The following is a 57,671-nucleotide window of genomic DNA, read 5'->3' on the forward strand; positions in this document are numbered from 1 at the left end:
GGTATTAATCTGCGTTTTTATTTTCTTTCCTAACCTGATTAGCATTAGGAAAGAAAAGTCATTATCGTACTTACGCTTTTTTCTCTTTGCTTAACCACTTGCTGATCCAGCGAGTTACATATGTGTAGGCAATAATAATAAAGGTAATAATAAAGATATCTTTATTCAGATCGGCGGTATTGAATCCAATGATCGAAATAAAAATAAATGGAGATAAAATCAGAAGTAGCAGGTCAAAAAAGATCTGTAAACGATTTTGACTCGCTACAATCCAACGCCAGAGAGTTTTCACTACATTCATATCTTTATCCTAAAACCATTCAAAACGAAAATGTATACGACCATTTATACACTATGTGTCTCTTTTATAACATAGCAATATGCGGTTTACCTCGATTGCCTAAAAATGACGCCTAGAACGATTATCTTTTAAAGATGACTCGATTTTAATCACAAAAAAACGCCTCGGATTAGGAGGCGTTTTTAAATAGGTATGCGTAGAAATTTAAGACTATGTTCGCTCTTGTTTCAGAGAGTGCGTTAGCGCTTCTTGGCGAATCTTCGCCGCTTCATGCGGTTTATGTAGCTTATCATAAGCGTCCGCTAACCAAGCTGCATCATAGGCATCGAAACGCTGTGCTAATGCAGCTTTAAAGTAGGTTTCTGCTTTTTCCCATTGGGCATGCTGTAGTGCAAGGATGCCCAATGTACTATTTAGTAATGGCGTTGCGCCAGACTGTTTTACAAGGCTTAGTAACGTTTTCTCAATAGCTTCTGGCTGATCACTGTGTAATTTTGGGATCAGGAGGAGTAAACGCTCATCATATTGCTGTTTTAATCCCTCAATAATCATTTTCTCTGCGCTACGGGCATCCCCACACTCGATTAAATGTTCAGCGAGGAATGATTGTAGAGGGACTTCATGGCGGACTTTACGAGGCTGGTTTTTCCACCACGTTTTTAGCCCATCACTTCCACCTTCAGCCATGCACTGGTTCATTAGCCCTTTGTAAGCTTTGAGTTTTAGGGCTTCAAGCTCATCTTCGCTATGTAACTGAACTTTCGCCATGATTGGCAGCAACTCGATTAATGCTTGGTATGCGCCAGTACCAAGGTAAGCTTGCTCTGCTAGGCGTAAAATTTCAGGGTGGCGTGGTGCTTGGTCGAGTAATTTATCGATGCCATTACGCGCAGCATGAATTTCACCTTCTGCTAGCTGAATTCGAACGCGGCTAATATCGACAGGGAGTTGGTCTTTTCCTGCGGCTTCGGCGGCTCTGTCTAAATATTGATGAGTACGGTAGCTATCACCACGTTGTTGCGCTGCTTCTGCTGCCATCAAGTAGTTAATGACGGGTTGCTGCGAGAAATCAGCATGTTTACTCATCAACTTCTCAACTTGTTCTAAATCCCCTTCCGCTAATTTGAGCAACGCTTTTTGGGTTTGGGTATGGGCTTTGTGGTATTTGTGACCCGTAAACCAACCCTTTGTCCGTGAGGTAGTACTCATAAAACGGCGGTAACACCAGCCTAAGAATAACAAGACAAATTGCAGCAAGATAAAGCACAACACAAGGCTAGTGACGCTGGTCGTAATATCGTAGCTATCGGTACGAATAAACACATAACCTTGGTGTCCAGCGAGCAGGGGACCCAAAATAATGCCAGCAATCAGAACGATAAACAGAACAAAGACTTTAATCATGATCACCCCTTATGCTCAGGGGCGTTTGCCGCATCCGTTACAGGAGCTTCGACGGCAACGTCCGGTTTGTTGGTTTGCGTATCCGCAGGAGCCGTTGCCTCTTGGGCGGCTTTGTCAGATTCTTTTACCGCCTCAAGCGCGGCATCTTCGGAAACACCAGTTGGTTCTGGATTTTGAGATAACAAATTACGTACTCGCGTTTGCATCACTTTTTCCAGCTTAGCTTGGCTTTCTAAGGCTTCTGGCATATCTGCGTCGATAGGTTGATTGATTAAATCATCCAGCTCAGTCAAAAATGCCTTAGTTGCTGGAGCATCCACGTCAAAATACGCCCGCACCCATGTTGAGGCTTGCTCAAGGGACTGTTTATAGGTCTCTTCTTGATAACGAGGTACTGCTTGTGCCGCAATAAGCAGTTGGGAACGGATATTCTCGCGTAGATAGATATCTTGATTCGGCGCTAACAGTGGGGCTTCAGAGCCATCACGAGCACGAACGGTGATGAAATCACTCGTGAAGCTTTTCCAGCTGCGCGCGAGGTTATCTTTCCAGTCAGCGATGTCCTCACTGACATCTGTTCCAGTTTCTTCTGGCGCATCACCATTATTTAAATCAGCAAGACGTAAGTTATCAACGTCATTACTTAACTGATTCAGGCGCAAAATAATACCGTCATAATCAATTTGATTGATAGCGGCTAAACGATTCATATCATTAGCGATGGCTTTACGGATATCGAGTAGGCTCGGATCATTCATTTCCGCCAGACTGGTATCCGCACTTTTTAAGAGGACCGCCGCTGTAACAGGGTCATGGTCATTCCATAATTTTCGACCTGCCATTTTCACCATAAAATCAGCTTGTGCGATCAGCCAGTTTTTTACATCAGAGCTGGAAAGTGCGGTGACATGGGCTTGTAATTCTTGCATGCGACGATTGAGTTGATCTTCGTAATCACGAGCATGGTTTTTCAGTTCGGTATTGGTGGCAATGAGCGCATCAACACGTTGTCTATCGGCATTTTGTTGCTCAACTAGCTCACTAACTTGCTGTTTCAGTTGATTGTTATCATGAACTAATTGCGCATTGCTTTGTTGAGTAAAGTAGTACATCCCGCCGCCCATGACGACGAGGATTGCGATAGCAATCGCACTGACTGCAAGACCAGAGCGTTTCTGCTTGGATGAAGGTGCAGGCTGGCGAGATTTTTGCTTCTCGGTGACCACTTCATCATTAACAGTATCGGTAATTTTGTCTTGTTCCGTCATAAATTAGCATCCCATATCGGTTGAAATTAATGCTTCAAGTAAAGCGTTATTCTCTGCGCTAGTTGCTACGCAGACTCGACGCCACCCACTTTGGTGGGCTTTTTCTGCAATTCGTTCGCTGACAACCAGTAGTCGGCGGGAATACCACCATTGTTTCATCTCTTCAGAGAGCAAATCATTAAGCAACGTTAACATTTCTCCACTGGTGATGACGATGTCAGTGATATCAGCGTTAAACCAAGTTTGGTTAAACTCAGTTTTATCATACGGCACAGGGCGTCTTGCGTAACATTCGCAGTAATCAACATTGGCACCTCGTGCGCGCAATGTTGAGGCAAGAAGCTCACGCCCACCATTTCCTCGCAGGAGTATGGCACATTTTCCGGTTAAATTTTGTAGGTCAGGGTGAGTGAGTAACACTTCGCTGGTTTCACCCGCTTCAGCCCAATGGATAGTCTGTCCCGTTAACCGTTGAAAATAGTGTCCTGTCGATTGTCCTATACCATAATAGGATAACTTATCTGACCAGTCTCGTCCTGCTTGTTGCAGCACTAAATTTGCATACCAGACGGCATTTTTGGACAAAAGAAAGACGAGATCGTTTTTCGATAATCCATCTAAGCGTGGGATTAACGTATTCAGTTCCGTGCCAGCTTCAATCGTAATCAGGGGGGCAGCATAAGCTTGTGCCCCTATTGCATTAATGGCTGTTATCAACGCTGAGCTTGATGGCTCAGGGCGAGTAACAAGGACCTTCATGCTGGTGCATTTCCTTTATAGACTTCAGCTAGAATTTCGCGTGCGCCTTTATTAAGCAGCTCTTCCGCGAGAGAAATACCGGCTTGGATTGCATCCGCAGGTGCGATTAAACGCTCACCACGGATGACTTGGCTACCATCTGGCGCTCCCACAAGGGCACGTAACCAGATTTTATCGCCTTGCCAGATGGCGTAACTGCCAATAGGGACTTGGCAACCCCCTTCGAGGCGCATATTCATTGCACGTTCCGCGAGAACGCAAATCGATGTTGCATCATGGTTCAATTTTGCCAATAAATCGCGAGTACGTTGATCATTTAAACGGCACTCAATGCCTACCGCGCCTTGTCCTACCGCAGGTAGAGATTGTTCTGGTTCCAACGCGGTTTTGATACGTTCATCGAGCTCTAAGCGTTTTAAACCAGCGACTGCAAGGATAATGGCATCATATTCGCCATTATCAAGCTTGGATAGGCGGGTACCCACGTTGCCGCGTAAGTCTCGGATAACGAGATCCGGGCGTAATTCTCTTAATTGGCATTGGCGACGTAAGCTGGATGTTCCGACGATGCTACCCGCAGGAAGCGCATCAATATTGGCATAATGGTTTGAAACAAATGCATCCCGTGGGTCTTCTCGCTCACAAATGGTGACTAAACCTAACCCTTCAGGAAATTCAACGGGGACGTCTTTCATGGAGTGAACGGCAATATCTGCACGCCCTTCGAGTAAAGCCAACTCTAACTCTTTGACGAATAATCCTTTTCCACCCACTTTTGCTAATGGGGTATCTAAAATGATGTCCCCTTTGGTGACCATTGGAACTAACTCTACCTGTAAACCTGGGTGGAGTTGCTCGAGTTTCGCTTTGACGAAATAAGCTTGCCATAGAGCGAGAGGGCTTTTACGCGTCGCGATGCGTACGATATTTGTTGATGTCATTTCACTGTTTTCTCAGGCGAATATTGCCGCAGATTAACCATACAATTGGCGTTAGTTTTAACATGTTAGCGGCAATTTTTCCAGCTGGTCGCAGAATGAACGATATTCAGTGAGTGTGCAGAGAGAGTGAATAATCTTACGTTCGCTTTTTTACATCTTTTTGGGGCAGAGAGTGAAGAAAAACGGGTAAAAAAAGGATCTACATAACAAAATTCTTTAGCTATTCGTGCTTTTTTTAAAATAAAATGGAGAGCGGATTAAGCGATTTTTGTTGAAGCGAGTAAGCGTAGAGCCGGACAGCACTAAGCTGGATTTAGATTATGGCTGCCTTTTTGTTAGACAATCGACGGTACTGATATTATTCCATTGAAAAACAAGGGATATTTCCGTGATGCAAAAATAAAAAGTCTTTTTATACAATATGTTGAAAAATAATTTGTACTAAAAATAGACGGGAAAAATTCTGTGATCTACTTTACCCTTTTGCTCCAAGGTGTTAAATTGATCACGTTTCCGACAATCCCTTTGAAAAGTAATTTAAGTTTTTCTCTATCTGTTGGGTGCTGGGAAAATTCCCCCAGGTTTGTCATTACATTCATTCAGTCAGGCGTAACCTTTGTACCTCTATATTGAAACTTTAAAGCAAAGACTTGATGCGATAAACCAACTGCGGTTGGAACGCGCGACGGCTTCTATGAGTGAAACCTTTTCGAAGGTTTACAACTTGTTGCCGGTTTTGTTTCATTATCATCATCCAATGATGCCAGGTTATATTGAAGGCAACGTCCCTCATGGTGTCTGTTTCTTTTCTCCCGATGCAGAACAACTCAAATGGTTACAACCTTTAGAACGTTTTTTACCCACCAAAAACCAAGCGAATGGTGAATTGCCAATTACGGGCATTTACTCGATGGGAAGTACGTCTTCAGTGGGCCAAAGTCACTGTTCAGATATTGACGTTTGGGTCTGTCATCCTTCTTGGTTAGATAACGAAGAGAAACGATTCCTACAGAAAAAATGCACATTAATCGAACAGTGGGCAGCTTCTCTGGGGATTGATGTCACGATTTTTTTAATTGATGAAAACCGTTTTCGCCATAATGCGAGTGGACATATCGGTGGTGAAGATTGCGGTTCTACTCAACATATTTTACTGCTGGATGAATTTTACCGTACTGCGGTAAGAATGGCCGGAAAACGCTTATTGTGGACGATGGTCCCTGTTGAGGAAGAGCAACACTATGACGAATATGTCATGGGACTCTATGCGCAAGGCGTTTTGACACCAAACGAATGGCTAGATTTAGGGGGTCTTGGTGAACTTTCAGCTGCGGAATACTTTGGCGCGAGCCTGTGGCAGCTGTATAAAAGTGTCGATTCTCCTTATAAAGCGGTATTAAAAAGCATTTTACTGGAATCCTATTCTTGGGATTATCCACACGGTAAATTATTAGCGTTGGAATTCAAACGTCATTTACATGCAGGTGAAATTGTCTGTTACGGGCTGGATTCATACTGTTTGATGTTGGAACGTGTTACTCGTTATTTGACTGAAATTAACGACTCAACACGTTTAGATTTAATTCGCCGCTGTTTCTATCTCAAAGTCTGTGAAAAACTGTCTGAAGATGAAGGTAATTCGTGTTCAGGTTGGCGTCGTGATGTGTTGTCTCAGTTAGTGGAATCGTGGGGATGGAGTTCAGAGCGTTTGGCATTATTGGATACGCGTAACCAATGGAAAATTGAGCGAGTACGTGAAGCGCATAATGAGCTGCTCGATACGATGATGCAAAGTTACCGTAATTTAATTCGGTTTGCGCGCCGTAATAATTTAAGTGTTAGTGCTAGCCCACAAGATATTGGGGTATTAACCCGTAAGTTATATGCAGCCTTTGAAGCGCTACCAGGGAAAGTGACTCTGGTTAACCCTCAGATTTCGCCAGACCTCAGTGAAGAGCATCTGACGTTTATTTATGTCCCTGAAGGTCGTGCAAATCGCAGTGGTTGGTACCTGTATAACCAAGCACCGCAAATTGACACCATTATTGGTCATCAACCTTTAGAATATAACCGCTATTTGAATAAGTTAGTGGCGTGGGCCTATTTTAATGGGTTACTGACTGAAAATACGCAAGTCCATATGCATCATGGCAAGTCCCAATGCGATGAGCGTAAGTTATTGGAATTAATACATGATGTATCGAACCATTTCCCAATAAGATTGCCAGCTCCAACCCCTAAAGCATTGTATAGCCCATGTGAAATCCGTCACTTAGCCATTATTGTTAACTTGGAGAAAGACCCGACTCAGGTTTACTCTGAGCAAGTGGTGCATGTGGATTTTAGAAAGCTAGATATTTTCAGCTTTGGTGAATCACAAAAATGCCTGATTAGCAGCATTGACCTGCTGTACCGTAATTCATGGAATGAGGTTCGTACTCTGCATTTCAGTGGTGAGCAGTGTATGTTAGAAGCGCTGAAAACCATCCTTGGCAAAATGCACCAAGACGCGGCGCCGCCAGAGGCAGTTGAAGTATTTTGTTATAGCGAACATTTACGCGGTCTTATTCGTACTCGTGTCCAACAGTTGGTATCAGAGTGTATTGAGCTGCGTTTATCCAGTAACCATAATGAGCCAGGGCGCTTTAAGGCTCTGCGTATCGCTGGGCAAACATGGGGTCTGTTCTTTGAACGTTTAAACGTTTCTGTGCAAAAGCTTGAAAATGCGGTTGAGTTCTATGGCGCTATCTCCCATAACAAATTGCATGGTTGGCCAGTAAAATTACAAGCGAAGGGGGATAATCATCTTCCTGCGGTTGTTGATGGCTACGCAAGTGAAGGTATTGTGCAGTTTTTCTTTGAAAATACTGACGACAACACTGGCTTTAATATTTACGTGTTGGATGAAGCCAATCGCGTGGAAATCTATTCTCACTGCGAAGGTTCAAAAGAAGAATTGGTGCGTGATGTGAGTAAATTTTACTCATCTTCCCATGACCGTTTTACTTACGGTGCGAACTTTATTAATTTCAATTTACCTCAGTTTTATCAAATTGTAGAAGAGGCAGGCAAAAAGCAAGTCATGGTCTTTTCTGATGCGACTTGGCCATTTACTGCAGACGAAGAAGATAATGATGATTACCCCTCTGCACCACCATTAAGCTCGCCTGAGCCGCTAAGCCTATCTAAACAGCACGCGTAATATGATTATTGGTTTTAATCGTGATAAACGACAGACAGAGTATATTATTGCCTCTGCCTGTGGTTTTAGAATGAGTGCGTGTTTAGAACGAAAAAGGGAAGTGGCTTTGGAAGGTAATTGCATTGCCTAACATAGACAGAAACTCTTGACCTGAGCGGTCACAAATCCATTTTCCATCTTTGTAATCATAATGATAGCCACCTTGTTTTGTCGCTAACCAGATCTGGTGGAACGCTTCTTGTTTGTTGATGATAATCTTACTGCCATCTTCAAAACTCAATGTCATGACGCCGCCATTAATTTCACTATCAATATCTGCATCGCCATCGTAATTATCTAAATGTTCTTCAATCGAACTAAGCAATTGCTCTGCCAACTGATGAAATTCGCTATCGTTCATGATGTATTTCCTGTTTATACTTTTATTTAGGCGAAATTATAGGGTTGAATGTGTTCAGGGGTCAAACGGCTCACATCTCAGATGTGAGATGCCATTTGAATTATTTAACGTATATAATATTAATATGTTTGATAAACAGGCGTGATTTGAAAAGCGACTCCTGTTACTGTGTGAAATATCAGATTGCAAAATTTAGTCTTACAGGCGAAACATAATGAAAAAAAGTTTATTTGGGCTTAGTGCACTCCTTGTTTTACTTACCCTTTCAGGCTGTGGCTTAAAAGGTCCGTTGTATTTTCCGCCTGAAGACAATGCAGCTGCGCCTGCTAAATCTGACGTGCAACCTAAAGCTCCAAGCAGCTCAAACAAAGAGCCTGCTGCGAATAAACAGTAAGCCTCTGCTATGGAACGTGAATTGCAGTTCTCAAAAATGCATGGTCTAGGCAATGATTTTATGGTGGTAGATGGCGTCACACAGAACGTCTATTTTTCACCAGAGCTGATCTGCCGCCTTGCAGATAGACATACTGGCGTTGGTTTTGATCAGCTTTTGCTGGTGGAAGCCCCTTATGACCCCGATCTTGATTTCCATTATCGTATTTTTAATGCGGATGGTAGCGAAGTGGCACAATGTGGCAATGGCGCACGGTGTTTTGCCCGCTTTGTGCGCTTAAAAGGACTGACGAACAAGCAAAAAATTAAAGTGAGCACTCAATCAGGGCGCATGACTCTTACCATTAATGAAAATGATGATGTTTGCGTGAATATGGGCGAGCCTGATTTCGAGCCACAAAACGTTCCATTTCGCGCCGTGAAAGCGGAAAAAACCTATATTATTCGAGCACAAGAACGTACAGTGTTTGCGGGGGTTGTTTCGATGGGAAATCCCCATTGTGTTGTACAAGTCGATAATGTACAGACCGCTGAAGTGGAAGTTTTAGGTCCTGCACTAGAAAGCCATGAGCGCTTCCCTGAACGTGCCAATATCGGGTTTATGGAGGTTGTCAGTGCGGATTACATTCGTCTGCGTGTTTATGAACGTGGTGCAGGGGAAACCCAAGCATGCGGGAGTGGGGCATGTGCGGCTGTGGCCGTCGGTGTTGGGCAGGGGTTGTTAGCGAACAGAGTTCGCGTGGATTTACCAGGCGGTTCTCTGGATATTAGTTGGGATGGTCCCGGATCGCCGTTATACATGACGGGACCTGCAACCCATGTCTATGATGGAGTGATCCAAATTTAATCTTGATTGAGTGCAAAGAGGGGAATAATGGATAAGCGTGAAACGGTGCCAGAGATTGCTCAGCGAATGGATGAGCAGGATGTGGTGCAATATTTAAAACAGAACCCTTATTTCTTTATTCGCAATGTATCTCTTGCTGAGCAAATCAAGGTTCCTCACGTTGTTCAGGAGGCTATTTCGCTTCCTGAGCTCGTGATGAGTCGTCAACGTCAAAAAATTAAAAATCTTGAACAGGATATTCGCTTCATGGTGGAACAGGCGCATGAAAATGGGCTGCTGTTCGATGAACTTCTGTATCTTGTGATTGAGATGTCTTCTGCAAACAGTTTGCGGGAGATGTTATTTTCATTAAACCGTTGGGCAAAAAAACTGGGTTTATCAGGCGCGTCAGTACGTCTGTTTAGTGACAGTTGGCGGTTATCCGCCCCATTAGATGCTCACGAATTAGTGCTTCCGCGTCGTATTTTCGAGCCTGTACGTATTCAGCGTTTTGGGGATCGCCTCAATTATCTTGGTCGTCTTAATGGTCCTGAACTTCAACTTTTACTGCCTGATGCACAAAATGTAGGTTCAGTGGCGATTTCACTGTTTGGTCATCATGGTGAGTCAGGTATGGTTATTTTTAGTAGCCGCGACCGTGAACACTATCAACATGGTATGGGAACAGTGATGCTGGAAAAAGTGGCTCAAATCCTACCGAGGTTATTATGTCAATGGATAGAGCGTCTGTAGACGTTCAGCCAGAAGGGCTGATGATCCAAGTCGAAGCCTTTCTTCGCTATCTGCGCGTCGAACGGCGGTTAAGTCCAGTGACTATCACCAATTATCGTCGTCAATTAAGTGTCGTGTGCCAAATTTTGGGTGAGCTAAAAGTCAATCAATGGCAAAAACTGGATATTACCTTAGGGCGCAGTATTGCGGCGAAAAGCCGTCGAACTGGCTTACAAGCCGCGAGTATGGCACTAAGGCTTTCAGCCCTTCGCAGTTTTTGTGATTGGATGGTGCAGCAAGGGGAGCTACCTGCAAATCCGGTGAAAACTCTCCATGCACCTAAAGCCAAAAAACGTCTGCCCAAAAATATGGATGTGGATGAAATCTCTCAATTATTGAATATGGACAGTGGTGACCCTCTCGTCGTGAGAGATAGGACGATGTTAGAAGTGATGTATGGCGCAGGATTACGTCTATCTGAGTTAGTTGGCTTAGATGTGAAGCATCTAGATCTCGATTTAGGCGAGGTTTGGGTGATGGGGAAAGGTAGCAAAGAACGTAAAATTCCCCTAGGAAAAACAGCGGTAAGCTGGTTAAAGCGCTGGCTTGAAATGCGTGAATTGTATGAGCCAGTTGATGGTGCGGTATTTATTTCGACGAAAAGTGGTAAACGTATCTCGAATCGTAATGTGCAAAAGCGATTCGAACAATGGGGAATCAAACAAGAGGTGAATAGCCATATCAATCCCCACAAATTACGCCACTCTTTTGCAACGCATATTCTCGAATCAAGTGGTAATTTACGCGGGGTCCAAGAGTTATTGGGTCATGCCAATCTCTCAACAACCCAAATTTATACCCACCTTGATTTCCAACATCTCGCAAATGTTTATGATGTGGCGCATCCGCGAGCGAAGAGGGAGAAATCTTAATGCACTTTTACCGTCCGTTATCACCCATCAAAGCGATGACGTTTGATTTGGATGATACGTTGTACGACAACCACCCAGTAATTGATAAAACCGAAGAGGAAGTTTTACGGTTTATCCGTGAATATGACCCGCGTTTTCATCATTTTACTAACGATGATATTTATGCATTTCGTTATTTAGTTGAAGAGCAAGAGCCCAATATTCGCCATGATATTACCCGTTGGCGCTGGTTATCGTCGAAAATGATGTTATGCCACTATGGTTACAGTAAAGAAGATGCTCTGAAAGGTGCGGATGAGATTATGTCGCACTTTACTTACTGGCGTAACCAAATCGATGTGCCGCAATCAACACATGAAACGTTAGCAAAATTAGCCGAAAAATTACCACTGGTAGCCATCACTAACGGTAATGCAGAACCACAAGAGTGTGGGTTAGGGCAATATTTCCAGTTTGTCTTAAAAGCAGGTCCTGATGGGCGCTCAAAACCGTATTGTGATATGTACCATCTAGCCTCTCAGCGCTTAAACATTGAGCCTAGCGCAATTTTACATATTGGGGATAACCTACTAACGGATGTGGAAGGGGCAATCAAAAGTGGAATGCAAGCTTGCTGGTTTAACGTGGACCATTCAACGTTGATGAACGAGAAGGAAGGGCATTTATTACCTCACGTAGAAATTTGTCGGTTGGATTCTCTTTTATCATTGGTATAATCCTTTCTCTGTATAAAAATACAGTGGTGTAAGCCACTGTTAAACTATTTCCAAATCCATCGGGTTTTGAAATGGCTTCTTGGGTTTATGAAAATAAACGAGGAAAATCATTTATTGATTTTCGCCTAATAACACAAAGAGTGAAAAAACCACATTTTACTCCCTCTTTGTCAGTAACCCCACAGTGGTGCAAATCACTGTTTTTGCTTTGATGGTAACTATGGACGTCTCATATCTGCTCGAAGGTCTTAATGACAAACAACGCGAAGCGGTTGCCGCCCCGCGAACTAATTTACTGGTACTCGCTGGGGCGGGGAGCGGTAAAACGCGTGTGTTGGTACATCGCATTGCTTGGCTAATGTCGGTGGAAAATGCGTCTCCGTTTTCGATTATGGCTGTGACGTTTACCAACAAAGCTGCCGCAGAAATGCGTCATCGTATTAATCAGTTAGTGGGAACCAGCGAAGGTGGAATGTGGATTGGTACTTTCCACGGTTTAGCACACCGCTTACTCCGTCAGCACTATTTAGATGCCAATTTGCCACAAGATTTTCAAATTCTAGACAGTGACGACCAATATCGTTTGATCCGCCGTCTACTTAAAGCTATGAATCTCGATGAGAAACAGTGGCCACCTCGCCAAGGTATGTGGTACATCAACGGTAAAAAAGATGAAGGGCTGCGTCCTCAGCATATTGAAAGTTATGGTAATCCAGTAGAGGCGACGTGGTTGAAGGTATACCAAGCCTATCAAGAAGCCTGTGATCGCGCTGGGCTGGTGGATTTTGCTGAATTATTGTTGCGTGCTCATGAGTTATGGCTGAACAAGCCTCATGTTCTCCAGCATTACCGTGAGCGTTTTACTAATATCTTGGTGGATGAATTCCAAGATACCAACAGCATTCAATATGCTTGGATTCGGGTATTAGCTGGCGATACAGGCAAAGTGATGATCGTGGGGGACGATGACCAATCAATTTATGGTTGGCGTGGTGCACAAGTTGAGAATATTCAGCGCTTCTTGAATGATTTTCCCGGCGCTGAAACTATCCGTCTTGAGCAAAATTACCGTTCAACCAATAATATTTTGAAATCAGCGAATACGCTCATCGCCAATAATAGTGACCGACTCGGTAAAAATTTGTGGACAGAGGGCGGCGATGGCGAACCTATTTCCCTTTATTGTGCCTTCAATGAGCTTGATGAAGCCCGCTATGTGGTTGGACGCATCAAGCAATGGCATGAAAACGGTGGTGCTTTACAAGATTGCGCGATCCTCTACCGGAGTAATGCCCAATCTCGTGTCATGGAAGAAGCCCTAATTCAAGGTGCGATGGCATACCGTATTTACGGCGGTCAGCGCTTCTTTGAACGCCAAGAAATTAAAGATGCGCTCTCTTACTTAAGATTGATCGCTAACCGTAATGATGACGCTTCTTTTGAGCGTGTGGTGAACACACCAACGCGAGGCATTGGTGAGAGAACATTGGATACAGTTCGTCAAACTGCTCGGGATCAGCAACTGACTTTATGGGAGAGTTGTGAGTACTTACTTCGCGAACAGGTATTGGGCGGCAGGGCTGCGAGTTCAATTGAACGTTTTCTTGAGTTAATCGAAGCATTAGCGAAAGAGACCCAAGAGATGCCATTACATGTTCAAGCCGACCGAGTGATCAATGATTCCGGTTTACGAGCAATGTATGAGCAAGAAAAGGGTGAGAAAGCCCAAGCTCGAATTGAAAACTTGGAAGAGTTAGTCAACGCGACACGTGACTTTAGCTATCAAGATGAAGACCAAGATTTAATGCCATTACAGGCATTTTTATCTCACGCTGCATTAGAGTCTGGTGAAGGACAGGCTGATGTCAACCAAGATGCCGTTCAATTGATGACATTGCACTCTGCTAAAGGGCTTGAATTTCCTGTGGTATTTATCGTAGGAATGGAGGAAGGCATGTTCCCAAGTCAAATGTCTATGGATGAAAGTGGTCGTCTTGAAGAAGAGCGTCGTCTGGCTTATGTAGGGATTACCCGTGCGATGGTAAAGCTGACGATTACCTATGCAGAAAGCCGTCGTTTATATGGTAAAGAAGTTTATCATCGTCCTTCTCGCTTCATTGGTGAGTTGCCAACAGAATGTGTGGAAGAGGTACGTTTAAGAGCAACAGTTTCTCGTCCTGTCAGTCATCAACGTCTTGGTACGCCAATCAGCCAGAATGATTCAGGTTATGCATTAGGGCAGCGAGTCAGACATGCGAAATTTGGCGAAGGCACCATCATTAACCTTGAGGGAAGTGGTGAGCATTGCCGATTACAAATTGCGTTTCAGGGACAAGGCATTAAATGGCTGGTAGCGTCTTATGCTCGATTAGAAATGTTGTAGGTCCAAATTAAATATAGCACCGCAAAGAATCGCGGTGCTCACTCAAAAATAAATCCCTAAAAATTATAATAAATTCTCTTTATTTTTATATTAAAAACATATAATTAAAATATTTGTTTTCTACGTTAAATTACTATAGTCTCCGATTGAATTTTAATTAATTAAAATAATCAATGGAGATTTATCATATGGAAATGGACAGATTTGTTAATTTAGATAAAAAATTAGATTTAGTTAGAGTGAAAATAAAAAGAAGTAAAGAATTATTGACTGAATTAAATGATAGAGCCAATGCAGCCATAGAGAATATGAATTCTGTGAGTGAAAAATTATTAATATCTGGAAGGCATGATGTTAATAAAATGCAACAAACCATGGATGCAGTTAAGAATAAAATAAATAATAGCTTGCGTGAGCAAGTGAATAAAGTAAGCCTAAACCATAATACTCTGTTGGAACAAGAATCCATTCTTACTGATTTGAAAAAAAATAATATATTTTATAGTCAAAATGAAATTGATTTTTATATTAAACAAGTTCAACAAGATTTAAAGAATAATGAAAGTTGGAATCAGCCAAAAAATAACTTTGAAAAAATAGACTTCACTAATCATGGCGGATTGAGAGGGATGATTTTCACGCCTATTGCTCATTTTAATAAAAAAAATGATGAACTTGCCAAAGTGCGCTATGAAATTGACGTTTTAGTTAAAGAGATAAATGAAGAACGTTTGAATATTGAGTTAGATGCGCTTAAGGCAATGAAAGATCCCGTAAAATTAGATATGCAACCTGCATTATTGGGTATGCTTGCGGAACAGCAATCCGGTTTTGAACCCACGAATGAAGGCTATTTTTCAGCAGAGAACCCAATCAATTCTATGCCTATAAATTCTATGAAAGCATCAATTCCTTTCTGTGACTGTGGCGGTGTTGGTCGAACAGCAATGTGCGCTTAATTTTAAATAGTTTTACAATTAGTGAACTAATTTCTCGCTGATGAGATAAGGGACTTAATCTTGTTTAAGTCCTTTTTTTGTTTCCAGTTTTTCTATGCTAATGATATAAAAGGAGTTGTTTATTTTACTCTCGCAATCATAATGTTTTAGCGATTCGCGTTGATAGGGTTATTGAATCATTAGGATTTGAGTTTTTAATTTTAAATTTTTCCACTAATAAAGTATAAAATCTTACCTAGTAACCACTCTTAAATTCATCATGTCAATTGATCAACTTATTGATTCACTTGCTTCACAAGGTTGGTATGTGTGGGACGATTTTCTGAATCTGTCAGAGATTCATACCATTAAAGATTGTATCCCCGATAAATTACAAGACGCTCGCATTGGGCATCGTGATTCATTGCAGGGTAATAAAAGTATTCGTGGCGACCAAACAATTTGGTTAGAACTCGAGATGGGAGATGCTGTTGCGCGTTATATGGATAAGATGGAGCACATCAGGCAAGCATTAAATCGTCAGCTTTATCTTGGTTTACGTGATTTTGAAACCCATTTTTGCCGCTATCCCAATGGTGGATTCTATAAAAAACATGTTGATAACCCGCGAGGGGTTGGACGTCGTAAAATCACAACGGTTTTATATATGAATGAGCGATGGCAGCCTCAAGATGGTGGAGAATTGGTTGTTTATGACCATGAAGATAATCATTTGTTTAAGTTAGAACCCGTTGCAGGGCGAATGATCTTTTTTATGTCAGAAAATTTTCCTCATGAAGTCTTACCCACAGAAAATAAGCGTGAAAGTATAGCGGGTTGGTTTTTAACTGAAAAAATACTTTAACGTTCTCCTTGTATGCCGCCCCCGTTAGGGGGCTGGTTGTTATATAATCATCATAATAATAAAACTAAACGTAGTATATAAACTATGATTTTGTCATTTTTCATATTTTAGATTATTTTAATTTTGATTTTTAATGAAAATCAGATGAGTTTATTTTCTATATTCAAAATATAAATAAAGGATGAATTATATAATGAGTTTAAATAATAAATTTAAGTCACAAATCGAGTTTAATTCGTTTAAGTTGAAATTTGAAGATTATAGTGCAAAGTTTGCGGTTTATGAAAAAGAGCTGGAAATAAATATTAATATTTTAAGAGAACATACAGGCAGAAGTTTAGATACGTTAACAACCCGGGAGATTAAACCCACCGATAAGTTCATATATCAGGAAAAGATGAATTTACATAATAATAAAGAAAAACTTTCAATTATTAAAAATAACATCGTGGAAATAGAAAAATATATTAATACTATTGGTGATGCAGACAACTTTGATAAAGTTATGGACAGTATTAATGCGCTAGAGCTGAGTTTGGCGTCATTTTCGAATACGGAATCCCCATTCCCTTCAGTAATCCCTTCAGATTCACCCTTTGTGCGCCATGCGGTAATATCGCTATATATCCAAAATCAATGGATCAATGGAGAATTCGCAACGTTAGAGGCGCAGCGTATTCGTTTTTCTAAGACGGTGGGCGCAGAGCTCGATGCGTTGAATGAACCTCAATTACCTGATTGCTTTGGTTCTTCACGTGCAACACGATTAGTTGAGCAGATCACCGCGATGGATTCTGCTGATAGCAGCTTTATGGGTAATAATACCATCAGCTCATTTGCCTCGACGTATCCTACTTGTGATATTTATCTTGGTTATCCTGTTTGTGCTTAATGCGTAATCATGGGGTGCCACGCAATAGTGTGGCGCCCCTGTTTTTAGTTCATTTGCTTAAATTCTTTGCCGGTGAAAATTAATGCCGCATTTCCTCGTTCAATCTGGTAGTGAGAAAGGTGGCGTTGTTTATCTAACGTGTTTAGCCGTTGAGATTGATATTCGCAAAGCTTCCAATGGATGAGCTCCTTGGCTAATTTTTTATTAGCATGTTGACTACGCTCCGATTGTACTTTGACACTAATTCCGGTTGCTACGTGTTTGGCACGAACGGCGGAACATGTTTTATTCACATGCTGCCCCCCTGGACCTTGAGATTGAGTAAATTCATATTCGATTTCACTGTTTTCTAAAGGTTGTATTGGTGTAAACATCATCACACTGACGAACCAGTTCTTGCGCTTATGGCGTGGTCTCAGCGGGCTTTGACATTGCCATTGAATCGTCCCACTCCAACGTTCTGCCATTTTTTCGGCATGTATACCGTCTAAAGCAATCAGCACTGATTTTAGCCCTTGCTTAGATGGGCATGACTCTAGTAATTCGGTATTCACCTTGAGTAAAGCAGCCTCTTTTACAAAACATGCAAATGCATTTTCTACTGCAATGCAACATTCTTCAGGACCTTGAGCAGAAGAAAACTGTAATAAGATCATTCGCAGTCTCCGCTGGTTTTATAGGTGATCACGGGGGTTACACGTGCGATGACTTGAATAATCCCCACATCAACCATACTGTCTATCACGGTATCAATTGATTTATAGGATTGTGGAGCCTCTTCATAAATCAATTGCTTATTGGCACAAATGACTCGGCTACCTAAGGATGTTCGAGACAATTGGAGTGGCGTGTAGCGGTGAGATAATCGCCCTTTACACTCAGTTCTCATCCATTTTCGACCAGCGCCATGCGCGAGGGAATTCAAGCTAATTTCATTAGCTACGGGTGCGACCAAATAGCTGTAATCACCTCGATAACCGGGAATAATCACCATACCACGATCAGCGGGGGTTGCGCCTTTGCGGTGTAACCAGCCATCTGTCTCATCAATACGACAAGGTTCTACAAGGTTATGATTCAAGTCCAAATATTGTTCGCCTGACGTTTTCACTTGTTGCATCATGCGTAGCCCGATTAACTGGCGATTGAGCTGCGCAAAATCCAATGCATCTTGATGAGCATTTAGGTAAGTTGCGGCCTCATCGGAATGTTCATCAAGCCCGTTGTGACTATGTTGTTCGACATGTTGGCGCAGAATAGACTGCCCTAAACCACGCGAGCCACTGTGTACTAACAAGAGTAATTTCTGTTTATCAAGACCGCTTTGCTCGAACAGCTCAGTGTTCAAAATCTTATCAACGGCTTGAAATTCTGCGAAATGATTACCACCACCAATCGAGCTAAGTGACGTCATAAAACGGTGGGATTTCATTTTGTCAGGCACATGCTCATCTAGCCATTCTTGGGAAGCGTGGTCAGTCATATCAGAAAGCTGCTTTTCTAGCTTATCTAAGTTAACTTTTGCTCGCTTAATATCTGTTTGGAATAGGCTCATTCCACAGCCAATATCATTGCCTACCAGTGCAGGGTAAAAGCGTTTTTCTGAGAAAAATGCGGCACCAATTGGATAACCTCGACCAGGATGTAAATCTGGCATACCAACGACGGCAAGCATGTTGGGTAAATTTGCTGTTGTTTGTAATTGTTGGATTGCTTTACTTTCAATCCATGTAGATTCTGTAGCGATGTAATTAACATGTTCGCTCACAGAATGAAGGGTATTGCCCATAAGCTATTGACTCATTTCTAAAGTGAAAAATAAGGTAATTAGCAGGCAAGTTTTGAGAAGATAGCTGGACTAACGTTTAAGATTATTTTTACGTTTAAGACTATTTCTGGGTCTGCCCGCAAAGAGTTTGATTAATTGTTGTCATGATGAACCTCCTTGCAGTGAATTGATTGAATGAATGAAAACGAGGCGGATATTAACGGGAACTTTTTTCTTTTGCAAGAGAGAAAAGAGGAAAAAAGTAAAATTAATCTTTATCCTAAAGTAATTAATAAATTAGAAATTAATTATTTTTATGATAAATAATAATCCAAAACGAAAATTGATATTTAATTACAGATTTGAATATTATTAAAATATTTCATTAAGATAAGCGTAAACAGGTATATTTTCGCTATTGTAACTTTGCTACTCTTTTGCTGGGTGCTTGATCTTGCTCAGTTCAAGCATTTATTTTTGGTCTGGGAAAGAAAAAGCCCCGTTAGTGATATTCACCAACGAGGCTGCACTCCCAACCACACAATCGGGAGTGTGCCTCTTAATAAAAGAGAGGTCAAGGAGAAATGACAAAGTACGCAATGATAGCTGTAGTTTCTATTTGCGTAACAATATTGGGTTGCTCATTTTTAATAAAGGATAGATTAAGCTATTTGCATATTGATAATGACAATACAGTCGTTCAGGTGAAATTGGATTACGAAATCAATTAATCACCGAGTGGGGAGAGAATTTTAATTAATTCAATTTAATGACAATGAATTCCCCACTCTTTCTTCTTTCTTATTACCGGTTGGGATATCAAGCACTCAAACTAAAGTGCCCCAATATAATTGGGGCACTTTTTACTATTTTAACTAATTAAAAAACTACGAAGCAATATGAACAGTTTTACCGCCAACAATAGTGCGCAAGACTTTCACATTTTCAATGTCATCAGCAGGTATTTTAAATACATTGCGATCTAACACGATCATGTCTGCAAATTTACCCACCTCAAGGGATCCGACAACATCTTCACGATGCTGTGCATAGGCGGAATCTATTGTTGCAGAACGCAAAACTTCAATCACAGTCATGTCCCGATCATTATCGAGTCTTGGCGCGGGTTGACCATTAATATCGCGTCCACGACGTGTGGCTGCGACTTTCAAATCATACCATTCGTCAAAATCATCGATTGGCCAGTCACTACCAAAAGCAACCACGGCACCTGCATCAATAAACTTAGCAATAGGCTCTAGTTGCTGGAAGCGGGTTTCACCGAGCATGTTTTTCTCGAATGCAGCCAGCTCAGGTGTTGGAGCAGCCCACTGGAATGATAAGCAGGCGATAGTATTTAGACGTGCAAAACGTGCATAGTCTTTAGCGTCGACCAGCTCATTATGAGCGAGTCCTGGGCGAATATCTTTTTCAGGATGTGCAGCTCGCATTTTTTCAATCGCATCTAACACGATAGAAACGGCACCTTCTCCTACAGTATGTAAGTGAGGATCGTAACCTGCCGCAGCGATTTTTTCGAGCAGTTCATTGAGGATCTCAGCGGTAAAATAGAGGTCACCGTAGTTATCGGTTTCAACCCAATTAGGGGCGCTATCGGTGCCTTTATTCACACGATATGGCTGTAGCAATGATGCGGTCATGGTTGGATATTGCAGCACGCCATCCACAAACATTTTGATGTTACGTAATCCGATGCCAGGTGCTGGCGTCCATTCGGCTTGGTGCCATTTTTTGGCGAAAGCAACAGCTTTATCAACCGCAGCGGCAACCGCAGCAACATTTGGCGTATCATCAGGCGTGATTTCTCGCGCAGCTTGGAAACGTAATGTCAGTTCGCCACGTTGTTGAAGTTGGTGGAATGCATCTAATTGCTGCTCAGAAACACGGGCATCCATCACCATCGTGACACCTTGTTGGTTCAATACTTTTTGAACTAACTCAGCGACTTCTACTGCTTGTTCATCGCGGATCGATGGGATGCTATCGGCAGCACGCATGGCTGGAGCATCTTCGAGAATACCATTGAGTTCACCATTCTCGTACTTACCAATTTTGCCATCTGGCGGCTCAGGGGTGTCTTTAGTGATCCCAAATAATTCGAGCGCTCGGCTATTGGCTAATAGCGTATGGCAGTCATTGGAGAACAGGACTACAGGGCGTTTGGTATTGAGTTTATCCATATCTTCACGATACATATCAATACCCGCAGGTAACATGCCTTGACGTAACCACGCAGTGACTTTTAGCCAGTCATTTTCTCCCGTGCGCGGGTCTTTATCGAGGTGGCTTTGCACGCGTTGTAAAATTTGCTCGATAGTCAGGGATTCATAGTTCAGATGGCAGCCAAAAAGCTGAATGCCTCCCCAAAATGGGTGCATATGTCCATCGATGATCCCTGGCATCATCATTTTGCCTTCAAGATCGATGCTCTCTGTTTCTGGACCTACATATTGATGCAATTCATTTGAAGTCCCTGTTCCAAGAATATAACCATCTTTCAAGGCGATAGCGTCAACAACGCTATCTTGACTGTCTGCGGTATAGATATAACCGTTGAAATAAATAACATCAGCAATTTTATTATTCATCGTAAACCGTCTGTATCAGGGGCTCCTAAGGAGCCAGAACCAAAAAAATAATGGGGAAGATAGACTTCCCCATACAGACTGCTGACAAACCGGCTAGGTTTGGTGGCAGGTTGAATAGGTTTTGAAAATAATTAGGAAAATCAATTCATTGATTTTCGGCTGATAACACAAAGCAGGAAAAACGACGTTTTTATCCTGCTTTGTCAACAACCTCAATGGGGAAGATAAGCTTCCCCATAATCAACGAAAGGTACTGGGAAAATTAATTGATAATCATCTCAGTCTCGGCATCGGATATAGCAGGCGGACGACGAGTAAAACCATGGGTTAATAAAGTGAGATAACCTGCACCTGCGGCTAACCAACATAAACCCACTGTAAAGGCTTCTGCATCTAGGCTTGTCCATAACCACAAGGTTAAAACAACCCCAATCGATGGCATAATCAAACACGTGAGCAGTTTGGTATTATCCAAGGAAGCTTTACGGTCAATATAGAAATGTTTAATGACCGATAAATTCACGAAGGTAAAGGCGATCAGTGCACCGAAGCTTATCATGGAGGCAACCATGCTAAGAGATAGCACAAGAGACAGCAGCGAAGCTACCGCCACAAAAATAATGGAATATACCGGTGTATTCAGGCGTGGATGTAAATAGGCAAAGATAGAACGCGGTAGCACACCTTCACGACCCATAGCATAGAAAATACGCACAATACTGGCTTGAGATGTCATTGCGGAAGCAAATACACCAATAACATAAGCGGTAATAAAGCTTGATGCCATTAAGGATGCGCCGATCCACTTCATTTTATCGCCCACTTGTTGCATCACTGCAATACTGGCAACATCGGTGTTCGGGATAAAGTCTTGCCATACCGGGTACATTAAGTGTGCGCCGTAAGAGATAGCAATGAACATCGCTCCCGCGATAAATACGGTATATAAAATGGCTTTTGGTAAAGCACGACGAGCATCTTTAGTCTCTTCTGCCATCGTCGAAATAGCATCAAAGCCTAAGAAGGCTAAGCACAGTACCGCAGCACCGGCGAAGAGCCCTGATACTTGTGATGACATCACCGTTAATGGCGCCATTAGTGCTTCGACATCTAAAACATAGGCATTTTGGAAGCAGATGTATAAGAAGATGGCGATAAACACAAATTGCATCAGAATAATCAGCATATTTATCCAAGATACCAGTTTGATACCCAGAATGTTCATGATGCTAACAATCGCGATGGTTGAGCAGATTATCACTGGCATTGGGATATTGGGGAGTGCTTCGTGGACAAAGATCCCAATGGCAATGTAGTTAATAATCGGAAGAAATAGATAATCCAGTAGTTGTGCCCAACCAACAAGAAATCCAAGAGTGCCGCCAAAGGTTTTTTGCACATATGAATAGGCAGACCCAGAAAGTGGGAGTGCGCTGGTCATGCGGCAATAGCTCATGGCTGTAAAGAAGACAGCAGCAAGTGTAATTAAATAAGCGATAGGCAGGTGGCCTTCACTTAATACAGTAACTTGTCCATAGGTGGTAAAAATCCCGAGCGGTACCATATAGGCAAGCCCGAAAAACACTAACGCAGGGGTGGTCAGTACACGTTTCATTTGAACGGTATTCTGTTGCATTTTGAAGCCCTTCCCAAAAGCCCTTAACAACGTTAACTCTGTCTGAATACACAGGCCGAGTGAACCTAAAAATGCAGCCATATAACTTCAGCTATAGCACTACATGTCTTGTTTTTTACATACGCTAATTATTGAATTAGGTATGTGGTAGACGCTTTGTATTCAATTTCAGAAAACCTCGCACCAGGACAGAATATAAAATCACTGTCATCGTGCGCACTTTAATGAAACGTCAGTAATGAATCGGACCATTACCATCCGCTGGGGTGAATACAAGCGGCGTACAATATAATTATCAAGCTCCTATTAAGCAATCATTTATTTCAATAAATAAATATACTGTTTTATTTCAACGAGTTGATGTTTGAAAGGTAAATAAATAACGTAGAATTTAATGTAAGTTAAATATGAATCATTTTTTATCTAAAATCAAGTGATATAAAATATTTGTAATTTATTGAAATAAAAGAATAAAACAGGTTTGCTTTAAAGATGTTGAAAACGGGATAAAAATGATAAAAAGTTAAATTGAATTTTAATAAAAATCACTTATTTATATAAAATAATTTAACCTTTCTAGTTCCATTAAATGAAACCTATATAAACAAAATAATATAATTAGCGTGTTAGCACTAATTTAAGTCCGATATTATGGGCACGAATGCCCATAATAGGAAAAACTAAATGTTATTTTCTTCTAAGCTTCTGCTGTGTATATAACGCATCTAAAGTAAATAAAATTAATGCAACCCAGATAAAGCCAAATGTGATGAGCAGTTCTTGGGTCATCACTTCACCATACATAAAGACGGCCAGTAAGAACATAATGCTTGGACCTAAATATTGGAAAAAGCCCAATGTTGATAGCCTTAAATGATTGGCAGCTTCAGTAAATAGCAACAATGGAACAGTGGTGATAATCCCTGCGGCAATTAAGAGGATATTTAAATGCCAACTGTTCATCGTCATGTCACTTGTCGGACTATCTGCAAAGAACAATAAGAAAATGATACCAACAGGTAGTAACCATAAGGTTTCAAATGTCATGCCTGTTTGGGCATCAACCCCCAATTTTTTGCGTAATAATCCGTAGGTTGCAAATGTCACCGCAAGACTTAACCCAATGATAGGCACAGAGCCAAACTGCCATAGCTGAATTAACACGCCCGTCAATGCTAGTCCAACCGCGACCCATTGCATTCTACGAAAACGTTCATGCAAAAATAACATACCAAACAGTACGTTAACCAGAGGGTTGATAAAGTATCCTAAGCTGGCTTGTAGCATATGCCCATTATTTACTGCCCAGATATAAATCAACCAGTTAGACGCAATTGTTACCGCAGTGACACCTAAGACTAAGATTTTTTTAGGTTGTTTTAATACTTGGCGGAAATAACTCCAATGGCGTGAAATAGTGAGCAGTAGCAGCATAAAGAAAAATGACCAAATAATCCGGTGAGTCAAAATTTCTTCGGCTGGAACTTCTTTAATAGATTTAAAATAAATGGGAGCAACACCCCAAATAAAATAAGCGCCTAAGGCACATAACACGCCTTTGGTAGTATTTTGTTGGCTCATGAATAGCTCTGAAATTGATATAAAGTCAAACTGAGAGATCGAAACCAAGAAAGCGGATGGTTCGATGTGTGATGCCATAAATGTGACATTGCTCAGGTTTTTTTACAAGCTATTAGTTAATGATGTTATTAATTATTTATTGGGATGTTTCATCCGATTAAATAAGTCGCCGTTGCCGTCGCAATATGTTGGTTTTTTTCATTGTGCAATTCACTGCGAGTGACTGCTATTTTATTGCCATCACGGAGTAAGCTGGCGCTCGCAATAAATACATCACCACGACCAGGACGTAAGTAGTCAACGCGTAAGTCGATAGTGCCCATCTTTGACATCTTATCTGCAATATCTTGATATGTGAGAGTGTCAATGCGTTGTAGGATCCGATTGATACAGACCATGCCTCCTGCCACATCTAACAGGGATGCAATAACACCGCCATGCAGAATATTTTGGGTAAAATTTCCAATAAGTTCAGGGCGATTTTTTACGGACAATTGAACTAAGTCATCCGTCATTTGCAAAAGCTCAATCCCAAGCAGTTGATTAAATGGCATTTTGTAGATAAAAGCATCACTCATAAATTTACTGGCTTCTTCGAAGGTATAGATGCGCTCATTCATTTTAGGATCCTTGTCTATGATGTTAATCATAAGTTAACATTATGTATGTGCTAATATCTAGAAAACAAATGAATAATCTTTCAACGGTTAATCATGTTTCGGTGTAAAATGAGACAAATTTTTTTTCACTGCTGTTGAAATAGGAATGGCAAATGCGCGCTTTACAAATGTTGTTGAGTTCTGTGCTCTGTTTCTGGTCTGTTTCACTCTTTGCATCTGATAATACCGAAGAACCGGCACAGCAGGATGCAGCAAATCATACCCCCGTTCGCGGAAGTATTATTTCTGGGTTACTGCAAAATTACGATAACCCCTTTGTTTTATATCCTTACGAACCTAACTACATCATTTATACCTATACTTCGTCGATGAATAAAAAAGCCATCGCGAGCTATGATTGGGGGAATGATGCGCTTAACGATGAAGTGAAATTCCAATTGAGTTTGGCATTTCCAATTTGGCGTGGCATCGCAGGGGAAAACTCAGTGCTCGCCGCCTCTTATACTCAGCGTTCTTGGTGGCAACTAAGTAACAAGAAAGAATCTTCACCATTTCGTGAAACCAACTATCAACCCCAAATTTTTGTGGGCTGGGCGCTAGATAACCAATTTGCTGGCTGGACGTTACGTGAGTTTGAAACAGGTTTTAACCACGAGTCGAACGGTCGTTCAGACCCTACATCTCGTAGCTGGAATCGAGTTTATGCCCGAGCGATGGCACAAAAAGGGGATTGGCAAGTTGAGTTAAAACCGTGGTACCGCATTCCTGAAAGCGAAAGCAGTGATGACAACCCAGATATCAATAAATACCTTGGTTATTATCGCGTCAAAGTGGGCTATGACCTTGGCGAAAGTGTAATTTCGGTAGCAGGACACTATAACTGGAACTCTGGTTATGGCAATGCAGAGTTGGGATGGAGCTACCCGATGACGAAACATGTGCGCCTTTATACCCAACTGTTTAGTGGTTATGGTGAGTCGATGATAGACTATAACTACCGTCAAACGCGTTTTGGTATCGGTGTTATGCTGAACGATATCATGTGATCTGGGCAGACATTCCGGTCAATTCAAGGTAATATCTTGCCAATAGCTGCTCTTTTCGGGCAGCTATTTGTTTCAACCTCTAGAGGAAATTCGTGTCTACCGCTTGCGTTATCAATCAACTTTCACTCGCTGAAAATGTGCTAAACAGCACGTTTGGTTATCAATCCTTTCGTCCAGGGCAAGATGCTGTCATTGGTGGGATCCTCGATGGTCGCGATTGCTTAGTATTGATGCCTACGGGGGGCGGAAAATCGCTCTGTTATCAAGTTCCAGCCTTGGTGAAACAAGGGATAACATTGGTGGTTTCTCCCTTGATATCCTTGATGAAGGATCAAGTCGACCAACTGAAATTACACGGTGTTGAAGCCGCCTGTTTGAACTCTTCGCAAACTTCTCTCGAACAACGCCAAATCATGGAACAGTGCACCCAAGGGAAAATTAAACTCTTGTATGTGGCACCAGAACGCTTACTGACTGACTATTTTATTCAACAGTTGGAGAGTTGGGATATCGCCTTACTGGCGGTAGATGAAGCACACTGTATTTCCCAATGGGGCCATGATTTTCGCCCAGAATACCGTTCATTAGGTCAATTACGCCGCGCGTTACCTAATGTACCAGTGATGGCTCTGACGGCAACAGCCGATGAAACTACTCGCGCTGATATTGTTCGTTTATTGGAATTGAACGACCCATTAATCCATGTTAGCAGCTTCGACCGACCAAACATTCGCTATACTTTAGTCGAAAAATATAAGCCGTTAGATCAACTCTGGTTTTTCATTAAGGCTCAAAAAGGCAAGTCCGGTATTGTTTACTGTAATAGCCGTAGCAAAGTGGAAGAAACCGCAGAAAGATTACAAAAGCGAGGTTTAAGTGTTGCGGCCTACCATGCGGGTTTAGAAAATGCTCAGCGTGAGTGGGTACAAGATGCTTTTCAGAAAGACAACCTGCAAATTGTCGTGGCGACCGTCGCATTTGGGATGGGAATTAACAAATCCAATGTGCGTTTTGTGGCGCATTTTGACATCCCTCGTAATATTGAAGCGTACTACCAAGAGACAGGACGAGCAGGGCGTGATGGCGTCGAGGCGGAAGCTATTCTATTTTATGATCCTGCGGATATGGCATGGTTGCGTCGGTGCTTAGAAGAAAAGCCGGCAGGAATGCAGCAGGATATTGAACGTCATAAATTGAACGCGATCGCCGCGTTTGCAGAAGCACAAACGTGTCGCCGTTTGGTGTTACTGAATTATTTTGGTGAAAACCGCCAAAAGCCATGTGGTAACTGCGATATTTGTCTCGATCCACCAAAACGCTATGATGGATTAGTGGATGCACAAAAAGCTTTATCGTGCATTTATCGTGTTGGACAGCGTTTTGGTATTGGCTATATTGTTGAAGTGCTACGGGGAGCGAATAATCAGCGGATCCGTGATTTAGGGCACGATAAGCTACCAGTCTATGGCATTGGTAAAGAACACACGAATGAACATTGGGTGAGTGTATTGCGCCAATTGATTCATTTAGGGATGATCACCCAGAATATTACCCATTTTTCAGCATTACAGTTAACCGAAGCGGCCAGACCGATACTCCGAGGCGAAATGCCATTACAGTTGGCGGTTCCTCGAGTTTTAGTCACCAAAAGCCGGAATCAACAAAACAAAATTTACCACGGCAATTATGATAAGAAGCTGTTTGCCAAATTGCGTAAATTACGTAAATCCATCGCAGATGAAGAGAATATCCCACCTTTTGTGGTCTTCAATGATGCAACGTTAATTGAAATGGCAGAGCATTGCCCAACTAAGCCGGTTGAACTCTTGCTGATCAATGGGGTGGGCGAGCGTAAGTTAGAACGTTTTGGAGAGGCATTTATGACCTTGATCCAAGACCATCTAGAAGGTTATGAATGAGGAAACGCCATGTCGCCAGATAGTCTAAAAGCCAGTTGGTTAAATCGAGAAACTGAGTTTTCGGCCTTTACCAACGGTCCGCTTTTAGATTTTTGGCAGTTACGTGAAGAGGGACAATTTCTCGGTGTTGATGAGCTTCCTATTCACTATGTGCGTTTTATTCATGCAAAGCATCACAAAGCGGTGGTTATCTCACCAGGTCGCAGTGAAAGTTACGTTAAATACCCTGAAGTTGCCTATGATTTTTACCATTTAGGTTTTGATGTTTTTATTATTGATCATCGTGGACAAGGGCGATCCGGGCGTATGTTAGCCGATCCGCAAAAAGGACACGTTGAAAAATTTACAGATTACATTGATGACTTCGCTAAATTCATTGATTTAGAGGTCAGAGATCGCCACTATCTTAAATGCTATGCACTGGCGCACTCAATGGGCGGAGCTATTCTCGCGGGTTATTTACTTCGAGACAACGTGACATTTGATGCTGCTGCATTATGTGCTCCCATGATTGGGGTCAATTTACCGATGCCCCATTGGTTGGCAAGCTTTATTGTTGAGCGGGCAGAACCGCGCCGAAGTGTGCGAAATGACTACGCTGTATCAACGGGGAAGTGGCAGCCATTACCTTATTTAATCAATGTATTAACCCATAGCCAAGAACGTTATCGACGTTACTTACGTTACTATGCGGATTATCCTGAATTACGTCTCGGTGGTCCAACTTACCACTGGTTACGAGAAAGTTTTGCGATTGGCAAAGAGCTGGTTGCGAAAGCGGGAGAGATTGAGACCCCTCTGATGCTACTTGAAGCGAGCGAAGAGAAGGTGGTCAGCAATCGAGAGCTACAAGCTTTTTGTCAAAGTCGGCAAAAAGCGCAAATAGGACGAGAAGAAAAATTACCCCTCATTATCGAAGGGGCTCACCACGAAATCCTATTTGAAATAGATGCATTGAGAGCCATGGCACTCAATGCAATTTGTGATTTTTTTGAGCAGTATTAGCCATAGTTAGGGATCCTGTATGAAATATCCGGTTGTTGCTTCCGATTTGGACGGAACACTTTTATCTCCCAATCATGATTTAACGTTATACACCAAAGATACGCTCAAGCAGCTTGTGGCAACAGAAGGTGTGCGGTTTGTATTCGCAACGGGGCGCCATCACATCGATGTTGCACAGATCCGTGATGGTCTGGGGATTGATGCCTATATGATCACTTCGAACGGTGCTCGTATTCACAATACAAATGGTGATCTGATTTTTGAGCATAATGTTGACCCTCATATCTCCGAGGAACTCTGCTTAATGGAGTTTGATCATCCAGAAATCATCACTAACTACTATCATGGTGATGATTGGTTTATTAACCGTGAAAGCCCAGAGCAAAAAGAGTTTTTTAAGGAATCCGTCTTTAATTATCAGTTGTTTGATCGTCATGATTTTCCAACTTCTGAAGTCTGTAAGGTGTACTACACCAGTGAAGATCATGATTTACTGGTGGATCTTCAGCAGCGAATTCAGCGCCGCTGGAAAGATAAAGTGCATGTGACTTTCTCCTTACGTAGTTGCCTTGAAGTGATGGCAGGCTCTGTGTCTAAAGGGGAAGCGTTAAAGCAAGTGACGGCATTACATGGCTATGGAACCCATGATAGCATTGCGTTTGGTGACGGCATGAATGATAAAGAGATGCTGACGCTAGCGGGTAAAGGCTGCATCATGCAGAATGCTCATCAATTGCTAAAAGATGCATTGCCTCATATGGAAGTGATCGGTTCTAACCAAGATGATGCGGTAGCGCGTTATTTGAGAAGTAAATATTTAGACAACAAATAATTAGTTTTTGTATGTGCATTAGTAGAAAGCCAGATAGAATAAAAAGCTATCTGGCTTTTTATTTGCCTTTGAGATGAAATGGCAACGAAAAGTGCTATTTATCTAAATTAAGGTGTTTATCCTATTTTGTCTGTTGGCGAGTAAATTTAAACTACTCAGATGAAAAGCAAGTTTGGGCTGTATAATCTGAAAGATCAGCCGATAATAACGGGTATTACTGTGTTGCCAATTGCCATACTGCACTGTTGAGGGTTGTTTAGGATGAAAAAAATTGCGTTAGCGCTGTTGTTAGGATCTGTTTGTTATAGTTCATTATTACTTGCTACACCGGCGAAACCTACAACAGCAAGTGAACAGACGACGATAGAGCAAATCACGCAGTTAGCTGAAAAAGGCGATCCCGCGTCTCAATTCCTATTAGGTGAGCGTTATTTCAAAGGTCAGGGGGTTTCTCAAGACTCGAAAGTGGCCGCTGAGTGGTTTATCAAAGCAGGGGATCAAGGTAACTCAGACGCGCAGTTCCGACTGGGAACGATGTATGTTAATGGCTTTGGTGTGCGCCGTGACTATGATAAAGCGATGTTGTGGTATGAAGAAGCTGCCAAAAATGGTGATACTCGGGCAGAAACAAATATGGCAACCATGTATGCACAGGGCTTAGGGGTCAAGCAAGATCTCGAAAAAGCCGCCTATTGGTTTAGAAAAGCGGCACAAAGCGGCAATGTCATTGCGCAATTTAAAATTGGGCAAATGTATTCGATAGGTAGTGGTGTCGCATTAGATAATGAAAAAGCGGTATTCTGGTTCAGAAAAGCAGCGAAACAGCGTGATGCTAACTCCCAAGATCGTTTAGGGGTTATGTACTCCGAGGGTAAAGGGGTGAAAAAGAACCTTCAGCAAGCTTATGCTTGGTTGTCTACCGCGGTGTATAGTGGAAACAAAGAGAGTCAGCGCTTACAGAAAAAAATTGCAGAACAGCTGAGTGCAGAAGAGCTAAAACAAGCACAGAAGTTTGCTGACAATTACATTAAAACCTACGGTAACAACCAAGAAAGCTAAATATCTACCTCAATTTAACGGGATATCAGTAGGTATCCCGTCAATCCAATAATCGACAGAATCAAATATCCCCAGCAGAAGCGATAAAACCGATTATATCCCCAGCTTCGACGCACCATGATTTGTAGCTTTTGGGTCGACAATCGACGAATTTGTAAACGATAAGCCACCAAATATAGCAGACTCAAGCCTTGCCATAGATAGAGTGTATTAAAGGCAAAGCTTTTGCCAACAATCAGTAAAATCACCAATGGGATCAGAAAAAACAGTATGGAGCCCACTCGCTCATATTGCGTGATTCTCAATTTGATGGATTCGTCTTGGGCTTCCACTGTATGGATCATTATATTGCCTTTTTTGCGAGTAAGAATGAGGGAGCAAGCTCCCTCTATAAACTTAAAACTTAGAGCTCCCCAGTACCACGTGATGGATTGCGACCTGAGAGGTTATTTGTGGCACTTTGCAGTGTGTTATTACGCACATCGACACGCGCTTGGAAAGGTGGGAATGGTAAGGTAATTCCTTGTTCCGCAAAAGCTTCCAAAATATGTTGATGAATTTCGTGGCGTGCAGGTAAACGATGCCCCATTTCACCGGCATACACCCGTAGCTCGAAAATTTGAATCCCTTGCTGTAAGTCCACTAAATAGACTTCAGGGTTAGGATTTTCAAGGATCATTGTCGAGCGTTTCGCTGCACGAAGGATAATTTCAGTGACTTTTTCGCTATCGGCATCCACCGGAGCAGGGATAGTCATCACGATACGGGTAATGGTGTCAGTCAGAGACCAGTTAATAAACTGTTCGGTAATAAATGCCTTGTTTGGCACAATAATTTCTTTTCTATCCCAGTCCGTTAAGGTGGTCGCACGGGTATTAATCTTGGTGATACTGCCCGTTAGGTTACGGATAGTGACGGTATCCCCGATACGGATTGGCTTTTCAAATAAGATCATTAAACCAGAAATAATATTGGCAAAAATCTCTTGTAAACCAAATCCTAACCCAACCCCCATTGCGGCAATCAACCATTGTAGCTTCGACCAGTCGATCCCTAACATGGAGAAACCGACAATGGTCCCTATAATGGTAATACTGTATTTGGTTAAGGTACTGATGGCATACCCGGTACCGGGTGTTAAATCAAGATGTTGAAGTACAGCCAGTTCCAAGAGTGCAGGCAGGTTTCTCACTAATTGTGCAGTGACGATAATGACCAAGATGGCGATAAAAATCGACCCCATGGTAATGGCTTGAACAGTTTCTACACCATTGATAGATGAGGTGACATCCCATAAACGAATATTTTCAAGGAATGAAAATGCAGTATGCAATTCAGACCACAACCAAATTAATGACACCAGCGCTATCATCGTGAGAATGGAGCGGACCAATCCCACAGACTGGGAGCTGATGGCATCCAGATCGATAACCTGCTCTTCGATATCAATATTCCCTTCGCCGCTGGCATTCGGAAATTGTGCGTCTTCTTCCCCTTTGGCTCGTTGAGCTAACATTTCCGCACGGCGCTGCTTAGCCCGTTCAAATGCCAATTTACGGCGTTGCATCGACATCCAGCGTTGGATAGTGTGATAGACAATCAAAATCACAAACCAAATCGCCACAGATGTTTCTAAGCGAGCTAATAACGCTTGAGAGGTAGAGAAGTACCCTAATACGGAGAAAAATGCAGCAATCACAGGGGCAATAAAGATCAGCCACCATAATGCGGTATTGATTAAGTTTTCACCGGAGCCGTGTCGGTCCAAATATAATGGAATTTTAGAACGGCGTAAGTTATTGGTGATTAAGCTTAATGCGACACACAGAATGAGGAAACAGAGGCGCCCTAAGGTCGCAGAAAACTCTCTTTCGCTATAGTGTTCAAAGGTGATGATGGCCATCACAAGTGGGACAATCACAAAAATCGCTAAACGATAATGGCGCATTGCCCGTTTGACCGCGTCTTTATCCCAACCAAAATGCGCAATAAATAGTCCTGTTGGTCGTGAAAACGTTTCACTGATCATAAATAGCCAGAGCAGCGGGGTGGTTGCGCTAACACCGTAGCCAATGGCGGCTGCCATCGGATATTGCCAAGCACTTTGCAACCCGTAACCAATAGCCGACCACATCATGGGCAGGGGAAGTGCAACGATAATGGACCAAAAAATTGTACGAATCGTTAGATAAAAGCGGTCTTGTGTCACTTTGCCAATACGCAAGCTAGAGCGGTCTAAGAAAGCTTGATAATGGCGACGTGTACTGACACTAAAAATCACTAAGATAATAGAACCCAGCAGATACAAGAATGAATCTTGGCTGGTGACCATGACCTCTAGTGCCCCGGCCAACTGGGAGAGGGTATCCAGTGATAGTAATTGGGTCATGTCTGTGACCACAATAACAGGGTAATTGATGCTAATTGCTGGAACATCCGCAACCCAGAAGAGATAGCGGTTTGATGCATCTTTCACTTCTTTTAATGCATCAGTCAATTGTCCTGTCGCCACATTGAGCTTGGTTAGCTCCAACATTTCACCGTCAAAACCCGAAATAAGTGAGGTTAATAGCTCTTTACGGGTTTTCATTAAGGATTGGTACACTTGCGACTGAGCAGGGTTTAAATCATTCGCACTTTCTTGTACAGAAACGTCGAGTTTAGCGAGGCGCTCAAGCATATCTTCGTAATTTAAGCGCTGGACACGTAAATCTGCCATTTCTCGGTCAAGCTGTTGGCTTTTCGGAATTTCAGGCAGTCGAGAAAGCTGGGTACGCAGTGCTTCCCCTAAGGTGCTCGAGCTGCTGATCCACTGAGCTTGTTCACGGATCGTTGACAGCGCTTGTCGTGCATTACGAATGCTTGTGGAAATCTCTGTTTGATTGGTGGTGATGGCACTCATACGTTGAGCTTGCTCGGTCAACTCTTGAGACATCTTACGGTTGATATCAAGCTGCTCTTTTAAGAACGGGGTCAATTCACCTTGTTCCGCCAACATTTCCGTGTGTTCTAACGCCAAAATGGCTTTCTGTTGGCGCTGAGTGTTTTGGAAATCGCGTAACTGTTGTAACTCAAGCTCTAGGCGTTGATAACGCTTTTTCTCAAGCTCAAGCGCCATTCGGGAAATTTCTTGGCGGTTATTGGCAGACAATTGCGCCATTTCTAGCTCATTCACAGTAGATTTGCGAGCACTTACTTCGGCTTGAGCTAGTGTATATTGAGCTTCTGCTAATGGTGTTCCCGGAGTATTGAGCGATTGAAGCCGTGTTGATGCATCGGTTAACTGGCGGCGCGCTTCAGATAATTGTTGCGGCAAAACATTTAGGGATTCGCTAATTTCGCGCCCTTTATCCTGTTCTTGCTGCATTAATCGACCTTGGTCAAGCAACTGGCTGCTGAGCTGGGTAATACGTTGCTCTAATTCGCTTAAGCTAATGCTGGTGGGAATGGCAGGCGGTGTATCCGCTTCATTGAGCAGATTCTGGCGGATTGTTTTGATAATCTTAGGAAAATTATCAATCGCATCTTGGTATGACTTGGCTTTTCTATCTGACTCACGGGCTTCATTAATCCAGCTCAATGCCCCTTGTAACGCTTGAGCAACCTCAGCGTCCTTCGGGTTTTTGCTTGGATCAAGCTGTTTAAGCTCCTGCGTAATCTGTGCTTCATCTTGTACGGAGGCTGGCGCCGCATAAGATGAAAAAACGATTAACAGGCTAAGTAAAAAACTGATAATCAAACGCACAGTGAGGAGCTCCTTCAGCGATAGATAACTTAATTATAGTTTAAATGATTAGCTAACAGTTTCAGTGCGTTGTTGTCCATCAACAGACTCTGCTAACAGCTCACCCATGCGGGTTGCATAGCCAGGGATCAATGATGCATTAAAACGAATTTTGTTTGGTTCAAACAGGTTGATGACAGTAGAACCCAGCTTGAATAGACCCATTTCTTCCCCTTTACGTAGGAAAATTGCCCCTTCTTCATCTTGCTCTGGGTAAGTCCAACGTTTGATTACGCCTTCACGTTGTGGATTAACACAACCGCTCCAAACGGTATCAATACTACCGACAATGGTTGCCCCGACTAAAATCTGTACCATGGCACCAAAAGGGGTATCAAATACGCAGATTAAACGTTCATTACGTGCAAATAAATTAGGTACGTTGGCTGCGGTTAATGGGTTAACAGAAAAAAGGTCGCCAGGAACGTAAATCATCTCGGTTAATAAACCATCACACGGCATATGGACGCGGTGATAGTCACTTGGGGATAAATAGGTGGTGATAAAATCACCATTACGGAACTTATCCGCTAATTCATATTGACCTGCCAGCAAGGCTTCAACGGTATAGTTATGACCTTTTGCTTGGAAAATCAAATCATTATCAATAGAGCCTAACTGACTAACTGCGCCATCTGCTGGCTGTGCAAGTTGATGTTCGGCTGCCACAATTGGGCGTGCGTCATCTTTTAGCGTACGAATGAAAAAGTCGTTAAAGGTTGAATACGCTGTTAACTCACTTTTTTGAGCTTCATTCATATTCACTTTATACGCTTTAGCGAACAGTTTTATGGCCCACTGGGTGACAATGCCCACATTTCGACTAGCAAACCATCCTGCAAGTTGGGTAAGCCCTTGTTTAGGCAGCATAAACTGCAAGCGGATTTTGATTTTATCTAGCACGTTAACCTCTGAATTTTAAAGGTAAGTTAGTGAAAGGGCGCTATTGTAACCGAAACTAATGCGCTTTCGAATTATTTCAGAAAGCGGGTGAAATGATCGATAAAATGTAAGCGCCCACTAACTTATTTTAGACTGATTTTGGGGATTATTTTTCTTTCGCGGTAAAGTTACCGCGCAGTTTCACTTGTTCCATACTTTCTAAAATACGGTGATAGTTTTCAAAGCGTGATTCGGCAATCCTGCCATCTTCCATCGCCTCTCGCAGCAAACATCCAGGATCATCTAAATGTTTACAGTCACGGAATTTGCAGCCGCCAAGGTAATCTTTAAATTCGACAAACCCTTTAGTAACTTGTTCCTTCGTGAGATGCCATAGACCAAACTCGCGTACCCCAGGTGAGTCAATAACATCGCCCCCATGTGGGAAATGATAGAGTCTAGATGCTGTCGTGGTGTGTTGTCCTAAACCAGAGATATCGGAAACATTATTGACTAAGATGCTCTGTGCATTATCAGGGAGTAATGTATTTAATAAACTGGATTTACCTACCCCAGATTGACCGACAAAGACGGAAACTTTTCCTGCTAAAATGTTAGTGAGTGCTTCCATTCCTTCGCCTGTGTGGCTGGACACTTCGAGAACTTGATAACCAATATCCGTATAAATTGTCATTAAATCGCTAACCCACTCACGATTTTCATCATCTAGCAGATCAACTTTGTTTAAGACAATAATGGGTTGAATTCCTGTTGTCTCGCAGGCAACTAAGTACCGATCGATAATATTCAGAGATAATTCGGGTAAAATCGCAGAAACTACCACGATTTGGTCGATATTAGCAGCGATCGGTTTGAGCCCATCATAATAATCAGGGCGAGTTAAGACAGAGTGGCGTTCATGAACCGCTTCCACAATTCCGTTCACTTTAATGTCACTTTGGGTATTGAGAGCAGGGCGCCAGACAACATTATCACCCGTTACTAAGGATGAGATGGTTCGGCGCAGGTTACAGCGCTGTATGGTGCCATCTGCGGCTTCAATATCCGCATGCTGACCAAAACGGCTAATCACTAAGCCCTCTTGAGCCTCACCTAATTGGCTATCATCAATCTCAATCGTTTTCTGCTTTTTGAGTCTTTTTTGATGATTTTCTTGCACGCGGCGCTGTTGGCCTTTCGAAAGTTTCTGCTTAGCCACCTGACCTCTCTCACATAAATAATTTGGCGTCTATATTATAACCGATAGGTACGTTGTTCAAAAATGACATACCTATAACTGATAGCACGAAGGGTGTTATCATACCTTAACTCCACCGTATTCAGTTAGGGCATATCATGCAAAAGAATGAGAATAATTTAATTTGGATCGATTTAGAAATGACCGGACTCGATCCTATTCGTGATCGTATTATTGAAATTGCCACTATTGTGACTGACAGTAACCTGAATATTTTAGCGGAAGGTCCGGTTATTGCGGTTCATCAAACCGAGGAACAGCTGGCATTAATGGATGAGTGGAATGTAAATACTCATACCAATAGCGGTTTAGTCGAGCGAATCCGTAAAAGTGTGATTAGTGAACGTGAAGCTGAGTTAGCGACCCTTGAATTTTTAGAAAAATGGGTACCAAAAGGCGTATCACCAATCTGTGGGAACAGCGTAGGTCAAGATCGCCGTTTCTTATTTAATTATATGCCAGAATTGGAAAGCTATTTTCACTACCGCTATTTGGATGTGAGTACATTAAAAGAGTTAGCCCGCCGTTGGAAACCTGAGATCCTTGCTGGATTCTCCAAGAAAAATACCCACCAAGCGCTGGATGATATCCGCGAGTCGATTGCCGAGCTGGTCTATTACCGAGAAACGTTTATTAAATAACGGGCTCTAGAGTACCCAGTATTATAGCAATCTTAAGCATGCCATATGCTCAAGTTATATGGCATTGTTTGGGAGATATCATCATGGCAAATTACACTCGCGAGTTTGAAAGCGTTGATGGTTTGAGAGTGGAAGATTAGGTGACGTCATTATAAGAAAGTAAAAGGTTAACAAACTTAACACGTTGAAATTCTTATTTAACAATCAGCGATGACAAAATCATCATTGTGATTGTTTTATCATCAAACGAACAAAAAAATAAAAAATTTGAGTTCAAACCCTTGCTAGTATCTTAATTTTTCGTATAATGCGCTCCCCGTACCGATGAAGTTTTTACTGTTTTGTCGGCACGATTAAAGCACCAAGAATTGGTTATGCGGGAATAGCTCAGTTGGTAGAGCACGACCTTGCCAAGGTCGGGGTCGCGAGTTCGAGTCTCGTTTCCCGCTCCAAACTTTCTTGATGTTTTAGCTAGAGCACTATTTTCGGAATGCGGGAATAGCTCAGTTGGTAGAGCACGACCTTGCCAAGGTCGGGGTCGCGAGTTCGAGTCTCGTTTCCCGCTCCAAACTTTCTTAGTGTTTTAGCAAAAGTAGTACCTTCCAAATGCGGGAATAGCTCAGTTGGTAGAGCACGACCTTGCCAAGGTCGGGGTCGCGAGTTCGAGTCTCGTTTCCCGCTCCAAATTTTTCTCTTAGTATCTCCTCAATATACTTCACTGATTTTTAGTTTTATAGCTAAGCATTAATACTTATTTTGGCTTTTAGCGTCTATTCTTTGTGCACAAACAATTTTTGTCATGAGAATCCAAGATCCTTTTATTATTTATGATCTTTTTAGGATCCAAGTGAGTTTTTTGCTTGCATTCATAAGCAGAGCGCCATAGAATAGCCACCCCTTAGCAATAGGGCACTCTATAAGAACTTCGACTAAAATGACGAACGTTCTACTGAATAGTAAAAAATCCTATTTTTGCCATTTCAGCTAAAATTTCTTCTCAACCTGATTTTTTACCAACTTTACTTTAGTTAGTTAAGTAAAATTCAGCGTTTTTTATTATTTCTTTCTATGAGAAAGTTATCCACAATTTGAGTGGGTCTGGGTTCAATCTATCCTAGACGGAAACACTTTACTGCACAGAGTTATCCACAGGTTGCGTGTTGGTTAACTTTTGACTATCACAAAATGAATATTCATCGTTTTTACTTTAATCTATTGAAATTAAAGTAAAAAAATATTTGTTCAAAATGTGCTGAGCACAACTTGCAAATCCTTTACCTATTGTCGGCTAAGCCTTTTTTTATTTTATTCACATCAGTTTGACAATTTACTACTTAGGATATAAGGGTGGGCTTTTTTTAGGCGTCTCGCGGTAAACCTTTAGTAATTGCCCTAACAAGACGTTTTTGTTGCGAAGTTTGAATTGTGACTTGATTTTCTTCTCGGCGCTTTAATTGCTGCTCAATAGACCATTGGAAGTGTTCGTCTAGCATTGGGTTCATTCCAAGACGATTTTGCAATGCGAGGACAATACTATCTTGATAGGGCGCGTTACCCAAAGCGACACTGACATTTCGAAGCCATTTAATATAGCCAATGCGGCGGATTGCCGATCCTTCTGTAATACGTAGAAATTTCTCTTCACTCCATGAAAAAAGATCTAATAGCTCTGGCGTATGCAATGCAGCCCTTGGGCTAAAATCGCTTTCATCAGTGAGCTGAGAAAAGCGATTCCATGGGCAGATGAGCTGACAGTCATCACAGCCATAAATTCGATTACCCATCAATGGACGAAATTCCTCAGGAATTGCACTATCTAATTCAATGGTCAGATAGGAAATACAGCGTCTTGCATCGACAGTATAGGGTTCAACAATCGCACCTGTCGGGCAGGTTGTCATGCAAGCAACGCAGCGCCCACATTGTTCTTCAACGGGTTGATCGACAGGAAGTGGCAGGTTGATCAGTAACTCACCAAGAAAAAACCAAGATCCCGCATGTTGATTAAGTACCAATGAGTGCTTACCAGTCCAACCTAACCCCGCTTTAACCGCTAATGGACGTTCAAGGATAGGGGCTGAATCAACAAACGGGCGAAAGTTTATGTCATCGGAACATTCAAACTGTTGGCAATAGTCTAAGATTTGATCTCCAAGCACTTTTAAGCGTTTTTTTAATAGCTTATGATAATCTCGACCGAGAGCATAGCGACTGACGTAGCCTAGCTCAGGGTTGTTAAGCGTGCTGGCAAAAGCCGCCTTCGCAGGGAGATAATTCATGCGGACGCTGATGACCCGTAGTGTGCCGGGATGTAATTCGTGGGGTCTTGCCCGCATCATGCCATGGCGATTCATCCACTCCATGTCGCCATGATATTGTTTATCCAGCCAGGCTTGGAGCTTGGGTTCCTCAAGGGTAAGATCCGTATCGCAAATACCGACTTGTTGAAAGCCAGCATCGATGCCCCATTGCTTAATATTTTGGGCGAGAAGTTCAAGATTGAGGCGTGTGGACATGGGAAATATCTAGATAAAAGTGGATTCGCAGGCACTCTAACACGATCGTTTGATTTCTCAAAATCAACGGATCTTGTGGGGTCGATCTTAGTCGGATATTTCCGATCTCGATGTTCCAACAATGTTAAATAACAAAAATAGATCCGCTTGAGTTAAAATAGGCGTTAATATCAATCTTGAATAGATCTCATCATTATAATTGGCTGCACCAACTATGAAAGAACGCACAATACAACTTGCTAATGAAGAGCAAACCGTAGCACTAGGGCGCACGATTGCAATGGCTTGCAAACAAGGCGCGATAATTAACCTTTATGGGGATCTTGGCGCGGGGAAAACAACGTTTAGCCGTGGATTTTTGCAAGCGTTGGGTCACAAAGGCCATGTTAAAAGCCCAACTTATACATTAGTTGAGCCTTATGAATTAGCGGATAGACATGTTTTTCACTTTGATTTATATCGCTTAGCCGATCCTGAAGAACTTGAGTTTATGGGGATTCGCGACTATTTTTCTGACACCTCCGTCTGTTTGGTTGAATGGCCACAGCAAGGCAAAGGCTTCTTACCTGAAGCGGATCTTGAGATCCATTTAACGTATCAAAATGAAGGGCGTCAGGCTCGCGTTGTCGCTTTTTCGGCAACCGGAGAGTCATTATTGGAAGCGTTAACGGTATTCTAAGGAACATATAGCTCATGATGAATGCATCGATGAACAGAATAACTACCAAGGGTATTTTTTCTTTTTTCCTATTATTGATGATGTTTGTATTGGCTTTGGTGACATCGACCGCCAAAGCTGCATCACTGTCTAATATTCAAGTCAGTAATAGCCCTTCACAGGCTCAAGTTACATTAACATTTGTTGATGGAAAGCCTGATTATTCGTACTTTCCGCTGCATTCACCAGAACGTTTAGTGATAGATGTCCAGCAACGTGGTGAAATTATTGGCTTACCATTAAAGCTCGCTAAAGGGGATTTAGTGAAGCAAGTACGTGCAAGCCAAGCGCCAGATAGCCAGCACAAACGTATTGTACTTGAGCTTGCCCAAGCGGCGAAAACGAAAGCGACCGTTCAGCAGGTTTCAGGTCAATATCAGGTCATATTCACCTTATCTACAGGTAAAGGACAGGCATCAAGCTCATTTAATAATACCGTGATGCCAACACAGTCTGCGGTCACGCCATCCACACGAAATTCGCAACCTGCTCAGCCTGCGCAAGAAAAATCATTAAAAATGAATGCGCCAGCCACAGCACCTGCGGCGGTTCCAGTATCAACAACACCGACTAAAACTTTGCCAAAAGGCACCAAGCAGGTCGTGATTGCTATTGATGCGGGTCATGGAGGGAAAGACCCTGGGGCAATCGGTAAAAATGGATATAAAGAAAAAGATGTTACCCTGAGTGTCGCGCGTAAGCTGTACCAGAAATTGGATGCAGACCCGATGTTTAAACCTGTTATGACAAGGGACGGTGACTATTTTATTTCAGTGAGTGGTCGTTCGGATGTTGCCCGTAAAAAAGGTGCCAACATGTTAGTGTCTATCCACGCAGACTCTGCACCTAACAGTAGCGCTCGCGGCGCCTCTGTATGGGTGTTATCAAACCGCCGTGCAAACAGCGAATTAGGTAGCTGGTTAGAGCAACGTGAAAAACAATCTGAGCTTTTAGGTGGAGCAGGAGATGCATTGAGCGGTGCGGATCCATACCTCAGCCAAGCCGTATTGGATTTACAATTTGGGCACTCCCAGCGTGTTGGTTACGATGTAGCAGTTCATGTGATTCAGCAACTAAGAAAAATTGGTAACATTCATAAGAAAACACCAGAACATGCGAGCCTTGGGGTATTGCGTTCCCCTGATATTCCATCAATCTTAGTCGAAACGGGGTTTATTAGTAACACTTCAGAAGAGCAGTTACTGAAATCGAATGACTATCAGGAAAAAGTGGCAGATGGTATCCATCAAGGGCTACGTCAGTACTTTTTAGCCAACCCGCTGCAAGCAGCGCCAAAATAAGTGAATTAGGTTATGGCAATCCAGATCCTTTCTCCTCAATTAGCAAACCAAATAGCGGCTGGAGAGGTGGTCGAAAGACCCGCCTCTGTTGTGAAGGAATTAGTAGAAAATAGCCTTGATTCTGGTGCGACTCGTATCGACATCGAGATAGAGCGAGGGGGAGAAAAGCTGATCCGCATTCGGGATAATGGCTGCGGGATCAACAAGGATGAGTTGGTTCTTGCTTTAGCACGCCATGCTACCAGTAAAATTGCGACATTGGATGATCTCGAAGCCATCATGAGCATGGGCTTTCGTGGCGAAGCCCTTGCCAGTATTAGCTCAGTTTCTCGACTGACATTAACCTCCAAGCCTGCGGAACAGAGTGAAGCATGGCAATCTTATGCAGAAGGTCGTGACATGCAAGTGACGGTGAAACCTGCCGCACACCCTAATGGCACGACGGTAGAAGTGCTTGATCTCTTTTACAATACACCTGCTCGTCGCAAATTTATGCGCACAGAAAAAACGGAGTTTGGGCATATTGATGAGGTTGTACGGCGCATTGCGCTTTCCCGCCCTGATGTTGCGATGAATCTGTCTCATAACGGTAAGTTGGTGAAACAATACCGCGCTGCGCAAGATGCTAACCAGCAAGAGCGTCGTTTAGGGACCATTTGTGGGACCGGGTTTATGCAAGGCGCACTTTCACTTTCTTGGGAGCACAGTGATTTAGGCATCAAAGGATGGGTCGTTGCTCCTTCAGCGTCCCCGTCAGGCATCAATGATATTCAATATTGCTATGTGAATGGCCGCATGATGCGCGATAAGCTGATCAACCATGCTATTCGTCAAGCTTATGAAGGGCATTTAGAGGATAATCAGCAACCTGCCTATGTGCTGTACTTGACGATTGACCCCAAACAAGTTGATGTCAACGTTCATCCTGCCAAGCATGAAGTACGCTTTCATCAAGCCAGACTCGTACACGATTTTATCTACCAAGCGGTACGAACCGTATTGCTCAATGCACTTACTGAGAGTGAACTTCCCGGAGTTGAGTCTGTGACCGTTGAAGTTGAAAATCGAGCATCAGCGGGAGATAACTATTTTGCTTCTCCAGCGGCAACGACAACACAAAAACCGCAGCAATCTCAACATGTTCATACTCAAGAATCTCAAGTTTCTTACGGCGATAAAAACAGTGGGGCGATGATAGGCAAAAACCGTTCTTTTTCTTCGGGCAATATAGGAACATATAACCCTGCACCAAGTTATGAACGTAACACCGGAGAGCTGTATCAGCGCTTAATGTCCATTCCGGTTGAACCTGAAGATAAAAAACCGTTATTTCCAGAAAGAAAACCATTGAATGTCAGCCCAGTAGAACACCAGTTTGTAGCGAAAAGTGCGGATGACTATCAATTCGGTAAAGTATTGACAATTTACGCAAAAAACTTTGCATTAATTGAGTCTTCATTAGGGATAATCCTGTTATCCTTAAATGAAGCGAACTACTTATTAAAGTTGGCTCAGTTGATGCCAGAAAATGGCGGATTAAAGCCTCAGCCGTTGTTAATCCCCTTAAAATTGTCACTAAAAAGTGACGAAATAGAGGTTTTTCAGCGTTATAAGGAACAATTGACACTATTTGGTATCGATGCTTCGATATTTCATGGAAAAGTGACTATTCATACGGTATCGTTACCGTTAAGAACGCAAAATTTATCGCAGCTTTTTTCTGATTTAATTGTGTTTTTGTCGACAAAAGAAAGCATTCCAAATGAAAGTATCGCACAATGGCTCGCAAGTGCGATTTCACAGGCAAAAACCGAAGAAAGTTGGAGTTTAGCTCAGGCAGTTCAACTGCTGGCTGATGTTGAGCGGATTTGTCCGCAGTGGGTAAAAAATCCACCGCCAACATTATTACAATTAATTAATTTACAACCTGTGGTAGCTACACTAACAAATGAGTGATTTAGTAACTCAAAAAAGACCCAATGCCATTTTCTTAATGGGGCCAACGGCTTCAGGCAAAACGGCATTAGCCATCGAATTACGCAAGCATTTGCCTGTGGAGATTATCAGTGTCGATTCGGCACTGATTTATCGAGGAATGGATATTGGCACGGCGAAGCCTAATAAAGAAGAACTTAGCCAAGCTCCGCATCGTTTAATTGATATTCTTGATCCTTCGCAGCCTTATTCTGCGGCAGATTTTCGTCGTGACGCATTAAATGTAATGGATGAAATTACGTCTCAAGGTAAAATTCCATTATTAGTTGGCGGAACAATGCTTTATTTTAAAGCTTTATTAGAAGGTTTATCGCCGCTGCCCTCTGCTTCACCAGAGGTTCGTGAGACAATCGAACAAATAGCACAAGAACACGGTTGGGCTGAAGTACATCGTCGTTTAGCGGACGTTGATCCTGTTTCTGCGGCACGTATCCATCCTAATGATCCACAAAGATTATCCCGAGCTTTAGAGGTATATCTCATTTCGGGACAAAGTTTGACTGAAATGACTCAAACAGCGGGCACGGAATTGCCTTATAATGTGTTTCAGTTTGCTATTGAGCCACAAGATCGTAAAATTTTACATGAGCGTATCGAACAGCGTTTTCGTTTAATGCTAGATGCAGGGTTTGAAGACGAAGTTAAAGCGCTATACCAACGGGGTGATCTTCACGTTGATTTACCTTCCATTCGTTGTGTAGGTTATCGCCAAATGTGGTCTTATCTTGATGGTGAAATAGATTATGATGAAATGGTTTATCGAGGGATTTGCGCGACGCGCCAATTGGCTAAACGGCAGATCACTTGGTTGAGAAGCTGGGATAATGTTCATCGGTTAGATAGTGAGCAACCTCAGCAAGCGCTTGACACCGTTATACAGGTTATTAGTGCATAGGGCTATTCTTTGTGTACAATTAAAGCGTTAAGCGTAATTTTTGAGTAGTAATTTTTAGGAATCGTAAGATTCTCATTTTAAAAACAACAAAATAAGGAAAACATAGAATGGCTAAGGGGCAATCTTTGCAAGATCCGTTCCTGAACGCATTACGTCGTGAAAGGGTTCCGGTCTCTATTTATCTCGTTAATGGTATTAAATTGCAGGGTCAAATCGAATCTTTTGACCAATTTGTTATTTTGCTGAAAAACACAGTGAGTCAGATGGTTTATAAACATGCTATCTCTACTGTTGTTCCAGCACGCCCTGTTTCTCATCATAGCGGTACTGGTACTGCTGGCGCAGGCAATGGCAACTACCACGGTGGTGCTTCTGCTGGGCAAGATGGCGAATCAGCTGAGTAAGACTGTACGCTAAAAACAAGGAAAGCATGGGTAGGGAGACTATACCTATGTCTTTCCTTTGCAATTATTGTTTAGCCTAAAGAGGTTGCACCTTGTTTGATAGGTATGAAGGCGGTGAACTAGCTGTACTTGTTCATGTTTTTTTTGATCAAGAAAAAGACGTGGATAATTTGGCAGAATTTGAGTCCCTAGTGACTTCTGCAGGGGTAAAACCTGTACAAATAGTGACTGGCAGCCGTAAGGCTCCCCACCCAAAATACTTCGTTGGGGAAGGGAAAGCTGAAGAAATCGCTGAAGCTGTTGAAGCAAGTGGCGCGGATGTGGTGTTATTTAACCATACTCTTAGCCCTGCCCAAGAACGTAATCTCGAACGGGGTTGCCAATGTAAGGTCGTGGATCGTACAGGGGTAATTTTAGATATATTTGCACAACGTGCGCGTACGCATGAAGGTAAACTTCAAGTTGAATTAGCTCAATTACGGCATTTATCCACTCGTTTAGTAAGAGGATGGACGCACCTTGAGCGACAAAAAGGCGGGATTGGCTTACGCGGTCCTGGTGAAACTCAGCTTGAAACCGACCGTCGTTTATTAAGGGATAAAATCAAACAGATCTTATCTCGTTTAGGGCGTGTCGAAAAACAGCGTGAACAAGGTCGTCAATCAAGAAGCAAAGCGGATATCCCGACCGTTTCTTTGGTTGGTTACACTAACGCAGGAAAATCCAGTTTATTTAACCGGATGACGTCAGCGGATGTTTATGCTGCAGACCAACTATTCGCTACGCTAGATCCAACGTTACGTCGTATTGATGTTGATGATGTTGGAACGGTTGTTTTAGCGGATACAGTGGGTTTTATTCGTCATCTTCCACATGACTTGGTTGCCGCTTTTAAAGCGACTCTGCAGGAAACCCGTGAAGCGAATTTATTGCTCCATGTGATTGATGCAGTTGATGTTCGTCTAGATGAAAACATCCAAGCAGTTAACAGTGTATTGGAAGAAATAGACGCGAATGAAATTCCAACACTTTTAGTGATGAACAAAGTTGATATGCTCGACGATTTTGTCCCGCGTATTGACAGAGATGAGGATAACAAGCCAGTTCGTGTCTGGGTTTCAGCGCAAACAGGCGAAGGTATCCCTTTGTTGCTCCAAGCATTAACGGAACGTCTTTCAGGTGAGATCGCACATGTTGAATTGCGTTTACCACCGAATGAAGGTCGCTTACGGAGCCGTTTTTATCAACTTCAATCCATCGAACGTGAATGGCAAGAAGAAGACGGCACTATTGGACTTGAGGTGCGTATGCCAATGGTGGATTGGCGACGTTTATGCAAACAAGAGCAGCAATTACCTAACTATGTTGTTTAAAGATGAGGTTAAAACAGCCGATTGGTTGAATTAACCGCAACACAGTTAGGCAATGGAATTGATATTAAGAGCCCAATATCCTCAGTGTGATTCAAGACGCCAATTGGTGAAATGAACGATGAGAAATATCGCTCTTAGCCCTAAAAATCAATCATAAAGAATGGAGCTAAAACATGGCGTGGAATCAGCCCGGTAATGACGGACAAGACCGCGATCCGTGGGGAAGCGGCAATAAAGGCAGCAACTCTGGCGGGAACAAAGGTGGTCGGAAACCTGGGGCTTATGATCTCGACGATCTCTTTCGTAAAATAGGCAGCAAGCTTGGCGGCGGCGGGAATAAAGGTGGTGGTGAAGGCAATAATAAACAGTCATCACCAATCAGCGGCCGTTTAGGTATTTTAGCACTTGCAGCGGTTGTCGTGGTATGGGCCGGTTCTGGCTTCTATACCATCAAAGAGAGTGACCGTGGCGTAGTATTACGTTTTGGTGAATATAGTGGCATCGTCGGACCAGGTCTGAACTGGAAACCAACGTTTATCGACCAAGTTATTCCTGTGAACGTTGAAACTGTTCGTGAGCAAGCAACTAACGGCATGATGCTAACGTCTGATGAAAACGTGATTCGCGTTGAAATGAACGTTCAGTACCGTGTGACTGACCCAGCTCAATACTTGTTCAGTGTGACGAACCCTGACAACAGCCTGCGCCAAGCGTTAGATAGTGCTGTGCGTGGTGTTATTGGTCAATCTGCCATGGAGCAAGTATTGACTACGAATCGAGCCTTTATCCGTGATGTGACACAGAAAGAGCTTGAAGCGACAATTGCACCATACAAAATGGGTATTACTCTGCTGGACGTCAACTTCCAAGCGGCTCGTCCGCCAGAAGATGTAAAAGCGGCATTTGATGATGTAATCTCCGCAAGGGAAGAAGAACAAAAAACGATTCGTGAAGCGCATGCCTATCGAAACGAAGTTCTACCTCTCGCGAAAGGTAACGCACAGCGTATGATCGAAGAAGCTGAAGCTTATAAGGCGAGCGTCGTCTTTAAAGCCGAGGGTGAGGTCGCAAGCTTTGCGAAAATGTTACCTGAATATCGTGCAGCACCTGAAATTACCCGTGAACGTCTGTACATCGAAACGATGGAACGCGTATTAGGTAATACACGTAAAGTCATTGCGAACGATAAGAGTAACAGCATGTTAGTGCTGCCACTGGACCAGATCATGCGTGGAACCAATGGTAACGTCGCACCTGCGTCAAAATCGAATCCATCATCGGCAAGAATGACGAACTCCAATAATGGTTCATCATCCGTGGGTTCAGCACCTGCACAGCCAAACAGCCCTGTGCGTGGTGATGCAGTTAGAGTAGGGAGACAATAATCATGCGTAAGTCGTTTATTTTTATAGTGATTGCTGTTTTGGCAGTTGCCTACGCATCAATCTTTATTGTTCCACAAACTGAGCGTGGCATCGTTTTACGCTTTGGTAAAGTTCTGCGTGATTCTGAAAACAAACCGATCGTTTATGAGCCGGGTCTGCATTTCAAAGTTCCATTTATTGAAACTGTGAAAATGTTAGATGCACGTATTCAGACATTAGAAATCCAAGCTGACCGTTACCTGACAAGTGAAAACAAAGACTTAATGGTAGATTCATACCTGAAATGGCGTGTCACTGACTTTAGCCGTTACTATGTAGCGACTGGTGGTGGTAACCCATTCCAAGCAGAAACCCTGTTGAAACGTAAGTTCAGTGACCGTTTACGTTCTGAGTTTGGTCGTTTAAGTGTTAAAGACATCATCACTGATTCTCGTGGTCGTTTAACGGTTGATGTTCGTGATGCACTGAACAAAGGTACGGCAACCGACGAAGCGACTAAAGAAGCAGATGCAGCGATTGCAGATGCTGCGGCGCGCGTTGAAAAAGAGACTAACCTGAAGCCACTGGTTGTGAATGCGAACAGTATGGCGGCGTTAGGTATCGAAGTTGTCGACGTACGTATCAAGCGTATTGAATTACCAAATGAAGTTTCTGAAGCCATCTATGCACGTATGCGTGCAGAGCGTGAAGCGGTAGCACGTCAGCATCGTTCACAAGGTCAAGAAGAAGCAACTAAAATTCGTGCGGTAGCGGATAAGACGGTAACAGAGACACTGGCAGAATCAGAGCGTACTGCACTGACCCTGCGAGGTGAAGGTGATGCAATGGCGACAAAACTGTTTGCTGATGCATTCAACCAAGATCCTGAGTTCTATGCGTTCATTCGTAGCCTGCGTGCTTATGAGCAAAGCTTCAAAAGTGGTGATGACGTGATGGTGCTTAGCCCAGACACTGACTTCTTCCGCTTTATGAAAGCACCGACTAAGCTACGTGCAACGGATTAAATGATAAACAACTTAAGTTACGTGCAACGAACTTAAATTACTGTTAATCTAATAAAGAAAAGCCCGCTTCGGTGGGCTTTTTTTCGCCTGTCGTTTTAAGTTGCGGATTTTTCAGGGAAAATTTTAGCTGCTCAGGTTGAGGCAATTCACTTTGAGTCTACGACAGAAATAAAACTACCATTTTACTTGCTTTCTAGAAAAAAATTTTTGTAATGCCAAAATATCACTGGAACAGTTCATTTTTGATGGTAGAATTCATTTTTAAGCAACCGAGTGTATTTCGAAATGGGTAAGAACGTTGTCGTACTGGGCACCCAATGGGGTGACGAAGGGAAGGGCAAGATCGTTGACTTGCTGACAGAGCGTGCTAAATATGTAGTTCGCTATCAGGGCGGCCATAATGCTGGCCATACTCTTGTTGTAAACGGTGAAAAAACCGTTCTCCACTTAATTCCATCCGGTATTCTTCGTGAAAATGTCATCAGCATTATTGCTAATGGTGTTGTTCTTGCGCCTGATGCTTTAATGAAAGAGATGAAAGAACTGGAAGATCGCGGTGTTCCTGTTCGTGAGCGTTTACGTATCTCTGAAGCATGCCCTCTGATCCTGCCTTACCACATCGCATTAGATAATGCGCGTGAAAAAGCGCGTGGCGCAAAAGCGATTGGTACAACGGGTCGTGGTATCGGTCCTGCATACGAAGATAAAGTTGCTCGTCGTGGTCTGCGTGTTGGCGACTTATTCGATAAAGCAACCTTCGCTGTAAAATTAAAAGAAATCATCGATTACCATAACTTCCAACTGGTTAACTATTACAAAGAACCTGCGGTTGATTACCAGCAAACATTAGATTACATCATGTCTGTTGCTGATCTGCTGACTAGCATGGTAATTGATGTTTCTGATTTGCTCTATAAAGCACATCAGAAGAATGAATTAGTGATGTTTGAAGGTGCGCAAGGTACGCTGCTGGATATCGACCACGGTACTTATCCGTATGTAACTTCTTCAAACACAACGGCTGGTGGTGTTGCGACGGGTTCAGGCTTAGGTCCACGTTATGTGAACTATGTACTGGGTATCATCAAGGCTTACTCAACGCGTGTTGGTGCGGGTCCATTCCCAACTGAGCTGTTCGATGAAACTGGTGAGTTCCTGCGTGAGAAAGGTCAAGAATTCGGTGCAACTACTGGTCGTAAGCGTCGTACTGGTTGGTTAGACATCGTGGCTATCAACCGCGCGGTACAAATTAACTCTCTGTCAGGTTTCTGCTTAACTAAGCTGGATGTTTTAGACGGCTTAAAAGAAGTGAAAATCTGCGTAGGTTACCGTCGTAAAGATGGTACGGTGTTAGAAACTACACCTTTAGCAGCTGATGAGTGGGAAGGCTTAGAGCCAGTGTATGAAACTATGCCTGGTTGGAGCGAAACGACTTTTGGTGTTAAAGAAAGAGCGTTATTGCCACAAGCGGCTTTAGATTACATCAAACGTATTGAAGAACTGACGGGTATCCCAGTTGATATTATTTCAACGGGCCCAGACCGTTCAGAAACAATGATCCTGCGTGATCCGTTTGACGTTGAGTAATCACATGAACAGCGCTCACTAGGGCGCTGTTTTTTTAGCATTCCATGTTTCCTTCCGATAAATTCCCTTTTGATAAAACGCTAAAATTTCCACATAATACCTATAAAGTTGAACATTCTGTGCCATTGTAAGCATCTTTACGGGCAAGGATGGGCTAGACTGAAACTAAGGCGATATACTGTAGAAAATCGTTAAAAATGTACTTTATATGGTAGCCAGAAAACAAATATAACGAAAATGGCAGATAAGTATTTCACAACATATTTGTAGCGCCAAAAATTTTGAGGTGATTGTGCAGCTGACAAGTTTTACTGACTATGGGTTACGTGCCCTAATCTATTTAGCCGCCCTAGAAAAAGGGCAGATGACGAGTATAACTCAAGTTACTGAGGTATATGGGGTTTCTCGTAATCACATGGTTAAAATTATTAATCAGCTGAGTCACCTTGGCTATGTTAAAGCTACCCGTGGTAAAAATGGCGGGATCGCGCTAGGTCAACCGGCAGAATCTATTCGTATCGGTGATGTGGTCCGTGCATTAGAACCACTCACTCTAGTCAATTGTAGTGGAGAATTTTGTCATATTACGCCAGCTTGTCGCCTTAAAGGCGCTCTGCAAAAGGCAATACAACAATTTTTACAAGAACTAGATCAATATACGCTAGCGGATATGGTGAAAGACAATAGCCCGCTGTACCAATTATTGCTCGATTAATGTCTCAGTCATTTATCACTCTGATGACAATGGAGGTAACAATGTCAAACGATCCTTTTCAGGAAAGAGAAGCAGAAAAATATGAATCCCCAATTCCAAGTCGAGAGTTTATTTTAGATCTTTTATCTAAGCGAACAGCTCCCGCAAATCGTGAAGAAATTGCACAGCTACTCAATCTCTCTACCGAAGATGAATTGGAAGCATTACGTCGTCGCTTACGCGCGATGGAACGTGATGGTCAGTTAGTTTTCACTCGTCGTAAGTGTTATGCACTGCCAGAACGCCTTGACCTACTCAAAGGTAAAGTTATTGGCCACCGTGATGGTTATGGTTTCTTACGTGTTGAAGGCAAAAAAGAAGATTATTATTTATCTCAAGACGAGATGAAACGCGCCTTACATGGCGACGTTATTTTAGCCCAGCCTTATGGGCAAGACCGTAAAGGTCGTACCGAAGTGCGTGTGGTGCGTGTATTAGAACCGCGTAATAACCAAATTGTAGGTCGCTATTTTATTGAAGCTGGTATGGGGTTTGTCGTCCCTGATGATAGCCGTCTGAGCTTTGATATTTTGATTCCGAAAGACCAAACTTGCGGAGCCCGTATGGGGAACGTGGTTGTGGTTGAATTGGTGTCGAGACCGCAACGCCGTTCTCAAGCTGTTGGTAATGTGATTGAAGTCCTCGGAGAAACCATGGGGACGGGTATGGCGGTGGAAATCGCCTTGCGCACGCATGAAATTCCTCACTCTTGGCCACCACAAGTTGAAAAACAGGTTGCGGATTTCAGCGAGACAGTCCCCGAGTCCGCGAAAAAAGGGCGTGTGGATCTGCGCGATTTGCCATTAGTGACTATCGATGGCGAAGACGCTCGTGACTTTGATGATGCCGTGTACTGCGCACCGAAAAAAGGTGGTGGCTGGCGCTTATGGGTAGCGATTGCGGATGTGAGTTATTATGTACGCCCACAAACAGCCTTGGATACGGAAGCTCGTAGCCGTGGTAACTCCGTTTACTTCCCATCCCAAGTTGTTCCGATGTTACCGGAAGTCCTGTCTAACGGATTATGCTCGCTGAACCCAGACGTTGATCGCCTCTGTATGGTGTGCGAAATGACTGTATCAGCATCAGGAAAATTGTCGTCGTACAAATTCTATGAAGCCGTTATGAGCTCCCATGCGCGTTTAACTTACACAAAAGTATGGAAAATACTGCAAGGGGACGAAGAGTTACGCGAGCACTATAAAGCGTTGGTTCCGCATATTGAGCATTTGCACCAATTATACAAAGCCTTAGATGCGGCACGTATTGAGCGTGGTGCTATCTCATTTGAGTCTGAGGAAGCTAAGTTTATCTTCAACGCCGAGCGTCGCATTGAGCGTATTGAGCCAGTTGAGCGTAATGATGCACATAAATTAATTGAAGAGTGCATGATTTTAGCGAATATTGCAGCGGCGCGCTTTGTTGAGAAGAATGAAGAACCTGCATTATACCGAGTGCATGATCGTCCGAAAGAAGAAAGCGTCATGAACTTACGTTCTGTCTTCAGCGAGTTAGGTTTAACATTACCTGGCGGGATGAAGCCTGAACCAAAAGATTATGCTCAAGTGATGAACGAAGTGGCTGAGCGTCCTGATCATGAACTGTTACAGACCATGATTTTACGTTCAATGAAACAAGCGATTTATGATCCAGAAAACCGCGGTCACTTTGGTTTAGGTCTGAAATCCTATGCGCACTTTACCTCGCCAATCCGTCGTTATCCTGACTTAACTTTGCACCGTGGTATTAAATACTTACTGGCAAAAGAGCATGGTCATGGCGATAAGCGCTGGACAGAAACGGGGGGATGGCATTCCGATATGGACAGTATGCTCCAATTAGGTGAGCACTGTTCAATGACCGAGCGCCGTGCAGATGAAGCTACCCGTGATGTGGCAGATTGGTTAAAATGTGACTTTATGCAAGACCAAGTGGGTCAAGTATTTACGGGCTTGATCACGAGCGTTACTGGTTTTGGTTTCTTTGTTCGTTTAAATGACCTGTTTATTGATGGTTTAGTGCATATTTCTACCCTCGATAACGATTATTACCGTTACGATGCGGTTGGACAGCGCTTAATTGGTGAGTCTTCTAATACAACCTATCGCCTTGGTGATGAAGTTGAAATCCGCGTAGAAGCAGTTCACATGGATGAGCGCACGATTGATTTCGCGTTAATCTCAACGACGCGCAAAGCAAAAAATCCGGGTAAAACCACCCGTGATAAGATGAAGAAAGAAGTTAAAAATGCGACACGTTCCGCTCGTCGGAAAGGGGATGTGAGCAAAGAGAAAAACTTCGAACCAGATTCTGCATTTCGTCGTTCAGAGAAGAAAGGCAAAAAAGACGCAAAGCCTGAAGGAAATGGAAAAGGCAACGGAAACGGTAAAGCTAAAAGCAAAAAGCCGTCAGATAAAACCAAAAAAATCAGTGCCAAGTTAAAAGCAAAACGCGTGGCTAAAAAATCCCAAAAACAAGAGGGATAAGCGCGTTTCATGATAAAAGGTGGCGGTGATCGTCACCTTTTGATTTTCAACCAATTTAATGTTCTCAACCTAAAAGATATTTATGAGCGAAATTATTTATGGCATTCACGCCGTGAAAGCCCTGCTTGAGCGTTCTCCGCAACGTATTAAAGAAGTCTATATTTTAAAAGGTCGTGAAGACCGCCGCCTGATGCCTATCGTTCATGAAATCGAAGCGTTGGGAATTGTGGTGCAAGTAGCAAATCGCCAATGGATGGACGCACAAACAGAAGGTGCGGTTCACCAAGGGATCATTGCGAAGGTGTTACCGGGAAAACAGTATCAGGAAGGGGATCTCCCAGATTTACTGGAAAGCACCGAATCGCCATTTTTGCTGATCCTCGATGGTGTTACTGATCCCCATAATCTGGGCGCATGTTTACGTAGTGCAGACGCTGCGGGCGTTCATGCAGTGATTGTCCCGAAAGACAAATCTGCTCAGCTGAATGCGACTGCAAAGAAAGTGGCGTGTGGCGCAGCGGAAAATGTTCCGTTGATCCGCGTAACTAACTTGGCAAGAACTTTGCGTTTGTTGCAAGAATATAACGTGTGGATTGTGGGTACTGCTGGTGAAGCTGACCATAACTTGTATCAAAGTAAACTGACGGGTTCAGTTGCGTTAGTGATGGGCGCTGAAGGGGAAGGCATGCGTCGCTTAACCCGTGAGCATTGCGATGAGTTAATCAGCATTCCAATGGCGGGTTCAGTATCCTCCCTGAACGTTTCGGTGGCAACGGGCGTGTGCCTGTTTGAAGCCGTGCGTCAACGCATCACAAAATAATTTTTGCTTAATTTGTCCCCATCTCTTGAGTTTTTTATCTGGGATGGGTATAGTTACGCGTCAATTTTTTAGCCGCACTCAACAAGTTCCTTGCCTCCGCGGGCCGCGGTTAACCCAGACAGGAGGCTAATAATCCGTAAGGAGCAACTACTAATGCGTCATTACGAAATCGTTTTTATGGTCCATCCTGACCAAAGCGAACAGGTTCCGGGCATGATCGAGCGTTACAGTGCTGTTATCACTAACGCACAAGGTCAGATTCACCGTCTGGAAGACTGGGGCCGTCGTCAACTGGCTTACCCAATCAACAAACTGCACAAAGCTCACTATGTTCTGCTGAACGTAGAAGCTCCACAGGAAGCGATTGATGAGCTGGAAACTAACTTCCGCTTCAACGATGCCGTTATCCGCAGCATGGTTATGCGCTTAAAACACGCAGTAACAGAAGCTTCTCCAATGGTCAAAGCCAAAGACGAACGTCGTGGCCGTGACATGTCTGATGATTATCAAGACGAAGAAGCAGAAGAAACTGGGGATTCTGAAGAGTAATTGCTCAGGTGATCACTAATCGTCTGGTGCTGACAGGCACAGTCTGTAAAGCGCTGATTCGAAAAGTGAGTCCGTCCGGCATTCCTCATTGCCAGTTTGTTTTAGAACATCGTTCTGGACAACAGGAAGCAGGAATGTCACGGCAAGCATGGTGCAGAATGCCCGTCATTGCCAGCGGACAAACCTTACAAACCCATACTCACAGTATAACGGTCGGCAGTCTGATTACTGTTACAGGTTTCATTAGTACCCATCAGGGACGTAATGGAATCAGTAAATTAGTCTTACATGCCGAGCAGATTGATTTGATAGATTCTGGAGACTAGCCATATGGCACGTTATTTCCGTCGTCGCAAGTTCTGCCGTTTCACAGCGGAAGGCGTTCAAGAGATCGACTATAAAGATATCGCAACGCTGAAAAACTATATCACTGAAAGTGGTAAAATTGTACCAAGCCGTATCACCGGTACTCGTGCAAAATATCAACGCCAGCTCGCTCGTGCTATCAAGCGCGCTCGCTACCTGTCTCTGTTACCATACACTGATCGTCATCAGTAATTGGTACAGTCCATTAACGACTAATAGAGGATAAGGTAATGCAAGTTATTCTGCTTGATAAAGTAGCTAACCTAGGTAGCCTGGGTGACCAAGTTAACGTTAAATCGGGCTACGCTCGTAACTTCTTAGTACCACAGGGCAAAGCTGTTCCTGCGACTAAGAAAAACGTTGAATTCTTTGAAGCTCGCCGCGCTGAACTGGAAGCTAAATTAGCTGACGTTCTGGCAGCAGCACAGGCTCGTGCAGCAGCTATTACTGCTCTGGGTTCTGTTACTCTGGCTTCTAAAGCTGGTGACGAAGGTAAACTGTTCGGTTCAATCGGTACTCGTGACATCGCTGACGCAATCACTGCGGCTGGCGTTAAAGTTGCGAAAAGCGAAGTTCGCCTGCCAAACGGCGTTCTGCGTACTACTGGTGACCACGAAGTTCACTTCCAGTTACACAGCGATGTGTTCGCAGAGCTGAACGTTATCATCGTTGCTGAGTAATCAATAATGATGATAGTTGCCATCGTTAATTCGGTGGCACAAAAAAACACCGGTAATCCGGTGTTTTTTTATATCTAGAATTTGAAGAACTTACTGATTTACCGAACACTGATAATCCAGTAACTCCCCCGTACTGCCTAAATTCAATTGCCAAACATCCATACGATTCGCTAATAATACCATCGAACCATCTTTCAGCTCTGTCACCGCCAGTCCATAGTTCCCCATGCTATCGTTGTGCGCTTGCACATACTCATTTAACTGCTTGAAAGGGCTTGTTTGCTTATCTAACTTTTTCGCCCAATATTCATGCCCTTCCAATTGCACAGGAAAAACATGCCACTCAGATTTAATCGCATCCGCATGTTGGTTAACTAGCTCAATAACCTGCGGTTTTAGACAAGCAATATGGATATGAAGTTGATCTTGGGAACGCCCATATTGTGAATTAATCGCTAAGGCGAGTTTATCATCGCTAATAGCGGGTTGACCCGCAGGGCTAACACTCTCACGCTCATTCCAAGCGAGCGTAAAATAATCAGGGCTATTGTCTTCAAGTAATAAAGGGGATTCGATACCACTGACTTTATCGGTTGGCAGTACCAAATTATGCACTGGACCTTTTTTATCTTTGAACAGAACATAGCGCTGGTCTAAATCAACCTTTAGACAAGATGGATTACGTTGTTCGGCGTTATCGATAGCAATACATTGTTGGTTAATGATATTCCACAGCCCATCGGCGTGGTATTTAATCCATGAAATGTAACCAATGACTCCAAGAAGGAGAAGTAAAATGATGGCGCCAATGATTTTTATCAGCTTTTTTTTGCAGGTATTGTTATTTTTCTGCATAGATTTTCCTGTTCTTTTCCCTGTTTAACCATTAAGTGTAATAAAGAACAGTGATTATACGTAGTTTATGGTGAGAGACGTCATCAAATAACGTCTCCATTGAATTTTTATTCTGAAAATAAAAGAAAAGTCGGCGTATTGTATAAAATTCCCGACGTTAAAAGATAAATTAAGGTGTTCGGTAGTAGCTTCCATCGCTTAAGCGCGTAAAACTGTACGTTTGACCATTGGCGGCGGTGATCTCCAACTGCTGAACTTCACCTTTTGTATTCGCTTTTAAACGAACCTTTTGCCCTTGTTGTAAGTTACTAAGGGGTTTCTCTGCACCTTCAACTTTTGCCATGATGAACGCATCATTTGCCTGCAAATTATTATCACGAAATAGCTGAGC

The 57,671-nt window shown here is 42.9% G+C and carries 51 protein-coding genes and 3 tRNA genes (1 of these 54 running past the window's edge); 35 read left to right on the forward strand and 19 right to left on the reverse strand.

Annotated features, from left to right (window positions below; all coding sequences use genetic code 11):
• Window positions 1–70: 70 nt before the first annotated feature.
• The 5 genes from PSF16_RS00555 to hemC form a co-directional block, all read right to left on the reverse strand.
• Window positions 71–301 carry a DUF4014 domain-containing protein gene (locus PSF16_RS00555; RefSeq protein WP_006658197.1) on the reverse strand — a complete coding sequence of 77 codons (231 nt, stop codon included), beginning with the start codon at window positions 299–301 and terminating at the stop codon, window positions 71–73.
• 210 nt (window positions 302–511) lie between these two features.
• Window positions 512–1,705 carry a protoheme IX biogenesis protein HemY gene (gene hemY / locus PSF16_RS00560; protein ID WP_006662360.1) on the reverse strand — a complete coding sequence of 398 codons (1,194 nt, stop codon included), beginning with the start codon at window positions 1,703–1,705 and terminating at the stop codon, window positions 512–514.
• Window positions 1,706–1,707: 2 nt separating this feature from the next.
• Window positions 1,708–2,973: a uroporphyrinogen-III C-methyltransferase gene (gene hemX, locus PSF16_RS00565; protein ID WP_006662361.1), complete on the reverse strand. Its 1,266-nt coding sequence runs from the start codon at window positions 2,971–2,973 to the stop codon at window positions 1,708–1,710.
• 3 nt (window positions 2,974–2,976) lie between these two features.
• Entirely contained in the window at window positions 2,977–3,732 is a 756-nt protein-coding gene (locus PSF16_RS00570; protein ID WP_154601410.1) for a uroporphyrinogen-III synthase, read from the reverse strand.
• On the reverse strand, window positions 3,729–4,673 hold the full coding sequence (hemC, locus tag PSF16_RS00575; RefSeq protein ID WP_006662362.1) for a hydroxymethylbilane synthase: 945 nt from the start codon (window positions 4,671–4,673) through the stop codon (window positions 3,729–3,731). The genes PSF16_RS00570 and hemC overlap by 4 nt, the downstream gene beginning before the upstream one ends.
• A gap of 616 nt (window positions 4,674–5,289) precedes the next feature.
• Between hemC and PSF16_RS00580 the strand changes: the two genes are divergently transcribed.
• Complete coding sequence (locus tag PSF16_RS00580; protein WP_272688611.1) at window positions 5,290–7,875, forward strand: class I adenylate cyclase; 2,586 nt, start codon at window positions 5,290–5,292, stop codon at window positions 7,873–7,875.
• Window positions 7,876–7,957: 82 nt separating this feature from the next.
• Here PSF16_RS00580 and cyaY read toward each other — a convergent pair whose 3' ends face one another.
• The gene (gene cyaY, locus PSF16_RS00585; protein WP_006658190.1) at window positions 7,958–8,275 is read right to left on the reverse strand and encodes an iron donor protein CyaY; all 318 of its coding nucleotides are present in this window, start codon (window positions 8,273–8,275) and stop codon (window positions 7,958–7,960) included.
• A gap of 214 nt (window positions 8,276–8,489) precedes the next feature.
• Between cyaY and lptM the strand changes: the two genes are divergently transcribed.
• From lptM to PSF16_RS00630, 9 genes are all read left to right on the forward strand, one after another.
• Window positions 8,490–8,669, forward strand: coding sequence for an LPS translocon maturation chaperone LptM (gene lptM, locus PSF16_RS00590; RefSeq protein WP_006658189.1), 180 nt, complete (start codon window positions 8,490–8,492; stop codon window positions 8,667–8,669).
• Window positions 8,670–8,690: 21 nt separating this feature from the next.
• A complete protein-coding gene (gene dapF / locus PSF16_RS00595) occupies window positions 8,691–9,515 on the forward strand; it encodes a diaminopimelate epimerase (RefSeq protein WP_006662364.1) in 825 nt (274 codons plus the stop codon).
• Between the two features lie 27 nt (window positions 9,516–9,542).
• On the forward strand, window positions 9,543–10,247 hold the full coding sequence (locus tag PSF16_RS00600) for a DUF484 family protein (RefSeq protein ID WP_006658187.1): 705 nt from the start codon (window positions 9,543–9,545) through the stop codon (window positions 10,245–10,247).
• On the forward strand, window positions 10,229–11,158 hold the full coding sequence (gene xerC / locus PSF16_RS00605) for a tyrosine recombinase XerC (RefSeq protein WP_154632574.1): 930 nt from the start codon (window positions 10,229–10,231) through the stop codon (window positions 11,156–11,158). Before PSF16_RS00600 ends, xerC begins: the two co-directional genes overlap by 19 nt.
• Window positions 11,158–11,874 (forward strand): 5-amino-6-(5-phospho-D-ribitylamino)uracil phosphatase YigB, encoded by a 717-nt coding sequence (yigB, locus tag PSF16_RS00610; protein ID WP_006658185.1) that lies wholly within the window; start codon window positions 11,158–11,160, stop codon window positions 11,872–11,874. The genes xerC and yigB overlap by 1 nt, the downstream gene beginning before the upstream one ends.
• 220 nt (window positions 11,875–12,094) lie before the next feature.
• Window positions 12,095–14,257: a DNA helicase II gene (uvrD, locus tag PSF16_RS00615; protein ID WP_006662365.1), complete on the forward strand. Its 2,163-nt coding sequence runs from the start codon at window positions 12,095–12,097 to the stop codon at window positions 14,255–14,257.
• 188 nt (window positions 14,258–14,445) lie between these two features.
• Window positions 14,446–15,216 (forward strand): hypothetical protein, encoded by a 771-nt coding sequence (locus PSF16_RS00620; RefSeq protein WP_272688612.1) that lies wholly within the window; start codon window positions 14,446–14,448, stop codon window positions 15,214–15,216.
• Window positions 15,217–15,475: 259 nt separating this feature from the next.
• Window positions 15,476–16,060 carry a 2OG-Fe(II) oxygenase gene (locus tag PSF16_RS00625; RefSeq protein WP_154636301.1) on the forward strand — a complete coding sequence of 195 codons (585 nt, stop codon included), beginning with the start codon at window positions 15,476–15,478 and terminating at the stop codon, window positions 16,058–16,060.
• Window positions 16,061–16,253: 193 nt separating this feature from the next.
• Window positions 16,254–16,952: a hypothetical protein gene (locus PSF16_RS00630; protein WP_272688613.1), complete on the forward strand. Its 699-nt coding sequence runs from the start codon at window positions 16,254–16,256 to the stop codon at window positions 16,950–16,952.
• 44 nt (window positions 16,953–16,996) lie between these two features.
• Here the strand turns inward: PSF16_RS00630 and prfH are convergent, their stop codons facing one another.
• The 6 genes from prfH to PSF16_RS00665 form a co-directional block, all read right to left on the reverse strand.
• Entirely contained in the window at window positions 16,997–17,608 is a 612-nt protein-coding gene (gene prfH / locus PSF16_RS00635) for a peptide chain release factor H (protein ID WP_272688614.1), read from the reverse strand.
• The gene (locus PSF16_RS00640; RefSeq protein WP_272688615.1) at window positions 17,605–18,741 is read right to left on the reverse strand and encodes an RNA ligase RtcB family protein; all 1,137 of its coding nucleotides are present in this window, start codon (window positions 18,739–18,741) and stop codon (window positions 17,605–17,607) included. The genes prfH and PSF16_RS00640 overlap by 4 nt, the downstream gene beginning before the upstream one ends.
• A gap of 866 nt (window positions 18,742–19,607) precedes the next feature.
• Complete coding sequence (locus PSF16_RS00650) at window positions 19,608–21,329, reverse strand: amidohydrolase (protein ID WP_006662371.1); 1,722 nt, start codon at window positions 21,327–21,329, stop codon at window positions 19,608–19,610.
• Between the two features lie 262 nt (window positions 21,330–21,591).
• Window positions 21,592–22,965, reverse strand: coding sequence for an APC family permease (locus tag PSF16_RS00655; RefSeq protein ID WP_272688616.1), 1,374 nt, complete (start codon window positions 22,963–22,965; stop codon window positions 21,592–21,594).
• A 687-nt stretch (window positions 22,966–23,652) separates the two neighbouring features.
• Window positions 23,653–24,546, reverse strand: a complete 894-nt coding sequence (gene rarD, locus PSF16_RS00660) for an EamA family transporter RarD (protein ID WP_112860783.1) — start codon at window positions 24,544–24,546, stop codon at window positions 23,653–23,655.
• A 149-nt stretch (window positions 24,547–24,695) separates the two neighbouring features.
• On the reverse strand, window positions 24,696–25,166 hold the full coding sequence (locus tag PSF16_RS00665; RefSeq protein WP_272688617.1) for a thioesterase family protein: 471 nt from the start codon (window positions 25,164–25,166) through the stop codon (window positions 24,696–24,698).
• Between the two features lie 152 nt (window positions 25,167–25,318).
• On the opposite strand from PSF16_RS00665, the gene pldA reads away from it, so the two are divergent.
• The 5 genes from pldA (at window position 25,319) to PSF16_RS00690 (ending at window position 31,027) form a co-directional block, all read left to right on the forward strand.
• Window positions 25,319–26,212: a phospholipase A gene (gene pldA / locus PSF16_RS00670; RefSeq protein WP_006662375.1), complete on the forward strand. Its 894-nt coding sequence runs from the start codon at window positions 25,319–25,321 to the stop codon at window positions 26,210–26,212.
• 92 nt (window positions 26,213–26,304) lie between these two features.
• On the forward strand, window positions 26,305–28,131 hold the full coding sequence (gene recQ / locus PSF16_RS00675; RefSeq protein ID WP_006658171.1) for an ATP-dependent DNA helicase RecQ: 1,827 nt from the start codon (window positions 26,305–26,307) through the stop codon (window positions 28,129–28,131).
• Window positions 28,132–28,140: 9 nt separating this feature from the next.
• Entirely contained in the window at window positions 28,141–29,136 is a 996-nt protein-coding gene (gene pldB, locus PSF16_RS00680; protein WP_006662377.1) for a lysophospholipase L2, read from the forward strand.
• Window positions 29,137–29,155: 19 nt separating this feature from the next.
• A complete protein-coding gene (gene yigL, locus PSF16_RS00685; RefSeq protein ID WP_006658169.1) occupies window positions 29,156–29,968 on the forward strand; it encodes a sugar/pyridoxal phosphate phosphatase YigL in 813 nt (270 codons plus the stop codon).
• Window positions 29,969–30,229: 261 nt separating this feature from the next.
• A complete protein-coding gene (locus tag PSF16_RS00690; RefSeq protein WP_272688618.1) occupies window positions 30,230–31,027 on the forward strand; it encodes a tetratricopeptide repeat protein in 798 nt (265 codons plus the stop codon).
• A 14-nt stretch (window positions 31,028–31,041) separates the two neighbouring features.
• On the opposite strand, the gene PSF16_RS00695 is transcribed toward PSF16_RS00690, so the two are convergent.
• The 4 genes from PSF16_RS00695 to rsgA form a co-directional block, all read right to left on the reverse strand.
• On the reverse strand, window positions 31,042–31,371 hold the full coding sequence (locus tag PSF16_RS00695) for a hypothetical protein (protein ID WP_006658167.1): 330 nt from the start codon (window positions 31,369–31,371) through the stop codon (window positions 31,042–31,044).
• Between the two features lie 59 nt (window positions 31,372–31,430).
• The gene (gene mscM, locus PSF16_RS00700; RefSeq protein WP_006658166.1) at window positions 31,431–34,772 is read right to left on the reverse strand and encodes a miniconductance mechanosensitive channel MscM; all 3,342 of its coding nucleotides are present in this window, start codon (window positions 34,770–34,772) and stop codon (window positions 31,431–31,433) included.
• A 48-nt stretch (window positions 34,773–34,820) separates the two neighbouring features.
• The gene (asd, locus tag PSF16_RS00705) at window positions 34,821–35,714 is read right to left on the reverse strand and encodes an archaetidylserine decarboxylase (protein WP_036963229.1); all 894 of its coding nucleotides are present in this window, start codon (window positions 35,712–35,714) and stop codon (window positions 34,821–34,823) included.
• Between the two features lie 145 nt (window positions 35,715–35,859).
• Window positions 35,860–36,912, reverse strand: a complete 1,053-nt coding sequence (gene rsgA / locus PSF16_RS00710; protein WP_006662381.1) for a small ribosomal subunit biogenesis GTPase RsgA — start codon at window positions 36,910–36,912, stop codon at window positions 35,860–35,862.
• Between the two features lie 137 nt (window positions 36,913–37,049).
• On the opposite strand from rsgA, the gene orn reads away from it, so the two are divergent.
• The 4 genes from orn (at window position 37,050) to PSF16_RS00730 (ending at window position 38,276) form a co-directional block, all read left to right on the forward strand.
• Entirely contained in the window at window positions 37,050–37,592 is a 543-nt protein-coding gene (gene orn / locus PSF16_RS00715; RefSeq protein WP_036963232.1) for an oligoribonuclease, read from the forward strand.
• Window positions 37,593–37,968: 376 nt separating this feature from the next.
• Window positions 37,969–38,044, forward strand: a tRNA-Gly gene (locus tag PSF16_RS00720).
• A gap of 40 nt (window positions 38,045–38,084) precedes the next feature.
• A tRNA-Gly gene (locus PSF16_RS00725) sits at window positions 38,085–38,160 on the forward strand.
• Window positions 38,161–38,200: 40 nt separating this feature from the next.
• Window positions 38,201–38,276 (forward strand) — tRNA-Gly (locus PSF16_RS00730).
• Window positions 38,277–38,950: 674 nt separating this feature from the next.
• On the opposite strand, the gene queG is transcribed toward PSF16_RS00730, so the two are convergent.
• Entirely contained in the window at window positions 38,951–40,108 is a 1,158-nt protein-coding gene (queG, locus tag PSF16_RS00735; RefSeq protein ID WP_006662382.1) for a tRNA epoxyqueuosine(34) reductase QueG, read from the reverse strand.
• 214 nt (window positions 40,109–40,322) lie between these two features.
• Between queG and tsaE the strand changes: the two genes are divergently transcribed.
• From tsaE to rplI, 16 genes are all read left to right on the forward strand, one after another.
• The gene (gene tsaE / locus PSF16_RS00740) at window positions 40,323–40,787 is read left to right on the forward strand and encodes a tRNA (adenosine(37)-N6)-threonylcarbamoyltransferase complex ATPase subunit type 1 TsaE (protein ID WP_006657966.1); all 465 of its coding nucleotides are present in this window, start codon (window positions 40,323–40,325) and stop codon (window positions 40,785–40,787) included.
• 14 nt (window positions 40,788–40,801) lie between these two features.
• Window positions 40,802–42,127, forward strand: coding sequence for an N-acetylmuramoyl-L-alanine amidase AmiB (gene amiB / locus PSF16_RS00745; RefSeq protein WP_006657967.1), 1,326 nt, complete (start codon window positions 40,802–40,804; stop codon window positions 42,125–42,127).
• A gap of 12 nt (window positions 42,128–42,139) precedes the next feature.
• Complete coding sequence (gene mutL / locus PSF16_RS00750; RefSeq protein ID WP_272688619.1) at window positions 42,140–44,083, forward strand: DNA mismatch repair endonuclease MutL; 1,944 nt, start codon at window positions 42,140–42,142, stop codon at window positions 44,081–44,083.
• Window positions 44,076–45,017 carry a tRNA (adenosine(37)-N6)-dimethylallyltransferase MiaA gene (gene miaA / locus PSF16_RS00755; protein ID WP_006657969.1) on the forward strand — a complete coding sequence of 314 codons (942 nt, stop codon included), beginning with the start codon at window positions 44,076–44,078 and terminating at the stop codon, window positions 45,015–45,017. The genes mutL and miaA overlap by 8 nt, the downstream gene beginning before the upstream one ends.
• A 107-nt stretch (window positions 45,018–45,124) precedes the next feature.
• Window positions 45,125–45,421 carry an RNA chaperone Hfq gene (gene hfq / locus PSF16_RS00760; RefSeq protein ID WP_006662385.1) on the forward strand — a complete coding sequence of 99 codons (297 nt, stop codon included), beginning with the start codon at window positions 45,125–45,127 and terminating at the stop codon, window positions 45,419–45,421.
• Between the two features lie 92 nt (window positions 45,422–45,513).
• Complete coding sequence (gene hflX / locus PSF16_RS00765; RefSeq protein ID WP_272688620.1) at window positions 45,514–46,794, forward strand: ribosome rescue GTPase HflX; 1,281 nt, start codon at window positions 45,514–45,516, stop codon at window positions 46,792–46,794.
• A 173-nt stretch (window positions 46,795–46,967) separates the two neighbouring features.
• Window positions 46,968–48,179: an FtsH protease activity modulator HflK gene (hflK, locus tag PSF16_RS00770; RefSeq protein ID WP_272688621.1), complete on the forward strand. Its 1,212-nt coding sequence runs from the start codon at window positions 46,968–46,970 to the stop codon at window positions 48,177–48,179.
• A 2-nt stretch (window positions 48,180–48,181) separates the two neighbouring features.
• A complete protein-coding gene (hflC, locus tag PSF16_RS00775; protein WP_006657973.1) occupies window positions 48,182–49,183 on the forward strand; it encodes a protease modulator HflC in 1,002 nt (333 codons plus the stop codon).
• Window positions 49,184–49,468: 285 nt separating this feature from the next.
• Complete coding sequence (locus PSF16_RS00780) at window positions 49,469–50,770, forward strand: adenylosuccinate synthase (RefSeq protein ID WP_006657974.1); 1,302 nt, start codon at window positions 49,469–49,471, stop codon at window positions 50,768–50,770.
• A gap of 292 nt (window positions 50,771–51,062) precedes the next feature.
• A complete protein-coding gene (gene nsrR / locus PSF16_RS00785; protein WP_006662386.1) occupies window positions 51,063–51,485 on the forward strand; it encodes a nitric oxide-sensing transcriptional repressor NsrR in 423 nt (140 codons plus the stop codon).
• A gap of 41 nt (window positions 51,486–51,526) precedes the next feature.
• Window positions 51,527–54,010, forward strand: coding sequence for a ribonuclease R (gene rnr, locus PSF16_RS00790; RefSeq protein ID WP_036963241.1), 2,484 nt, complete (start codon window positions 51,527–51,529; stop codon window positions 54,008–54,010).
• 82 nt (window positions 54,011–54,092) lie between these two features.
• On the forward strand, window positions 54,093–54,830 hold the full coding sequence (gene rlmB / locus PSF16_RS00795) for a 23S rRNA (guanosine(2251)-2'-O)-methyltransferase RlmB (RefSeq protein WP_036967678.1): 738 nt from the start codon (window positions 54,093–54,095) through the stop codon (window positions 54,828–54,830).
• Between the two features lie 153 nt (window positions 54,831–54,983).
• Window positions 54,984–55,379, forward strand: a complete 396-nt coding sequence (rpsF, locus tag PSF16_RS00800; protein WP_006657979.1) for a 30S ribosomal protein S6 — start codon at window positions 54,984–54,986, stop codon at window positions 55,377–55,379.
• An 8-nt stretch (window positions 55,380–55,387) separates the two neighbouring features.
• Window positions 55,388–55,705 carry a primosomal replication protein N gene (gene priB, locus PSF16_RS00805; RefSeq protein ID WP_006657980.1) on the forward strand — a complete coding sequence of 106 codons (318 nt, stop codon included), beginning with the start codon at window positions 55,388–55,390 and terminating at the stop codon, window positions 55,703–55,705.
• A gap of 4 nt (window positions 55,706–55,709) precedes the next feature.
• Entirely contained in the window at window positions 55,710–55,937 is a 228-nt protein-coding gene (rpsR, locus tag PSF16_RS00810) for a 30S ribosomal protein S18 (RefSeq protein ID WP_000135199.1), read from the forward strand.
• Between the two features lie 38 nt (window positions 55,938–55,975).
• Window positions 55,976–56,425, forward strand: coding sequence for a 50S ribosomal protein L9 (rplI, locus tag PSF16_RS00815; RefSeq protein ID WP_006657981.1), 450 nt, complete (start codon window positions 55,976–55,978; stop codon window positions 56,423–56,425).
• Window positions 56,426–56,515: 90 nt separating this feature from the next.
• Here the strand turns inward: rplI and PSF16_RS00820 are convergent, their stop codons facing one another.
• Together PSF16_RS00820 and PSF16_RS00825 are read right to left on the reverse strand one after the other, a co-directional pair.
• Complete coding sequence (locus tag PSF16_RS00820) at window positions 56,516–57,280, reverse strand: CDP-diacylglycerol diphosphatase (RefSeq protein ID WP_154636293.1); 765 nt, start codon at window positions 57,278–57,280, stop codon at window positions 56,516–56,518.
• Window positions 57,281–57,449: 169 nt separating this feature from the next.
• A protein-coding gene (locus PSF16_RS00825; protein WP_272688622.1) for a LysM-like peptidoglycan-binding domain-containing protein crosses the window boundary here: on the reverse strand, window positions 57,450–57,671 show its 3' portion. Its footprint extends 399 nt past the window's final position; only the last 222 of its 621 coding nucleotides appear in the window; its start codon lies off the right edge, out of view; the stop codon is at window positions 57,450–57,452.

The sequence above is a fragment of the Providencia sp. PROV033 genome, assembly GCF_028484855.1.
In the GTDB taxonomy this organism is placed as follows: Bacteria; Pseudomonadota; Gammaproteobacteria; order Enterobacterales; family Enterobacteriaceae; genus Providencia; species Providencia alcalifaciens.

Coding starts and splice junctions, on each gene's coding strand:
- PSF16_RS00555 (WP_006658197.1), bottom strand. CDS start 301: ATGAATGTAGTGAAAACTCTCTGGCGTTGGATTGTAGCGAGTCAAAAT.
- hemY (WP_006662360.1), bottom strand. CDS start 1,705: ATGATTAAAGTCTTTGTTCTGTTTATCGTTCTGATTGCTGGCATTATT.
- hemX (WP_006662361.1), bottom strand. CDS start 2,973: ATGACGGAACAAGACAAAATTACCGATACTGTTAATGATGAAGTGGTC.
- PSF16_RS00570 (WP_154601410.1), bottom strand. CDS start 3,732: ATGAAGGTCCTTGTTACTCGCCCTGAGCCATCAAGCTCAGCGTTGATA.
- hemC (WP_006662362.1), bottom strand. CDS start 4,673: ATGACATCAACAAATATCGTACGCATCGCGACGCGTAAAAGCCCTCTC.
- cyaY (WP_006658190.1), bottom strand. CDS start 8,275: ATGAACGATAGCGAATTTCATCAGTTGGCAGAGCAATTGCTTAGTTCG.
- lptM (WP_006658189.1), top strand. CDS start 8,490: ATGAAAAAAAGTTTATTTGGGCTTAGTGCACTCCTTGTTTTACTTACC.
- PSF16_RS00600 (WP_006658187.1), top strand. CDS start 9,543: ATGGATAAGCGTGAAACGGTGCCAGAGATTGCTCAGCGAATGGATGAG.
- xerC (WP_154632574.1), top strand. CDS start 10,229: ATGGATAGAGCGTCTGTAGACGTTCAGCCAGAAGGGCTGATGATCCAA.
- yigB (WP_006658185.1), top strand. CDS start 11,158: ATGCACTTTTACCGTCCGTTATCACCCATCAAAGCGATGACGTTTGAT.
- uvrD (WP_006662365.1), top strand. CDS start 12,095: ATGGACGTCTCATATCTGCTCGAAGGTCTTAATGACAAACAACGCGAA.
- PSF16_RS00620 (WP_272688612.1), top strand. CDS start 14,446: ATGGAAATGGACAGATTTGTTAATTTAGATAAAAAATTAGATTTAGTT.
- PSF16_RS00625 (WP_154636301.1), top strand. CDS start 15,476: ATGTCAATTGATCAACTTATTGATTCACTTGCTTCACAAGGTTGGTAT.
- PSF16_RS00630 (WP_272688613.1), top strand. CDS start 16,254: ATGAGTTTAAATAATAAATTTAAGTCACAAATCGAGTTTAATTCGTTT.
- prfH (WP_272688614.1), bottom strand. CDS start 17,608: ATGATCTTATTACAGTTTTCTTCTGCTCAAGGTCCTGAAGAATGTTGC.
- PSF16_RS00640 (WP_272688615.1), bottom strand. CDS start 18,741: ATGGGCAATACCCTTCATTCTGTGAGCGAACATGTTAATTACATCGCT.
- PSF16_RS00650 (WP_006662371.1), bottom strand. CDS start 21,329: ATGAATAATAAAATTGCTGATGTTATTTATTTCAACGGTTATATCTAT.
- PSF16_RS00655 (WP_272688616.1), bottom strand. CDS start 22,965: ATGCAACAGAATACCGTTCAAATGAAACGTGTACTGACCACCCCTGCG.
- rarD (WP_112860783.1), bottom strand. CDS start 24,546: ATGAGCCAACAAAATACTACCAAAGGCGTGTTATGTGCCTTAGGCGCT.
- PSF16_RS00665 (WP_272688617.1), bottom strand. CDS start 25,166: ATGAATGAGCGCATCTATACCTTCGAAGAAGCCAGTAAATTTATGAGT.
- pldA (WP_006662375.1), top strand. CDS start 25,319: ATGCGCGCTTTACAAATGTTGTTGAGTTCTGTGCTCTGTTTCTGGTCT.
- pldB (WP_006662377.1), top strand. CDS start 28,141: ATGTCGCCAGATAGTCTAAAAGCCAGTTGGTTAAATCGAGAAACTGAG.
- yigL (WP_006658169.1), top strand. CDS start 29,156: ATGAAATATCCGGTTGTTGCTTCCGATTTGGACGGAACACTTTTATCT.
- PSF16_RS00690 (WP_272688618.1), top strand. CDS start 30,230: ATGAAAAAAATTGCGTTAGCGCTGTTGTTAGGATCTGTTTGTTATAGT.
- PSF16_RS00695 (WP_006658167.1), bottom strand. CDS start 31,371: ATGATCCATACAGTGGAAGCCCAAGACGAATCCATCAAATTGAGAATC.
- orn (WP_036963232.1), top strand. CDS start 37,050: ATGCAAAAGAATGAGAATAATTTAATTTGGATCGATTTAGAAATGACC.
- queG (WP_006662382.1), bottom strand. CDS start 40,108: ATGTCCACACGCCTCAATCTTGAACTTCTCGCCCAAAATATTAAGCAA.
- tsaE (WP_006657966.1), top strand. CDS start 40,323: ATGAAAGAACGCACAATACAACTTGCTAATGAAGAGCAAACCGTAGCA.
- amiB (WP_006657967.1), top strand. CDS start 40,802: ATGATGAATGCATCGATGAACAGAATAACTACCAAGGGTATTTTTTCT.
- mutL (WP_272688619.1), top strand. CDS start 42,140: ATGGCAATCCAGATCCTTTCTCCTCAATTAGCAAACCAAATAGCGGCT.
- miaA (WP_006657969.1), top strand. CDS start 44,076: ATGAGTGATTTAGTAACTCAAAAAAGACCCAATGCCATTTTCTTAATG.
- hfq (WP_006662385.1), top strand. CDS start 45,125: ATGGCTAAGGGGCAATCTTTGCAAGATCCGTTCCTGAACGCATTACGT.
- hflK (WP_272688621.1), top strand. CDS start 46,968: ATGGCGTGGAATCAGCCCGGTAATGACGGACAAGACCGCGATCCGTGG.
- hflC (WP_006657973.1), top strand. CDS start 48,182: ATGCGTAAGTCGTTTATTTTTATAGTGATTGCTGTTTTGGCAGTTGCC.
- PSF16_RS00780 (WP_006657974.1), top strand. CDS start 49,469: ATGGGTAAGAACGTTGTCGTACTGGGCACCCAATGGGGTGACGAAGGG.
- rnr (WP_036963241.1), top strand. CDS start 51,527: ATGTCAAACGATCCTTTTCAGGAAAGAGAAGCAGAAAAATATGAATCC.
- rlmB (WP_036967678.1), top strand. CDS start 54,093: ATGAGCGAAATTATTTATGGCATTCACGCCGTGAAAGCCCTGCTTGAG.
- rpsF (WP_006657979.1), top strand. CDS start 54,984: ATGCGTCATTACGAAATCGTTTTTATGGTCCATCCTGACCAAAGCGAA.
- rpsR (WP_000135199.1), top strand. CDS start 55,710: ATGGCACGTTATTTCCGTCGTCGCAAGTTCTGCCGTTTCACAGCGGAA.
- rplI (WP_006657981.1), top strand. CDS start 55,976: ATGCAAGTTATTCTGCTTGATAAAGTAGCTAACCTAGGTAGCCTGGGT.
- PSF16_RS00820 (WP_154636293.1), bottom strand. CDS start 57,280: ATGCAGAAAAATAACAATACCTGCAAAAAAAAGCTGATAAAAATCATT.